A 57,671-nucleotide genomic window follows, 5' to 3' on the forward strand; every position below is an offset into this window, starting at 1 on the left:
GGTTGTAATCACAACCGCTATGCTACTGAACTTGTTCATAGAATGAGTGGCAAAGCTCAAGAGACAATTAAAAAAGCGACGGATGAACTCCACGAGCTGGTTTTAGAGTGTCAAAACAAAACAGAGTTACATACTCGATTAGTGATACAGCAGCAGCAGGTTATTCAAGATGCGGTTGAATCTCTGCGAGTCGAGGTGAATGCGTAATTCACTACTCCCCCTATCTCTTCTGTTTGCCTGTGCTCCAGCATGGGCGGATTCTGCACAACTTCAAATAGAATCTTATCTGTCTCAAAGAATCGAAGCTGCCGTTACTGGGCAGTTTCCTGCTTTGCAAAACCTGCAAATTAATTTTCGTATCGCCAGTGCTGTGAATAATCTTCCGGCGTGTGAACAACCTTTGTTTTCAGATAAAGCAATGGGAAACTATCTGGGCTCTGAAACTTGGTGGGTTGAGTGTGGTAATAACTGGCGAATCAAAGCGGTAACGAATGTCAGCGTAGATACCAAGGTCGTAAGTACTAAAGGTCCATTACGCAAAGGGCATAGAATCGAAGCCAGCGATGTAAAACTGGGTGTGGAGACGCTAAGTCTCAAAGGCACCGTCTATCAGCACATTGACGATGTGGTAGGAACGAAACTCAGACGTTCAGCAAAGGCGAATCAGGTGCTCACTCGTCGCTATGTAGAGTTGGAATACGCGGCGACTAAAGGTCATCATGTCATTATTTCATTCCATTCAGATAGCTTTTCACTAGAAACTCAAGGCGTAGCTTTGGAAGACGGTATGGTTGGCGACCGAATTCGCGTTATGAACTCAGAATCTGGTAGAGAGCTGAGCGTTACCGTCACCGGCGAAAACCGAGTAGAACAAAATTAGCCAGTATTTTAATTTAGACGTAAAAAAGGCTTCTCATTTGAGAAGCCTTTTGTGTATTGGACGCTTGCACTTAGTCGATTTGACCTAACGGATTGATTTGATATTCGTTAGGAATTTCATTAAACGACAGAATAATCAAACCTTTGGCAAATGCGCGAGCCAGTTTGCTGACAATTGGACGAGCCATTGGTGTCACTAACAATACCGGAGTCATACCTTGTGCTTGCATCGTTTGCACAATGGAAGGCATGCGGTTCTGGAATTTTTGTAGCAGCTCAGGTGCAAGCGGAACGCCATCGAGCGGGGTGTTAGGGTCATTTTGCTGAGCTAATGTAATCCCAGCTTTAATGTCTTGTTCAACCTGACCACCTAGAGTAAACACGTTGAGTGATTTCGAGTTTGGTGATACTAGGTTCAAGATGGTACGTTTCAGCGCTACGCGAATGTTCGATGAAAGCAGAATAGGGTCTTTAATCTTATCGCCACTCTCAATCAAGGTGTTTGCTATCGTACGAATGTTGATGATTGGCACTTGCTCAGCCAGAAGCTGACGAATCACCATCATCTGCAAGTTCGGTGTTAAGGTATTTGATAAGCTTTCTGCTAATTCTGGATGTTCATAAGACAGGCGCTTATTCAGCGCTTTCACATCATCATAGTTAAAGATGCCATCAAGATGTTCAGTACACACTTTACTCACGTGAGTCGCAATCACATCGTGAATGTCGATCACCTGAAAGCCTAAGTTAATCGCTTTGGTTTTGTCTTCTTTTGATACCCAGAGCGCAGGAAGGCGATACGCAGGGTCAACACCAAGCGTGCCATCAATATTGGCAGACGTAACACCCGGGCCTACAGCCATCAGCATATCCGGATATACTTCACCGCGTTCAATTTCATCGCCATCGACAAAAATAACGTATTCAGCTGGTTTTAGCGCTAAGTCATCGCGAATCACGACTTCTGGGATCACAAAGCCAATTTGTTCACTCAGTGTTTTACGACAGCCACGAATACTCTTTAACAACGAATTTTGTTCTTTGTTAGTGACGAGAGGAACCAATTTAAAACCGAGACGTAAAGCAATGGCATCTACGGCAGGAATGATAGACCAATCTAGCGGGTGATCTTTCAGGGAGGTTTTTTCTAGCGGTGCTTCAACCTCTGCTTTGGAGAGATCTACGCCGTCATCTTTTTTGCTTTGCCGCCAAGCGACGAAACCAACGGTAACGCTGAAGCTATAGAAAGCGAGGTGAGGCATATTCGGTACACTACCGATAATAAACATCACACCAGCCGTCATATACAGCACTGAAGGAGAAGCAAGAATCTGTTTGTTGATCACCTCAGCCATATCGTTCTCGTTATCACTGATACGAGTTACGATGATTGCCGCTGATACAGCAAGTAATAACGATGGGATCTGAGCGACAAGGCCGTCACCGATAGTAAGCAGTGCGTAGGTTTGGAATGCTTCGCTAACGGTTAGACCGTGCTCGAACATACCGATCAGTACACCACCAATCAAGTTGATGAACAGGATCATCAAACCTGCAACGGCGTCACCACGAACGAACTTACTCGCGCCATCCATTGCGCCGTAGAACTCTGCTTCATCACCCACTTCCTTACGGCGAGCGCGAGCTTGTTCTTGGTCGATGTTGCCTGAGTTTAAGTCGGCATCGATCGCCATCTGTTTACCCGGCAAAGCATCTAGGGTAAATCGAGCCGATACTTCTGAAATACGTTCGCCACCTTTGGTGATAACCACAAAGTTAATGATCATCAAGATAACGAAGACAACGATACCAACGACGTAGCTACCGCCGATAACCACTTCACCAAACGATTGGATAACCTTACCGGCAGCATCACCACCGTTGTGACCTTCAAGCAGTACGATACGGGTAGAGGCAACGTTCAGTGTTAGACGAAGTAAGGTTGCAATTAACAGCAACGAAGGGAATACGGAGAAGTCGAGAATTCGCTTAACGGTACTACTTACCAGCAAGACCACAATGGCCAGCATGATGTTAAAAGTGAAGAAACCATCGAGCAACAATGCCGGCAACGGTAAGATAACCATCGCCAGTATCATCAACAGCACGAGTGGAATCGCGAGTTTAGAATTGAATATCTGTAAGCCTTTTAACATGTCTTAGGTTCACTAGTTAGTGTTCACTTTCATTACTAAGCAGCATGAAAGATAAGAAATAAGGTCAGATATTTTATTTTTATTGGTCAACGCAAACTATCAGACATTTCCGATAATGCCTGTAGGGGGCGGCGAGAATTTGTCCGCAGAGGATAGCGTGAGAGGTGTATAGTGGAAGGCAGGGTATCAATTAGGCGGTTAGTTAAAACTAACAACCTAATTGACAGCTACTATTAGGAATCAAAAATAAGTCTTATTTTTCCGAGCCGCTTTCCAGTAAAGAGTTGAAACCTGGGAACTCTTGGATTAATTCAAAGTGAATAATGTCAGCTAGGCCCGTATAGTCGCATCTTTTTACTGTGGCATTTATCTTTTCAATCGCGCTGTTTAGGTAGTTAGCCTGCTCAGCGTTGAGAGGAAGCAAAGAAAGTCGACGCAAACAGCCTTTTAACAACAGTGATGCCAAGTTGTATTCGTGTCGATAATACGCAACCGCAGATTGCTTCAAGTTTGATTCTATATCAAAGGATTCCACTTTATTTCTCCCCGTCTTCATAACGAGCACCAATAATTTTAGCGCCAATGCGACTCATGTTGATGTAGTCAACATGAGGTGATGCAGCGATAAGGTTTTCAATGCCAGAACAAAATAGGCGATAGGTCGGCGAGGACTTAATGATCTCACCATGCCCATTTTCTATAGTGACACTCATGTCTATTTCGTAATTATCGACAGTCGATGCGTGCTGGATTTCACCGGGAAAACCAAAGTCACAACCGACGAAGCGAATGGTTTTCGCGCCAAATAAAATCGCTAGGTTTGTCATAGGATGAATGACGGAACCCATAACACTTAAACGATACTTTGAAGGTAATCTCTCATTAATGTCGTCAAAGGTTTCATCAACCATGTGGCAGTAGTATTTTTTACCTTTCCATTGCTCAAAGATGTCTTTCTGAATTCGGCTTGACCCGATTAAAGTCGCTGTTTTAGGGAACTTGTTAAACGGAATACTTTCCGCTTTTACACCCATATCCATGATAAACAGAATATCTGGTTTTAAACCGTGTTTGAGCAGGGCATTTAAGGCTGTGGAAGGTGCCATGAACAGTGGACGGTTAGGTTTGAGTGCCAGTGCTTTAACCTTTTCGATTTCCGCATCCAGTGAAGGGCCTGCGCCGAGACAGAGAACTTCTTTAAAATGGTTGCTCTCAATTAGGTGATCGATGACGGGCATATTTTTTAGGAGTGGGTAGTTGCTTTTATCTATCTTATTAAGCTTTTCCCAACCTTCCTTGCTGGTATGTGAACGGTTAACAACTTCGGTTAATAGTCGATTTTCAATTCTATGAACTAACCAGCTTAAGTCTAACTTAGCGTATTTTAACAAGTGCAAGTCTGCATTGATGATGAAGCTGTCACTTACAAATAAACACTCAAGTGCTTTGAGCTTATTCGGCATGTCTTTATGCACATAATGCAGAGCTATCCTCTCATCATCAAACCACGGTTTTGACATTAGAGTTAACACCAACTTGATCACATCAAGGTTATAGATGTAGATATGGATCTTTTTAAGGTTCTTATCATTCAGCAGAACTTCGGGCACAGAACCAATACCAAATCCCCACATATGGTAAATGTTTCCTGAAGTGGTACTGCGATAGGCGAGCGCTTCTTCGACAGGGTCATAAGCGCTGCTTAATTGAATACCATTGACTGCCAATGTAGCACACTGACGTTCGATCACTTCAAATTCGAGGTGGCTGATATCATGTTGCTCTATAGCTTCGGCTAATTCAGGAAATCGGTGCTTCAATATTACGATGTTGCTGTTATAAAACTCTGTACTCATAAAACCTTCGTATTGATGTTTAATGGCTTATATCAATCATCAACCACACTAAATCTGACTGACGCCGTGCTTATTAGTAGCAAGGGAAATATCGATAAACGACCTAACATTTTATTTCTATGAGCAGGGAAAACCATCAGACAATTCTGATTGTATGTTCGTATATAGAAGATGTTTTTTGAAAACAAATATCGCCGTCACTTTATATTTGTATGGCTGTTATCAGAAGAAGATATCTATAAGTAGGAATGATGGATGACAACGGGTTTGACTAGGATTAATTGGGTGTAAGTCTTGGATGACTTTAACTAATCCGCAAGATTTTTAAACGCTCTTAGAGTAAAAAAATGCTCTCCATTTATTTTGGTATGTTGATTGAGAGCGAGTAAATGAAAACGGCAAAGGGTTTCACATTAATTGAGTTGGTTATCGTCATTGTTATCTTAGGCATACTAAGTGTGACGGCTGCGCCGCGTTTTCTGAACTTACAAGACGATGCAAAAGCCAGTGTAATGAAAGGTATTAAAGCGTCATTGCAGCTGGTTGTTGACGGCGTGTACTTTAAATCTGTTCTCCAAGGGACCGATGGACAGAGAAAAACGGAAACAGATGTCAACGGAATCTCCATACGCACATACTACGGTTACCCTCATGAAATATGGGACGATAAGTTGGAACATCTAATGGACAATAGTTTTTCTTATCTAGGCAATGCATATAACAACAACAGCCTTTTTGATACTACTTGTTCAGAAGCAGTATGCGTTATTGACCAAATACAACTAAGTCGTTTGCTTTCTATTAGTACAACTGCTTATGCCCTTGCTTTTTTACCCAATGGACACTCTCTTCGCACGAATTGCGCAGTTGTTTACTATTTTGTCGTTAATGATGTTGAAAAATATTCTGACGTACATATTGAAACGTTAAATAGTGGTTGTTAATAGCAACTTAGGATTAATGGCTAATTGATTAAGAATGCTATGTAGTTGTTCTATTAATTCACTGTAAGAATTGGATGATTCCAACAGCGTAATAGCGCTTGATGATGATGTTTACGAGATAATTATATTATCTCGGTAGGCTATTTTATCGTGCGACCGACAACTAAATGTCGTTGAGATACATGCTTTAGATGATACGGAAATGTTGCAGCAAATATCTTCAATGTGAAATGTGATCAGTTAATGCTGCTTATACAGTATTACAGTCAAAATTGAGATCAAATTTAAATGTTAAATAATAAAACCGTATTAATCACTGGTGGAACTGGCTCATTTGGTAAGCAGTTTATAAAAACCATTTTGACCCAGTACCCACAAGTAAAAAAAATAATCGTATTTTCTCGTGATGAACTAAAACAATTCGAACTAAAACAAAAATATCCGCAATATGACTATCCTCAATTGCGCTTCTTCATTGGTGATGTTCGTGATGGGAATCGTTTAATTCAAGCTTGTGAAGGGGTCGATGTCATCATTCACGCTGCTGCTATAAAGCAAGTGGATACTGCCGAATACAACCCAACCGAGTGTATTCGTACCAATATTGATGGTGCTGAAAATGTTATCCAAGCTGCGTTGCAGTGTGGCGTTAAAGACGTCGTTGCACTGTCAACAGACAAAGCTTGTGCGCCCATCAATTTATACGGTGCAACAAAGCTCGCATCTGATAAGTTGTTCACTGCCGCGAACAATATCAAAGGCTCGAAACAAATACGTTTCAGTGTTGTCCGTTACGGTAACGTTATGGGCTCACGTGGTTCAGTTATTCCTTTCTTTATGAAAAAGCGCGAAGAAGGCGTTATCCCAATTACTCATGAAGAGATGACTCGCTTCAACATATCCCTTCAAGATGGTGTAAATATGGTGATGTACGCGCTTGAGCATCACCTTGGTGGGGAGATTTTTATTCCTAAGATCCCGTCTTACAAAATTTTAGATGTAGCCAAAGCCGTTGCTCCTGAATGTGAAATCCGTATGGTTGGTATTCGCCCAGGAGAAAAAGTGCATGAGGAGATGATCACTGATACTGACTCTCTAAATACTATCGATCTCGGAAAATACTACGCAATTTTACCATCGGTGTCGTTCACGTATTCAGAAGAGCAATATCTAGCTCACCACAAAGCTAAAAAAGTGCCGTTTGGATTTAAATATAATTCCGGGACTAATACGGAGTGGGAAACCGTAGAAAGTCTGCGCGAGCTGGTGGTAAAGCACGTCGACCCGAATTTTTCAGTGTGAGATGAACGTGATTCCTTACGGTAAGCAAGAGATTACTCAACAAGATATCGATGGGGTTGTTGAGGTTTTGACATCGGATTTTCTAACTCAAGGTCCCAAGGTTCCTGAGTTTGAAAGCGCGCTGACGCAACACACTGGTGTTAAGTATGCCTTCGCGGTCAATAGCGCAACCTCTGCACTGCATATTGCATGCTTAGCTTTAGGTCTTAGTGAAGGCGACTGGCTTTGGACTTCTCCGATAACTTTTGTCGCTTCAGCTAACTGTGGCCTGTATTGCGGTGCAAAGGTAGATTTTGTCGATATTGATCGTTCGACTTATAACATGTGTCCGAAAGCTTTAGAGCAAAAGCTAATCGTTGCCAAACAAAAAGGTATGTTACCTAAAATCGTTGTACCAGTGCATTTATGTGGCCAGCCTTGTGATATGCAAGCGATTCACAAACTAGCCCAAGAATATGGATTTAAAGTGATTGAAGACGCTTCCCACGCAATCGGTGGTCGCTATCATGACAAGCCTATTGGGAATTGTGAGTACTCAGATATCGCTGTGTTCAGTTTTCACCCGGTGAAAATCATTACCACTGCCGAAGGTGGTGCGGCTGTAACCAACGATAAAAAACTTGCTGATAAAATGGCGCTTTTGCGAAGTCATGGTATTACTCGTGATACAGATCTTATGCAGGGCGAAAGCCATGGTGATTGGTATTATCAGCAAATTGACTTGGGTTATAACTACCGAATGACTGAGTTGCAGGCGGCATTAGGTGTTACTCAAATGCAACGTTTAGAGTCGTTCGTTGAAGCTCGCCATAGTTTGGCTCGCCGATATAACCAGCTATTGGTCGATCTTCCGCTCGTTCTTCCACATCAATTGGATAACACCTATTCAGGATTGCACCTATATGTGGTGCGTTTAAAGCTTGCAGACATCTCTTTGACCCATAAGCAAGTATTCGATGCGCTTAGGGCCAGCGGTATTGGAGTGAATCTGCACTATATACCTGTTCACACACAGCCTTATTACCAAAATATGGGTTTTAGAAACGGCGATTTTCCCGAATCTGAGCAATATTATCGAGAAGCGATTTCTCTGCCTCTGTTTCACGGTATGACAAACGAACAGCAGGGGCGGGTGGTTGAAGTCTTATCTCAAGTACTATTATCCCAAGTTCAGAAAGATAACTTATGAAATTGGCGATTATTCCTGCTCGTGGTGGCAGTAAACGTATACCACGCAAAAATGTTAGGCTTTTTCACGGCAAACCTATGATCGCTTACTCAATAGAAGCCGCCTTAAATTCTGGTTGCTTTGATAGAGTGATTGTTTCCACTGATGACAAAGAGATTGCCGAGATTGCTCGACAATACGGTGCACAAACGCCTTTTATACGTCCTGCCGAGATTTCGGATGACCATGCAACAACAATGGACGTTATTCATCATGCGCTCACTTGGTGTGAAAGCAACGGAGACGATATTGACCATGTATGTTGTATATACGCAACGGCTCCATTTGTTACAGCAAGCGACTTAAAACAGGGCTATGAGAAATTAGTAAACAGTGGGAATGTTGAATTCGTATTTAGTGCAGCAACGTATTCTTTTCCGATTCAAAGAGCGATAAAGCTGTCTGAAAATGGCTCTGTAAGTATGTTTTCTCCTGAAAACGAAATGGTCCGTTCACAAGATTTGCAAGAAGCGTATCATGATGCAGGACAGTTTTACTGGGGAAAGAAAGAGGCATTCATGACCAAAAAAGCCATTTTCTCTGAACACTCACGAGTGGTTCTTCTGCCCAGACACAGAGTCCAAGATATTGATACGTTAGAAGATTGGGTGTTTGCGGAAGCTTTGTTCTCATTATCTAAGGAATCATATGCGAGTAGTGATTAGGGCTGATGCGTCTGTTTGGATTGGAAGTGGACACATCATGCGTTGCTTGGTTTTGGCCGATGCGCTAAAAAGCCTTGGGCATGAAGTAATTTTTGCTTGCCTACCTCTCGAAGGAAATCTGTTTTCGATCATAGAACAACGTGGATTTCCCATTTTACAGCTTTCACTACCTGAAAATCCGATCGCAATCCAGCATGACGCGGACTACTCCGCTTGGTTACAACGGCCACAAGAACAAGATGCCGCGGACTTTATATCGAATATTAATCATGCCGATCTTGTTGTGACGGATCACTACGCTATAGACCATATATGGCAAGATAAAGTGCGTGAGGCTTTGCAATGTAAACTGGTTGCTTTGGATGACTTACGCAGGATTCATAGTGCTGATTTAGTTATTGATCAAACGCTTGGACGTAAAAGCAACGACTACCCAACCTGTGAACGAGTTCTTGCTGGTACTTCGTACGCACTGCTATCCCCACAATTTGTTAAATACAGAAATCGGGCCTTTTGTCGAAAGATGAGTGGCAATATCCCGCGCATTCTGATCTCTATGGGTGGGGTGGACTTGCCGAATGCGACCTCTCAAGTGATAAATGCAGTTGTTGGTACATACAGGGCTAATTTCACTGTTTTACTTAGCCCAAGATCGCCACATTACCAACAAGTGAAAACCATGTGTGAGCAAATCCCCAACGTCACCCATCTGGATTTCTCCAATAACATGGCTGAACTGATGTTAGACCATGACTGCGCCATTGGAGCTCCAGGAACAACGAGTTGGGAAAGAGCTTGCCTCGGATTGCCAAATATCGTTATTCCATTGGCGGAAAATCAAAGGGAGACATCCATACAGTTAGAAGCGGCTGGAGCTGCTCTAGTTGTTCAACTGAATGAAATAGATAGCGGATTAGTGGATAAGCTAACCCTGATTACAACCTCTTGGCCTCAGTACGTAGATGCAAATTTAAGAATCTGCGACGGTTTAGGGGCAAATAGGGTGGTTTCAGAGATGGTCAATCTTTGTCATCCTCTTCAAAAGATTGAAAATCAATATAAGCTTGTTCCCGCCAGCATAGACGATATTTCTATTGTCTATGAGTGGCAACGTCATCCAAATACTCGCCGTTTTGCGCTGAATCCGAATGTGCCTAGTTGGGAAGAACATTTGGCATGGATGAATGCAAAGCTAAAGTCACACAACGATTTCTTTTACATGATTTGCGAGATATCTACTGGCTCAAAAGTAGGCGTGGTTCGACTTGATAAAAGTGGTCAAGACTATGTGATATCTATTTTCATTGACCCTTTTCGATATGGGAAAGGTATTGCAACCGAAGCTTTGAGGCTTGTCGATACTCGTCATTCTGACCTAGTGATAAAAGCCACTGTTCTGAAAGACAACCAAGCATCGCAGAAGTTATTTTTAAACGCCAAGTATAGAAGATTGACGAGTGAGACTTTTATACGTGAACCTCGGAATTAAGCATTATATGACTTCTTACATTGAGATAGACGGACGAAAAATAGGTCCTGATTTTCCCCCTTATATTATTGCTGAACTATCTGCGAATCATAATGGTGACATTCAACGAGCCTTCCAAATAATGGAAGAAGCCAAGATGGCTGGCGCAGATGCTATCAAGCTACAAACCTATACTCACGAGACGATCACGATAAAATCGGACAAGGAAGATTTTCAAATACAGGGTGGGTTATGGGATGGTCAAACACTCTACGAACTGTATAAAGGTGCACATATGCCATGGGAATGGCATAAACCCTTATTTGAAAAAGCCGCGGAATTAGGTATTACCATTTTTAGCTCTCCTTTTGATTTCACAGCAGTAGATTTGTTAGAAGAGCTTGATGCTCCTGCTTATAAAATCGCTTCTTTTGAGTTGGTGGATTTACCGCTTATTAGGCGTGTCGCTCAAACTGGTAAGCCGATGATAATGTCAACGGGAATGGCTGATGAAGAAGAAATCAGACAAGCTATTGACGTTGCAACGCAAAACGGTTGCTCTGAACTAGTTGTGCTGCATTGTGTGAGTGGTTACCCAGCACCAGCAGAGCAATATAATTTGCGCACTATTGCAGATATGCAATCACGTTTTGGCGTACTCGCGGGACTCTCAGATCATACGATTGATAACGCTACTGCGGTGACGTCGGTTGCTCTGGGAGCATGTGTGATTGAGAAACACGTCACTCTGGATAGAAATGGTGGTGGTCCCGATGATAGTTTTTCATTAGAACCTCGAGAGCTGCGAAATTTATGTCGGGACGCAAAAACTGCTTGGCAGTCATTAGGGCAAATCAATTATCAAAGAACAGAGTCTGAACGAGGGAACGTAAAGTTCAGACGTTCACTTTATATAGTTCAAGACATAAAAGCAGGCGAAATATTCACTCATGACCACGTCCGTTCAATTCGACCGGGCAACGGAATTGCTCCTAAATATCTTGATGACATTCTCGGTAAAGAAGCGAAGTGTGATTGCAGTTATGGAGATCCTGTCAGGTTCGATATGTTTAAGTAATGCCATTCTAATATCAATAATAGAAGCCAGCCTTATAGTTGGCTTTTATTATTTTGGCTGGTGTTTGTAAGATTAATTATTTTTCCTGTAGGAATATTCCGTTAATACTTTAATCTTCGTTTTTTTTGAAATAAATAAAATCACCCAGCCGTAACTAATAAGTGAAAGGGATACGAAAATATCCTTAGTTAAATTCCTGAGAGGTACACATTATGGCTATTTCACTACATACTAACTACGCTAACCTAGTTACTCAAAACACGCTAAACAGCACAAACAACGCGCTATCAACTTCAATGGAGCGTCTATCAACAGGTTACCGTGTAAACTCAGCAGCAGATGATGCAGCGGGTCTTCAAATCGCTAACCGTCTAGAGCTTCAATCTCGTGGTATGTCAGTAGCATCACGTAACTCTCAAGACGCAATCTCAATGATGCAAACAGCAGAATCTTCAATGGATGAGATGACCAACATCGCATACCGTATGAACGATCTAGCAACGCAATCAGCGAACGGTTCAAACACAGCAGAAGACCGTGCAGCTATCGATGCAGAGTTCAAAGCACTTGCTTCACAAATGGGTGAAATTTCTAAGAACACTAACTTTGGTGGTCAAAAGCTGCTTGATGCAACATCAGGTATCTTTGCTCAAGGTGCAGTAACATTCCAAACAGGTTCAACCACTGCAGAGACAACAAACGTTGCAGTAAGCACTGGTCTAGCATCATTGAACGCGGCGTTAAGTGGCTTCGCGTCAATGTCTCTAGCAACTGCAACAGGCAGCACATCAGCAATGACAGCACTAGAAGGCTTCATTAACAAAGTTGGTGCTTCACGTGCGGCGTTCGGTGCTCAAATCAACAACCTAGAGCACAACATCAATAACCTAGCAAACATGACAGAGAACCTAGAAGCGTCTAAAGGTCGTATCATGGATACAGACTTCGCATCTGAGTCAGGCAACATGTCGAAGAACCAAATGCTAATGCAATCTGGTGCACAAATGCTAAGTGCAACGAAGACAATTCCACAACTAGCGATGTCAATGCTAGGCTAATTTAAAATTAGTTCTGAATGTAAAAGCCAGCGCATGTCGCTGGCTTTTTTATGCCTCTAATTTTTACAAGACTGCTATTTTTTTTGCGTTCTATAATAGTCACTTATTTAATGGTTTTTATTCTATCTACTTATAGAAATATATTCTTTTGTAAGAATAATTATTTTTTGTGTAGGAATATTCTGTTAGTGGTTTTATTTTTATTTTTTCTGAAATAAATGAAATGAATGAGCCGTAATTAAATAGTGTAAAGGATACGAAAAGTATCTAACCGAATTTTCTAAGAGGAATATATTATGGCTATTTCACTACATACTAACTACGCTAACCTAGTTACTCAAAACACGCTAAACAGCACAAACAACGCGCTATCAACTTCAATGGAGCGTCTATCAACAGGTTACCGTGTAAACTCAGCAGCAGATGATGCAGCGGGTCTTCAAATCGCTAACCGTCTAGAGCTTCAATCTCGTGGTATGTCAGTAGCATCACGTAACTCTCAAGACGCAATCTCAATGATGCAAACAGCAGAATCTTCAATGGATGAGATGACCAACATCGCATACCGTATGAACGATCTAGCAACGCAATCAGCGAACGGTTCAAACACAGCAGAAGACCGTGCAGCTATCGATGCAGAGTTCAAAGCACTTGCTTCACAAATGGGTGAAATTTCTAAGAACACTAACTTTGGTGGTCAAAAGCTGCTTGATGCAACATCAGGTATCTTTGCTCAAGGTGCAGTAACATTCCAAACAGGTTCAACCACTGCAGAGACAACAAACGTTGCAGTAAGCACTGGTCTAGCATCATTGAACGCGGCGTTAAGTGGCTTCGCGTCAATGTCTCTAGCAACTGCAACAGGCAGCACATCAGCAATGACAGCACTAGAAGGCTTCATTAACAAAGTTGGTGCTTCACGTGCGGCGTTCGGTGCTCAAATCAACAACCTAGAGCACAACATCAACAACCTAGCAAACATGACAGAGAACCTAGAAGCGTCTAAAGGTCGTATCATGGATACAGACTTCGCATCTGAGTCAGGCAACATGTCTAAGAACCAAATGCTAATGCAATCTGGTGCTCAAATGCTAAGTGCAACCAAGACCATTCCACAACTAGCAATGTCAATGTTAGGCTAATTTAAAATTAGTTCTGAATGTAAAAGCCAGCGCATGTCGCTGGCTTTTTTATATTTCTAATGCTGGCTAAGAGTTATTACATTTTTTTGTGGGAATATTCCTTAACCATTGATTTGAATGATCTAAGCGAAATAAAGCTATTGAATAGGTCGTTATAAATAAGTGTAGAAAAGCTGATTTAACCATTTAAAAGGAAATTATCATGATTATTTCTGTCCCCACTAATAATCAAGCTTATCTCACGACTCAGAATATCGTAACTGCGGATGTGAATAAGCCTAGTACCGCTGTCAATAATATTGATGAACGTGTGAACGCGGTTGTCGATGACAACGAGCAAACAAGCATCAAAATTGCCGATCGTTTAGCAGAGCGTTCGAATTTACCTGCTTACCAACAGAAAGAAGCGCAAAACACTTTAGCTCATATGCAAAATACTAAGAGCGTTTTATCTGAAATGGAAAGCGTAGCTTCACAGCTAAATGAAGCGATTGACCAAGACGATGCGCAAGGTAACGAAAAAATAGCTCAGTTACGGGCTCAGCTAAAAGACTTAAATAAACAGCTGAAAGACGCTCATACACCTGAAGCTTCTGGTTCTTCAACATCAGCTACTGGCGAAGAAAAAGAAGTAAAGGTTAAGTTCAACAGTAGTGAAATATCATCCATTGCTGAAACGTTAAGCAAAATCGAGTTAACGGAAGATTCTAAACCTATCGCGAAGCAGCATTTATCTGGCGATGCCGGACTGATGAGTCAATTGGCGAAAACTCGCGCCGAACTTGATACACAATTGCAAGATGCATATGCCTCGCACTCAACAGCTGATAGCCAAAGTGTGCAACAAGCAAGTACTGCATCCAAAAGTACCATGTTGGAGCCTAATGGAGCTCAACAGCTAACGGGAACGCAGACAACACCAGAGGTAGCGGTTTCAATCCTAAGCTAATTCCTACATAGGAATCAGCAGGGGTAGATGTTACCACTTTGGCTAACGCCCTATCATATAAATAGAAAGATCTGTCATAACGGTTGAGCCGTTTTTGGAGAGAATTATGCAAATCGATGCCTCAGCATATGCTGACCAACTCGCTTATTACGAGGTTTATGCGGCTCAAAACCGTTACTCAACACAGTTGAGTACTCTGCAAAGTCAAAACAGCATGCTCGGTAAAATCGATAATGCTTTGGATGCGTTAGATAACATCCTGTACAAGTTTACCAAGCCGAAAGGTACGCTCGCGCAAAGTGCAGTGACTCAGTCGAGTGAAGAATTTTTCTCGGTAAACGCTGCAGGTTACGCAAAAAATATCAACATGGATATTTTTGTAGAACAGACGGCTGCATCGCACCAAATAGCGGTTAACGCGACGGGTACAGAAACCTCAGACATCTTTGCGGTCGCGGATGGTAAAACAACGCTCACCGTGAATTTTGATGGTGTGGACAAAGAAATCACACTGGGCGCAGAGGCTGACGATGATGGAGACGGCAATGTCTCTTATCAGGAAATGGTTAACTACTTCAATAAAACCATGGATGGCGGTGTTAGTGCTTCGTTAGTTCGTTCGAGCGGAGACATGAAACTGTTGTTTAGTTCGGAGGAAACGGGTGTTGCAAATCAGTTTACGGTAACGGCATCACATGCAGATACCGGAGAACTAGACGCTTTTACAACCGCTAACCAAAAAGTGATTAAAGAAGGGCGTGATGCCATCATCTGGATGGGTGATTACGGCTCTGGTATTGAACTGACTAACAGTAGTAACACATTTGAAAACGTTGTGAATGGTGTCGATATCACTATCGCGAAAGCGAATGCCGCTGGCGATGATACGACAAACTTCTCTATTGGTCCTGATAGTGCCGCCACAATCGAAACGTTGAACGAGTTTGTTGCTGCGTATAACGAAGCTCTGAAAGTGCTGAATGAAGCAACACGCTCAGGTAGTGAGACAGAAGAGCGTGGTGTATTGGCTTCAGATGGTTCAATTCGTGGCATTACTAGCGAACTGAAGAACCTAATTCGTACCTCGTACAATGGCGTCAGCTTGTTCGAAGTGGGTCTATCGCTCAACAAAGAGGGCGAGTTGGAACTCGATGCGGAGAAGTTTGATGAGGCCTCTGAACTTTATGATTTAGACGCAATATTTGTTGGTGAAGGCGGTCTGTTCAAGACCATGGAATCAACCGTTGAAAAATATGCGGATTACAACACAGGCTCTCTAAAGACGAAGAGGGATCGCAACTCCCTACAACAAGAGCGCGTCAATGATAAGTTAGATGAACTCGATACTAAGTATGAAATGTATTACAGACGTTATCTTACTCAATTTACTAGTTTGAATAACATGATGTATTCGATGAACTCCATTTCAACACTATTTGCTTAAAGGTAGACAATGTTACTAGGTAATCAACAACAAGCGGCATATAGCAATGTGCAGATTCAAGCTAATGCTTCAGTGTCAAACACCTTTGAACTGATTTGTATGCTGCATGACCGCTTAGCTATCGAGCTAGACACGATTGTGTTTGCTATCGAAGAGAAGGATTTCCTAAAGAAATCAAAATCAGCACAAAAGGCCATCGACATTCTGATGGCATTAGATGCGTCCTTAGATTTGGATAATCCTAATGAACTGATTGAAAACATTCATAATCTTTATGAACACAGCATTGCAACTGTGTTTAAAGGTTCTAAAGATTTAGATACTCAAGTGATCAAAGACCTGAAACAACCACTCGCGGATTTACGCGAAGGTTGGGAAGGGGCGATGAAGCTTTTGAGCTAATTTGATTATGAATCAGCAAGAATTAACCAAATTGTTGGCTTTTTATCAACGTGCACTTAATGAGCGTAGCGTTGAAAATATCGAGCGCAGCGTAAATCTGTTGCAAAAGCATCTACCTGCTGTGGACCAAACAGCAGAGGAGAACCTGGACGTACTTGCAAAGCTCAAACAGGTTCATCTAGAGGCAACTTTGTTTATTCAAAATGAAAGGGATCTCGTCAAAGCAGAAATGGATAGCTTAGGTAACAATAGGGCAAGAGACTTTGCCTATCAAAAAACGCAATTAAGTCGATAATTATGATTAATGGTTTAAGCCATAGTTCTACAGATACAACTACACTCGCAGAAGGCTCCGTGCTGAATGCCAAGCAGGGATTCGGTGGTAGCCTTCCTTCTGGCACTGAGACTCAGAGCTTCGCTGCTTTACTTTTGGGGACCGACTCTGAAACCTTAGAGTTCGAGTTGGGCGTAGGTTCAACGGAAACCGAAACCGAATCCGGTGACATTCTTGATCTAGTTTCAACGCTAACAGACGACGCTACTGCGGAGATGAATGACGAAGCTGTTGCATTGACGGCCGTCGCTGTCGCAACAACACACTTAGCAAACGCGACAAAGGAACCTTCAGTATCTGCGTCTTCTTCAGCGAAAGACTCTCTCGTATCAGCAGTTTCAAACGTGATGAGCACCAGTGCCTCTCTGACAACCGCTCAAGTTGCGACTAATCAATTGGCAACGAGTTCGCTGGTTGCACAAAACATCGTAGATAGCAGATTGATTGACGTTGCTGCGGTAAAAGAGCAAACGGTATCCGCTGATGCATTGTTAAATAATCACTCTCAATCTGCTCGCAGTGAGGTTAATGCTAACCTGCAGTTTAGAGCGGTTATGGATAAATCTCTTTCAGCGCAGGAGTTAGGTGAGCGTTTAAGCGCAACGATTGCTGACAAAGTTAGTGTGCAAGTTAACGCCAAAACGCCAACGGCGACCATTCGTTTAGACCCACCAGACCTTGGGAAAATCGAGCTGGTTGTGAAACTCGATAATGACAAGCTTCATATTCAAATCAATGCTTCATCCAATACAACTCGAGAGTCAATTCAGATGACATCGGATCGCTTAAGAGCTGAGCTGGTTGAACAAAACTTTTTAAATGTCGACGTATCTGTTTCTGGTGATCAGCAACAAACCACAGAGCAGGACTATTTCGTATCAGGTGATGAATTTATGGTTGTAGAGAATTCTGCAGGCCTTGATTTAGATACGGTACAAGATGTCGACAACAATGAATTAGCAAGAGCGTAATATTATGAAAATTGTAATCGCGGTATTAGCATCCGTATTATTAACCGTTGGCGCAATTATCGGTTTAAGTTTCGCAGGTATTAATGTTGGTGGCATGTTTTCTGGCGACTCTTCAGAACAACAAAAAGTGGAAATTATCAAAGATGCACCTCAGAACTTTGATTTGAATACACCGACAGTTGAGGTGCCATTACATGGGATGTTAATTCCGATCACTTTCTCTAAGCGTCAAAGTTTGTTGTTGTTAGATCTTTACTTATATACACCGGAAAGTAATGAAGCAGAGTTAAAAACTCATATCCCCAAGATTAAAAACCAAATCTTGAAAGTATTTAGCTTGAAACCTGCAGAATATTTTCGAGATGAAATGTTCATTTTGAATCTTCAAGATGATTTGGATTATATGTTTAAAAAGGAAAAACAGTGGCGAGTTAAGGAAGTGTTAGTCACCAAAGCGGTATATCAATAAATGTTGCTAGGTAAACAAGCGTACCAAAAGACGGAATTACAGCCCACAGCTCATAGGCATGCTATAGAGTCTGCGGCCATTCATTCTAATCTGCCTTTGATCAATCGTTCACTGAAGCGATACAGAGGAGCAGTAGACGAAGATACATTAGAAGATCTGCGTCAGACGGCTTTGATAACGTTTGTTACTGAGCTACGTAAATTTGACCATATTGTGAATGAAGACTTCATTAAGTCGGTCACTGTAAGAATGCGCGGAGCCATCATAGATGAGCTTCGCTCTCGCGATTATTTAAGTCGTGACAACCGAACACTGGCAAACAATATCAAGAAAGCTGAATCGGCTCTAATGGGGCAACTTGGCCGCACTCCGAGACAGTCTGAAATTTGTAAAGTGCTTAATATTACAGCGCAGGAATATCTAGATGCGATGTCTGACCTTGTATTAAGTGATGATATTGAACTGTATGACAGTGTTGATAATTCGGAAGAAGATAATAAAGAAGAGCTGGCATTATTTATTCAACAAGAGTTGGAAAAATTACCTGAGGAAGTTCAGCGTGTTATGTATTTAATGTATGTAATGGGATTAAGTACTCAGGAAACCGCACTCGCTCTAGAAATAAGTGAAGTTAAAGTTCACAGATTAAAACATAAAGGTGTCGAGGTAATTAAATCTCGAGCGGAGAGAATTTAGAATGAAGCAAATATTGGCATTCGTAGGGATATTAGCAGTTATTGGTGTGTCATTTGTTCTTCATGGGGGAAGATTAGGCACGCTTGTTAAAATATCTGAAATTGTTATTATTTTTGGTGCATCTATAGGTGGTCTGATTATTTCGTGCACGGTACCTACATTGAAATTAATGATGTCTCAGATTAAACAAACTATTGGTAAAAGTATCTACACCAAAGCTTATTATCAAGAGCTGTTGTCTTTGATGTTTGAATTGATCAATGTAGTGAAAATGCAAAACTTAAAGGCACTGGATACTCATGTAGAAAACCCAGAAGCAAGCAGCATCTTCACCAAGTATCCGACCATAATGAAGGACTCCATTACACTAAACTTTATTATCGATTCTTTCCGCCAAGTTATCAGTTCTAAGATCTCAGCACATGAGTTGGAAGCTGCACTGGAAGAAGAGATCGAAGTGTTGATGGAAGAGTATGAAAAGCCAGGTAATAAATTGCATGCGACGGCGGAAGCGATGCCGGGTATCGGTATTTTAGCGGCAGTAATGGGCATTATCTTAACCATGCAGAACCTAGATGCAGATGTGACTATCATCGGTCAGAGTATTGCTGGCGCACTGGTTGGTACCTTTACCGGTATTTTTGGTTGTTACTGTATGTTTGGCCCTCTTTCCAGCGCGATGCACGAAATTGCAGAAGAACAGGTAGCACCGCTTCACTGTATTCGCTCTATCATCACGGGCTATCTGCAAAACCTGTCTCCACATATGTGTGTCAATGCGGGTCGTAAGCACATTGAGAGCCATATTAAGCCTAGCTTTACTGAACTAGAACAAGCGCTTGAAGGACTTAGGTAATTTACTATGAGCACTGCTGGCGTAACCATTATTAAAAAAAAGAAGAGTAAAGGTTCTGATTTAACACATGGCGGTTGGAAAGTGGCGATGGCTGACTTGATGATCTCGATGATGTGTCTGTTCCTCATTCTTTGGCTTTTGTCTGTTATGGACTCTGAAGATAGTCAGGACCTAGTTGAGTATTTTCAGACTGGTCAATTGCAAACCGATGGATTAGGTAACTCAGTCAGCCCAATCACTTTGCAAGAAATAGCTACATCAAATCATGAATCTGACATGCATCGTATCGAAGATACTTCTCTGATCGAAGGTGAAGTAGACAGTCAGCAAGAGTTGGAAGTTTTTGCACGTTTGATAGAAGAGCATATTGAAGAAATTCAAGGTATGGGGAGCGTTCAAGTTACGGTGACTCCTCAGGGTTTGAAAATCATGATCAGTGACTCCGAGCAAGGGCAGATGTTTTACCGTGGTGGCGCTAATATGACGCCGTTCTACCAGGATTTGTTACTGCACTTAGCGCCAGTATTTAAACGTGTTACCAACGCGATGGTTATTACTGGTCACACGGATGCGAGTCGCTACGTGGGGTCGAAAACAACCAACTGGGAACTGTCTGCAAACCGTGCAAATCAGGCTCGTTATTTCTTGACTCAAGGCGGAGTATCTAATGATCAGATCTTTCAGGTATCCGGAATGGCAGACACTGCGCCACTCAACCCCGAAGATCCTAAGAGTTCTGATAACCGACGTATAGAAGTGTTTGTTCTTACTACTAGCGCACAGAAACAACTGAGTGAAGTGTATAAGAACCTACCTAAGATTGAATCTGCGGGTAAAGAGGCAGATAAAAAAGTAATGGATACCATTGAACGTCAGGAAAGAGAGGCCGCAAAAGCCGCTCGAGACAATCAGCTACCCACATCCTATTAGGCTCTAACACTTGTTTAGAAGCATACATAAGGTCAACAATGCGACTCTTCGTCAAATAAGACGTTGGGTTGCATGGCTGACCTTAGTTAATTATTTTCTGGCGGTTATCTACGCCACTGCTGCGCATGTGAATTCCTCTTGGATGTTCATGATTGGCGCAACCTTATTGGGCTACAACTACCTGTTTGTCCGTATGGTTGTCTCCATTCCCAAACGCACATTTGTGATGAAAAGCCATCGTCATCTCACCATCCCATGTGTACTCAGTGTGTGTATGGCTTGCCTTGTTATTGTTGTTAGCGTTTGGCGTTAGCTTGTCGTTATTACACAGTGAAACGCAACCACCACTAATCCTCACTTCCAATACATACAGTAAATCTAGGTAGAATTGATGAACGCAGGTGAGTTATGCCGCAATCGTTAGCCTTTCTCAGTATCAACGAATGATTGCTCAGTCATATTCCAAGCTGATATGGAGTTGCACCCTAGGTTTCACTGAGAGTAGCCTTGAAACAAACGACAACCAGATGTTCCTTGATAGGTATTTAGTTTTAATGAGGGGTATAAAAAGCTCTGCAATCGCAGAGCTTTTGTGTATGTGGGGGAAGAGGAAGGAGAGCGGTTAGCGCTCATTTCCTTCTTTAATCACTTCTTTTTGAGCGATAGAAAGCAAGTTATCAATACTTGCGGTGTTTTGAAGGTTGGCAATGACACGTGTTGCTTTGAGTTTCAGTTTCTTATCTGAGTAGGTTTCTTCATTAAGGTTGTAGAAAACCTTGTTCAATATCTTAGTTGCGTTTTCAGTTGAACATTTAGGCAGCAGCATGATCAACTCATCTTCGTGTTTTGGATTCTTGATCAGATAGTCACTTGCTCGGATAAAGGAACTAACGGTATCCACCATGAATTTTTGTGCGACCAAATGAGCGTTATGCTCTTTTGCTTCATCCAAATCATACTTAATTAGGATCAGAGAGTTCACTTCGTTGCCGTTGACGACATCTTCCAAATGGCGAGTCTTAGTTATCTCAAAGCGGTAGGTTTTTGTACCTTCATCGTAGAAGGCTTCTTTCCGCTCAACCATGTTCATGGCCATTTTATCGAAATCACGCTTGTTGATGATCATGAAGATCATGCAGAAGACGATCAGCGAATACACAACCGTTAAGTAGGCTTTGCTTAACCAGAGCTCAAGATACGAAACTTTTAACCTAAGAATGTTCTTTTGGTCGATGTTGTAGTTTTCGTGATAGTTGAAAAGAGGATTCTTAGTGGTTGAGAACACATAGATGTTCTTCCCATTCTCATATTTCTTTTCAATCAGTACTTTAGTGTTAAAGGCTTCGTTAACTGGGATATCTAAAACCAAACTACCTGTTTTTTCACCGTTGTGCGTAATTGCGGTGGAAAGCGTCAGTGTGATTCCGCCAGCTTGAGTGTTCTCGAAAATGTCGTAAGTGTAGGCACCAGTACTCGATTTACTATTGTCGTAAAGGAACGAACAGTACTCGGAAGTGCTGCATTTGATCTCTTCTTTGTAAGTCGAGCGTCCGGTTGGTTTCACACTGTAGAAGATAGATTTAGAGTGGAATGAAAGGTAGCTAAGAGCGTTAACATAACGGCTATTCACAAACTCTGGGGCGCTGTTGTAGAGCTGTGTCAGAGTATCGAGTGTTCTCACATCGGTAAGATCAATGGTGTTGTCGTTAAATAGATATTTTACATCTCGATTTTGTTTTTCGACGATGGAAGCATCCTGCTCTTTGCTCAATTCTGATTGAATATTGCTTGCCGTAATATGCAGTTTGTCTCGCGCAGCATCAAACACAGAAATGAAGTTATTGAAGTCGTGTATTTTTTGTTTAACAAGGCCATTAGTGATCACTGCGAGATGCAGTGCATTCAATAATATGCCCAGACATAAACTAACTAATACTGTTAGCAGGATTTTTTTCATCACTCAAACTCAAAATGGGGGTTAAAACTAAACTCACTATTTTAGGTTCGTGTGGATTTTGCTGTATGTAGGATTAGTCTGTTTGTGGTAACGGAAAGGCCGTTTACACAGTGATGGTCAACATCCTTTCTCGTTGGGGTTGCAGCCTTGTTCGTTAAGCAGGTTTGGTGTGTATGAATATTTTTAATAAACAAGTTGAATATTAGTTGATTGTTTCATTGAGCGGTTAGCGAGATAGTTTAGCCATCCAGACATCTTTTGCGTCTAACCTCAGCTTAATAGAAGGAACGATCACATGGCGACAATTACACATATTTTGGGCTATCCACGTATTGGCGAAAAACGCGAACTTAAATTTGCACTAGAGAAATACTGGCGTGGTGATATCACTCAGCAAGAGCTAAAAGCGGTGGGTAGCGAAATCCGCCACAACAACTGGGCTTTACAGAAAGAAGCGGGCTTAAGCTTTGCGACAGCGGGCGATTTTGCATGGTATGACCATGTTCTTACAACTACTTTGCTGCTTGGACATGTTCCTGCTCGCCATCATCTATCTCATAACAAAGATAGTTTTCCAGATCTCGATACGCTTTTCCGCGTTGGGCGTGGTCAGTCGCAAAACTCGTGCGGTTGTAGCGGCAGTGCGGCGTCCGACATGACCAAATGGTTCAATACTAACTATCACTACATCGTTCCTGAATTCAGTTCTGATGATAAGTTCGAAGTGAGCTGGCCGCAGCTATTTGAAGAAGTCAACGAAGCGGTGAAAACAGGTGCAAACGTAAAACCTGTGCTTTTGGGGCCTGTGAGTTATCTCTACTTGGGTAAAGAAGTGGAAGATAATTTTGACCGTTTAACTTTGCTTCCACGTTTGCTGACGGCTTATCAAAACATTTTGTCTAAGTTGGCTAAACAAGGGGTAGAGTGGGTTCAAATCGACGAGCCAGTACTGTCACTTGAGTTAGAAAGCCAATGGCAAGATGCATTTAAGCTGGCGTATCAGGTACTGCAAGGCGATGTAAAAGTGCTGCTAACGACCTACTTTGATTCGGTGATTGATACATTGGACAAAATCGTTGCACTGCCTGTAAACGGTCTTCACATCGACATTTCGGCCGCGCCACAGCAGTTAGAAAGTGTACTAGAGAAATTGCCACAACAGTGGGTGTTGTCAGTGGGTGCTATCAACGGCAGGAACGTTTGGCGTGCAGATTTAGGCAACCTGCGTAACAGATTGCAGCCAGTAAAAGATAAGCTGGGTGATCGCCTTTGGATTGCGAGTTCATGCTCACTGCTGCACAGCCCGGTGAATTTGGAACTCGAACAAAATCTCTCAGCAGAAGTGCGCAGCTGGTTTGCGTTTGCCAAGCAAAAAGTCACTGAAGTCGCGCTACTTGGACGAGCATTAGATGGCGACCAAGAAGCGATTCTGGCTTGTGATACTTACAGCTTGCCTATCGTAGATAGAAAAACCGCAACGCATGTGAACAAGCCGCAAGTGCAATCGCGAGTGAACACTATCACTGCATCATTAGCGCAGCGTAGTGAGCCGTACGAAAAGCGTGCGGTGATACAAGCGAAGCAACTGGGTTTACCATTGTTCCCAACCACGACCATAGGCTCATTCCCGCAAACCAACGAAATTCGTACTCAACGCAGCGCATTCCGAACAGGGGTATTACCAGAAGCCGAGTATATTTCAGCATTGAAAGGGCACATTGCAGATGCAGTGAAGCGTCAGGAGTCTTTGGGGCTGGATGTCTTGGTACATGGCGAAGCGGAACGTAACGACATGGTTGAATACTTTGCTGAAAACCTATCAGGCTTCCAAACCACTCAGTTTGGTTGGGTGCAAAGTTACGGCTCTCGCTGTGTTAAGCCAGCGATTGTGGTTGCAGACATTGAACGTGAAAAACCAATCACTGTTGAATGGTCAGGCTATGCTCAATCACTAACCAATAAGAAGATGAAGGGGATGCTGACGGGCCCTGTCACAATCTTGTGCTGGACTTTCCCGCGTGAAGATATCAGCCGTAAAGAAATCGCTCAGCAACTGGCACTGGCATTACGTGACGAAGTGTCTGATTTACAAGATGCAGGGATTAACATCATTCAGATTGATGAACCGGCGATTCGCGAAGGCTTACCTCTGAAAAAGCGTGACCACAAGGCATACTTAGATTGGGCAGTGGAAGCGTTCAAGATATCTGCGGCAAGCGCCACACCGCAAACCCAAATTCATACACATATGTGTTACAGCGAATTCAATGAGATCATTGACTCAGTGGCAGCGCTGGATGCAGATGTGATTACGATTGAAACCTCCCGCTCGAACATGGAACTTCTGAAAGCCTTTGAAGACTTCAATTATCCGAACGAAATTGGTCCGGGTGTTTACGATATTCACTCGCCAAACATTCCAACACAGGAATGGATTGAAGGCCTACTGCGTAAAGCGTCTGCCAAGATCCCAGCAGAACGATTATGGGTAAACCCTGATTGCGGTCTGAAAACTCGTAACTGGAAAGAAGTGGAAGCATCACTGATCAACATGGTGTTAGCGGCAAAAACCTTGCGCGAAGAAGCACAAAGTGACGCAGCTTAATTACAAGTTGGAATAACAAACAAGGGGCTCATGTGAGCCCCTTGTTTGCAGAACAAAGCATTTGTAGAGAACAAAACTATTGTGAAGCGCAAGTTTGCTGCGTGATGGTTTCATCCACCATCAGTTGTCCGCGAGTGTTACGCATTTTGATTCGGTAACTTAAACCCACTTCTAGATTTGCTTTGATATTTTTGTCTGAGCAAAAGGTTTTGATGCTACTTTGCATAACCTGAGTTACAGGTTTGGCATTTTTATCATCAGCGTTATAAACCATCATCATTTCAATACTGGTGCCTTTAGCTGTCGCACGCATGATATTGAGTGGGCCGTACTCTAAAGGCAGTTCAGCGCTCAGCAGGCTGGCTCTATTATCCGCGAGTAGTTCAAGGTTTCTCTGGTTGTCTGAACTAGAGCTACAACCTGAAAGCAGAACTAAGCCGAAAGCGATAATTCCAGCGGTACTTTTTTTCATACTAAAATACTTTTTTGAACGGTTTGATGATGACATTAGCATAAACACCTGCTGCCACATAGGGATCTGCGTCTGCCCATGCTTTCGCTTCTTCTAATGAGTTGAAATCAGCAATAACCGTTGAACCAGTGAAACCTGCTTCACCTGGGTTTTCAGAATCGATGGCAGGCAGAGGACCCGCTGTCAGCAAACGGCCTTCATCTTGAAGAACTTGTAAGCGTTCTAAGTGCGCAGGACGAACACTCATGCGTTTTTCCAGAGAGTTCTCAACGTCTTGAGAAAAAATGACATACCACATAATCCATATCCTTATTAATGACTGAAACTGCAAGTTACCGGCAACTAATGTACTGAAACTTGGCAATATTTAAACCTTGATGGTGATATTTCTGTGATCAGTTCCCTGCGTTAATCGGGCGAGGGCGCCCATCGGAATCAATCGCGACATAATTAAATGTGGCTTCACACACTTGGAAACGGTCACCGATGCCGTCAACTTTAACGGGCTTCACCCAAACTTCTAAGTTAATCGACATAGAAGTGCGGCCAATCCTAGTACATTCACCGTAACAGCAGACCACATCACCCACTTTCACTGGCTTTTTAAACGCGATACTGGAAACAGAGACGGTAACGATACGACCAGAAGAGATCTCTTTCGCTAAAATACCGCCAGCCAAGTCCAACTGAGACATAATCCAACCACCAAAGATATCACCATTTGCATTGGTGTCTGCTGGCATAGCGACGGTTCTAAGTAATAGTTGGCCTTTAGGGGAACTGACTTCCTGACTCATTTCAAATTCCGTAGTAAACAAAACAGCGACTGTGTTACCAAGTCGCTGTCAGAAAAGAGGGCATTATAGCAGTAAATTCTGCGGCTTATTAACCCCTAAGAGTCATGTATAACCATCTATTGGTTAGAATTTTTCTGCTCTTTAGGAAGATGTTTGTAAATATAAACGCCAGTCAGCAGAGTATAGACAAATGTTGCGATAAGAAGACCGAACACTTTGAAATTAACCCAGACATCCAAAGGCAATTGATAAGCAATGTAGATATTAACGACTGCACAGATAGTGAAGAAGGCAACCCATGCCCAGTTTACTTTCGCCCATACACTGTCAGGCAAAGTGATTTCCTTTCCTAACATACCTTTGATTGCTGATTTACCCATCAAATGACTGATAGTCAGGCCGAGAGCAAACACTGTGTAAACAATGGTCACTTTCCATTTAATGAAGTTGTCATCGTGAAGGAAAATCGTCATACCACCAAAGATGGCGACAACAGCAAAGGTAATAAGCTGCATTTTTTCCACTTTCTTGTACACGAAGTACGAAATAGCGACTTGAATGGCAGTTGCAGCGATCAACGCAGCAGTCGCGACATAAATATCGTATAGCTTAAAAAGCGCGAAGAAGATAATTAAAGGAATAAACTCAATCAGTTGTTTCATTATGTAGGTACATCCAAACTTTTCGTTGCCGACAGTCTACTCAATTTGCTCTGTCATCTGAATAGCCATTAGCGATTTAGTTACAAATTTGGCTATCTTGTTGTGGAAAGCAAAAAACCGCTCATTAGAGCGGTTTTTACTAGAGATTCAGCTGTTAAGCTTGCTGATCTTGATAAACTTTTTCAGCATCAGAATCTTCAATCATAGAATCAACGATCACTGCACAAGCTGCATCACCAGTGATGTTTAGTGCAGTACGGATCATATCGAAGACACGGTCTAGAGCGAATAGTAGTGGTAGACCTTCAATTGGAATGCCAGCAGCAAGAAGAACCGCTACAACCAAGAATGAAGGACCAGGTACACCAGCTTGACCTACAGCACCTAGTGTTGCAGTCACGATGATTGCAATGTAAGCACCCATTGATAGGTCAATGTGGAACAGTTGAGCAAAGAAAACTGCAACTAAACCGTAGTAGATTGCGTTACCTGACATGTTAATCGTTGCGCCTAGAGGCAGAACGAATGATGCTGTCGAGTTACGTACACCTAGGTCTTTCTCAACGGTGTCCATAGTAACAGGAAGTGTTGCCATAGAAGATGCTGTTGAAAGAGCAACCGCTTGTGGCTTCTTCATTGCGCTGATGAACTTCTTAGCTGAAGTTTTGCTGAAGAAATGAATCATTGCTGGGTAAACGATGAAACCAAAAATCAGGATAGCGGCTGTGTAAACAACAAACAGTTTGAATACCACCATTAGCGCGCCAAAACCGAATGTACCCACAGCTTCAGCCATCAGACCGAATACGCCGATTGGAGCGATAACCATCACTTTGTTGATCATCCACACCATTGAATCAACGATAGTGTTTACACCGTTGATTACTGGATCGCGTTTCTCTGGGCTTTGTTTAGAAATGGCAATACCTAAGAACAAGCAGAAAACGAGGATTTGCAGAATGTTTGCGTCGTTCAAAGATTGGAATACGTTAGTCGGAATCATACCGATAACCGTTGCCCAAAACGTAGGTAGTTCACCTTTTGATGCGTATTCTGCTGAGAACATGCCTTCAACACCAGAAACATCAATACCCATACCTGGTTGGAATACTTCACCCATAACCAGTGCAAGAACAACCGCTAGAGCAGAAGTCACAGCAAAGTAACCTAGAGTAACGAAACCAACTTTACCTGCTGAGTGGCTATTACCTAGGCCAGCTGCACCTGAAATCAGAGCTACAGCTACTAAAGGAATAACTAACATCTTGATTAAGTTAATAAAGATGGCACCCAATGGAGAAAACATTGTCGCATCGTGACCCATGACAGCACCGATGAGGGTACCGAGTACCATGGCAATCACAACTTGAACACCAATGTTCTGTAGTAAATTCTTTTGTTTTAACACTTCCTTAACCCCTGTGCTAATAATGTGTAAATTTCTAGACATAACCACTAACCAATCCTCGATTAATGGAAAATTATGTTGCTCGGTTTTTTACACTTATATTTCACAATTGGCAATATGCATCTACGTCGGATTTGACGTAATCACCCATTTTTGCTGATGAAGTGGTCATTTATTCGTCATGGAAAACGTTTGCTTTAGGTTTTGGAACAGAAATGGGTAATGGCGGAGTGAGGGATATTTTGAACGAAATAGTCGGTGAAATGTTAAAAAAATGATCAATTCCTAAACTGGCTAGCCTTGAATAGCTATAAAATTGCCAGTTTAACATTGATCATTAGAAGTAGGTGGTAGGGTCACCAAACCCTACCTATTGCAACTATTTGATGGTCGCTTGTTTCATTGGTGTTATAAAACCAGCTAATGATTTCAGCAGAGCTTCAGGGTCATTTTGGTTTGTTTCGATGATTTTCACTACAGCAGAACCGGAGATCGCGCCAGCCGCGCCAGCCGCAATCGCTTGTTTTACCTGTTCCGGTTGGGAAATACCAAAACCAAGAAGTGCTGGTGGTGCATCAAACTGATTTAAACGCTCTAACAGTTCGTGCACTGGCATATTGGCTTTTGTTTCCGCACCAGTCACACCCGCACGCGAAAGCAGATAAGTGTAGCCTTTGCTCAATGAAGCCACAGATTTCAACGTTTCATCACTGGCTGTTGGTGGTGCAATGAAAATTGGCTTGATGCCGAATTTTTCCGCAGCCGCAACGAATTCAGCGCTTTCTGTGGTTGGTACATCGGCGACTAGCACTGAATCAACACCCGCTTCCTGACAACGTTGATAGAAGTTTTCAATACCGCGAGAGAACACCAAGTTCGCGTACATTAACAAACCGATTGGCGTGTCTGGATTCTTAACACGGATTTGCTTGATAAGGTCAAAACAGATATCCGGAGTAGTACCCGCCTGAAGGGCGCGATTGTTTGCTCCTTGAATCGTTGGACCATCTGCCAACGGATCTGAGAAGGGAAATCCGAGCTCAAGAGCATCTGCGCCTGCATCAATTAATGTCTGCATAATTTGCAGAGAAAGCTCAGGAGAAGGGTCCCCAATCGTTACAAATGGAACAAATGCGCCTTGGTTTTGCTCAGCTAAGCGCTGAAAAAGAGATTGATAACGATCCATTACAGCACTCCTTTATCTTGTAAAATTTTGTCCACGGTGAAGATATCTTTGTCTCCACGGCCAGACAGGTTAACCACTAATAACTGCTCTTTCTCTGGCTCAGCAAACGCCATTTTCAATGCGTGCGCTAAGGCGTGTGAAGATTCCAGCGCAGGAATGATGCCTTCTTTACGAGCAAGCAGTTGGAAAGCGTCCAATGCTTCATCGTCAGTGATGCTGTCGTATTCTGCACGGCCAATCGAGTTCAGATACGCATGTTGTGGACCCACAGAAGGGAAGTCCAGACCAGCAGAAATTGAGTAAGACTCTTCAACTTGACCGTATTCATCTTGCATCAATGGTGCTTTCATACCTAAGTAGATGCCTGTCTTACCATGTTTTAGAGGTGCGCCGTGTTGGTCGGTATCAATACCTTTACCCGCAGGCTCTACTCCGATGAGACGAACCGATTCTTCTTCGATGAAATCAGCGAACATGCCGATAGCATTAGAACCGCCGCCGACACAAGCAATAACTGCATCTGGTAAACGACCTTCACGGGCTAAAATCTGATTTTTAGTCTCTTCACCAATGATGTGCTGGAATTCACGAACAATGGTAGGGAATGGGTGAGGACCCGCAGCAGTGCCTAATAAGTAGTGGGTGTTTTCATAACTTGCAGACCAGTCACGCATTGCTTCATTACAAGCATCTTTTAAGGTCGCTGAACCAGAGTGTACAGGGATTACTTCTGCACCCATTAAGCGCATGCGGAAAACGTTCGGGCTTTGGCGCTCAACATCTTTTGCACCCATGTATACGCGACATTTCAAATCTAACAGTGCGCAAGCCAGAGCCGTTGCTACACCATGTTGACCAGCGCCGGTTTCAGCGATGATTTCGGTTTTGCCCATACGTTTTGCTAATAGTGCCTGACCAAGAACTTGGTTGGTTTTATGCGCGCCGCCGTGAAGCAAATCTTCACGTTTCAGATACAATTTAGTTTTAGTGCCTTTGGTGATGTTGCGCGTTAGCGTCAATGCCGTAGGGCGTCCAGCGTACTCCTGTAGCAGAGTCATAAATTCCGAACGGAACTCTGGGTCTTCTTGAGCATCAATAAAAGCTTGTTCTAGCTGGTCTAGAGCGGGTACTAAAATCTGAGGTACGTACTGACCACCGTACTCTCCAAAATAGGCGTTAAGTTTTGCCATGTTCATTATCCCTTAATTGCGATCCCCGTTTGTATATTCGGGGATACGATAATAGTCGTCGATGTGTTCGTATTTTCTAAAATTTAGTAATTTCTAATCGCACTGAAGGCTTGCTTCAACTTTGCTGCGTCTTTTTTACCGGGTTCGGATTCAACACCTGAGTTGAGATCTAATCCCATACATCCTAGTGTTGCCGCATGTTGTGCATTCTCTGGAGAAAGTCCGCCCGCCAGCATGACATTGGTCACCGAAGCTTTTGCCAGCAATGACCAATCAAATGAAGTTCCGGTGCCACCGCTTTGTGTGCCAACTTTGGCATCCAGTAAATGGCGGTCTACATGGTTTTCAATAAATGTAGGCAATTGGTCTGTTACCCCGTAGGCTTTCCAGATTTCTACCTGTTCAGGCAGAGCACTTCTCAGTTCATCAATAAATGCTTGCGATTCATCACCGTGTAATTGCACTGCAAATAACCCGAGCTGAACGGCGGTGTCCGCCACTTCTTTTACGGAGTGATTCTGAAATACACCCACATATTGCAAAGGTGCACCAGCCATAGTTAAACGTGCTGCTTCTGTATCAACATAACGTTTTGATTTAGGAACAAAAATCAGACCACCAAATACCGCGCCTGCTTGGTAAGCTTTCACTGCATCATCAGGGTGAGTCAGTCCGCATACTTTGTTTTCGCCCAGTACCACTTTACGTACCGCCAGTTCAAGGTTTTCCTGCGCCATTAACGCGCTGCCAATCAAAAATCCGCTAGCGTATGGCACCAAGTCACGCACCTGCTGGTGAGTGTAAATACCAGACTCAGAGATAACCGTTGTACCTTTTGGTAGCAGCGGTGCGAGTTCTTTCGTGCGGTTAAGGTCGGTTGATAGGTCGCGTAAGTTGCGGTTGTTAATTCCGATCACTTTTGCTTCAAGCGCAACGGCTCTGTGAATTTCTTCTTCGTTGCTGGTCTCAGTCAGAATGCCCATACCGAGTTCATGAGCCACAGCAGCCAGTTCTTTATATTGCTCATCATTGAGAACAGAAAGCATCAGCAGAATTGCGTCTGCGCCGTAATGACGAGCCAGATAAACCTGATAAGGGCTGATCATAAAGTCTTTGCACAGTACCGGTTGTGTTACCTGAGAACGAATGCGTGGCAGAAACTCAAAGTTACCCTGAAAGTATTTTTCGTCTGTCAGAACAGAAATTGCGTTCGCGTACTGGTTGTACACCGATGCGATATAATCCAAATCAAAATGCTGACGAATCAAACCTTTTGATGGCGATGCTTTTTTGCATTCCAGAATGAAAGCTGTTTTGCCGTTGTCCGAATTTTGATGACCTAAAGCTTGGTAGAAATCGCGATCAGATGTGGTCAGAAGATTTTTAAAGCTCTCAAGAGGCTGCTCTTTCTGGCGATCTTCAACCCATACCGCTTTGTCTTTGACGATTTTGGCTAACACTTCCGCCATTTTCGTATTTTCAACGGAAATATGTTCAGAGAGTTGTTGTGGTTGTCCGCTCTCAGCTTTCTCGTTAGCAAGAAGTTCGTTACTGACGTTGGTTTCGTTAGACATGTCGACGTTAACCTCGATTCGCTAATTGTTGAACTAATTCGTAAGCTTTACCTGAGTTCATAACGTCAATGGCTTGCGCCGCGTTCGCTTTGAGGTCTTCTTTTCCAAATAGTCGTAAAAGAAGAGCAACGTTGACAGCAACAGCAGCGAGTTGTGCAGGCGTTCCTTTGCCATTGAGGATATCAGTGATGATGGCGCGGTTTTCTTCAGGCTCCCCACCTTTGATTGCGTCTAGCGGGTAAGTCTCTAATCCAAAATCTTGCGGTGTCAGAGTGTATTCAACAATCTTACCGTCTTTGATCTCTGCAACATGGGTTTCACCATGTACCGCCACTTCATCTAATCCTGAGCCATGAACTACAGCGGCTCTTTTGAGACCCATTTGTAACATGGTTTCCGCAATAGGACGAACCAAATCTAAGCTATAAACACCCATTAATTCGATATTGGGTCTCGCAGGGTTAATCAGTGGACCTAAAATGTTGAATATGGTGCGAGTTTTCATGGTTTGACGCACAGGCATCGCATGGCGAACACCACCGTGATACTGAGGTGCAAACAAGAAAGCGACACCCAAATCGTCCAGTGCTTGACGAGTGTCTTCAGCACTCATTGCTAGGTTGATACCGAATGAATCGAGAAGATCAGAAGAACCTGATTTGCTAGAAACGCCACGGTTACCGTGTTTTGCGACTTTTACGCCACACGCGGCTGCAACAAATGCTGAAGTGGTTGAGATATTGATGGTATTGGAACCATCGCCACCAGTACCAACAATGTCAGCGAAGTCATAATCCGGGCGCGGGAAAGGATTGGCGTTCGCCAGCAAAGCTTTGGCTGCACCCGCAATTTCATCCGGCGTTTCGCCTTTAATTTTCAAAGCTGTCAGTACCGCAGACATCAGAATCGGGTCCATTTCGCCACGGATGATATGGTCGAACAACTCTTGGCTTTCGCTTTGGCTTAGTGACTGTTGCTCGTAAAGTTTGTTGATGATGTTTTGCATGTTTCTATTCCTTATCCTTTTCGCCACTGTCTTGTTGGGCTCTAATCTTTTTCGTTGAATGCGCTTGAGATAATTAACTGAGCGCCCAATCAATCGCGTTTTCTAACAGTGTTGCTCCCTGCGTTGTCATGATGGATTCTGGGTGAAATTGGAATCCACACACCTTGTCTTGTTCATGCACAACCGACATCACTAATCCATCAACTTCAGCGGTTACGGTTAACTCTTCGCTCACATGCGTTGCGACCAGTGAGTGATAACGAGCAATTGCCAGTGGCGACGGTAGTCCTTGGTAAAGCGCGTGGTTTTGATGTTCCATCATGGATACTTTGCCGTGAACGATTTCACCAGCGCCGGCAACCGTACCGCCATAAGCTTCAACAATCGCCTGATGACCAAGGCAGATACCAATCATTGGCACTTTACCTTTCAGACGTTTTAGAATTTCTGGCATGACGCCGGCTTCAGAAGGCGCGCCCGGACCTGGCGATAAAACGATAACTGGCTGCTCTAGGGCTTCCACTGCATTTTGAATGGTGTCTGCCGCAATATGGTTACGGTAAATCGTGACCTGATGACCCAATGAACGGAACTGATCAACCAAGTTGTAGGTGAATGAATCAAAGTTGTCGATGAATACGATATTCGCCATGAGTTATTCCTCCTACTTACGCTTTATTTAAAGAAGATTGCGCTTGGTGAGCGTGTTGAATCGCTGAAATGACGGCTTGAGCTTTACCGCGTGTTTCATCTGCTTCTGCTTGTGGATCGGAGTCGAAGACCACGCCAGCACCGGCTTGAACTTGAGCGATACCGTTTTCCACATAAGCAGAGCGAATCACGATACAAGTATCCAAATCGCCTTCACCGGTCAGGTAACCCACCGCGCCACCGTAACTACCACGACGTTCTTTCTCTACGTTACGAATCAGCTGCATAGCGCGGATTTTTGGCGCACCGGTCAGCGTGCCCATGTTCATACATGCTTGGTAAGCGTGCAGAGCATCTAAGTCCTGACGAAGCTGACCAACCACGCGAGAAACTAAGTGCATCACATGGCTGTAACGGTCTACTTTAAGTAAGTCGGCCACATGGCGAGTACCCGCTTGCGAGATACGAGCCACATCGTTACGTGCCAAATCCACCAACATCATGTGTTCCGCGTTTTCCTTTTTATCCAGACGCAGTTCCAGTTCGATACGGCTGTCCAAATCAAAATCAATACTGCCATCAGCGCGTTTGCCACGACGACGAGTTCCCGCAATAGGGTAGATTTCAATTTGGTTGGTTTCTTTCTCGTACTTCAGAGCACTTTCAGGTGAAGCTCCGAACAGAGTGAAACGCTCGTCCTGCATGTAAAACATGTAAGGGCTAGGGTTGCTCTTTTTGAGCTGCTCATACGCTGCAAGTGGAGAAGGGCAAGGAAGTGTAAAGCGGCGAGACGGTACCACCTGGAAGATGTCGCCTTTCACGACGTAGTCTTTCAAGTCTCGAACTATGGAGCAAAACTCTTCATCGCTGATGTTAGTGTTAACCGATACGTCTGCGACTTTTTCAGCTTGTGGCTGCAATTGAGGAATCGCAGCTTGCTCAGTAATAACAGCAAGACGACTGATGAGAGCTGTATGTGTTTCTGTGGTGCGTGAGAATGCGGTTGCTTGAAGTTGACAAGTCTCAGTCTGGTGGTCGACTACCATTAATGTCTCTGCCACATAAAAAACGTAATCAGGGCATTGGTTACTTTGTATTGCATCACCAAGTGGTTCAAAGTTGGCAACTAGGTCATAAGCAAATAAACCACCAATGAAAATGGCGTGTTTGTCTTGTTTGCTGAGATCAAAGCTGTGCTGAACAAGGCGTAATGCGTCGAATGAAGACGCTTCTTTTAAACGCGAATCTTCATCTAGCGTATCGCACGGCGCTTCAAAGTTCAGAGTAAGAAGCGAGCCTTCCAGTGTAGCTGGAATGGCATCAACAATGTTCTGCTTTAAAATTTCAACCAACTGCATACCATTGTCGGTTAAAGCTTGGAAAGTCACTTTATGACCTAAACAAGTGATTCGCACGGCGGCGTCAATAAGCAGCAAGCTTTTGAGGTTCTGTTTTGAATCAATTTCAGCAGACTCAAGCAACAAACAGTCTGTTTTGCCTTCGCACAGTGCGTGAAATAGTGCTGTAGGATCTTGCGTATAAGGGATAGAGGTCTTGATGACTTCTAACTGTGCAAGGTTTTTAATTTCAATGGCCTTGTTCACAAGACCTCCTTATTAAATCGTCTGAATTTGTTCTCTAACCAGTTGAAAGTAGGGGATGTGATATGTCAACTGATAAAATAAAAGCCCGCTAATTGCGGGCTTTATGAATGCGTTTCTCTGAATTAGAAGTGCACGTTTGCCCGCCATGAATCTGACCACATACGCCACCAATTAATATTAAGCTCAGCAGAAGCTGTGCTTAAATTAGAATATGGGTTTGTGTTGATTTCTTGTAACATAGCAAGCCTTAATTTGTGCTCTCGTATTTGTGTACTAGTAAACTAGTGCGAGAGGTGAAAGTCAAGCCTTAAAAACAGGCAAAATTAAAAAATATGAAAATAGACTTACATAGTCACACGACAGCGTCTGATGGTCGCATGTCTCACCAAGAGCTGATCGAACGCGCTATCGGATTTAATGTTGATGTTCTTGCGATTACAGATCACGACACCATTGAGGCGTTAGCGCCGGCACGCGCTTATATTGAAGAGAAACAGCATCCGATTACGCTCATCAATGGTATTGAAATCTCGACGGTTTGGCAGAATAAAGACATTCATATTGTTGGTTTAAATATCGACCCATTGAATCCGCATCTGCAAGGTCTAATCGAGCAACAGAAAGAACACCGAGTCGGACGTGCGGAGCTGATTGCTCATCGATTAGAGAAATCAACCCGAGAAGGCGTGCTTGAGGAAGTCAAAGCGATTGCAGGCGATGCACCGATCACGCGTGCCCATTTTGCTAAATGGCTGGTGGATGCGGGTTATGCGAAAAATCTTCAGCAGGTCTTTAAGAAATTTTTAACGCGCGATAACCCGGGTTATGTGCCGCCAAATTGGTGCTCAATGGCTGATGCGGTTAACGCGATTCATGCCGCCGGAGGGCTGGCGGTGCTTGCTCATCCGGCTCGATATAACTTGACGGCTAAGTGGCTTAAGCGCTTAATTGCTGCGTTTGTAGAAGCCGGTGGTGACGCAATGGAAGTTGCTCAACCTCAACAAGCGCCACAAGAAAGGCGCACTTTGGCTGATTATGCTATACAATACAACCTATTAGCTTCTCAAGGCAGTGACTTTCATTACCCGTCTCCGTGGATGGAGTTAGGGCGAAATTTATGGCTGCCTTCTGGCGTGGAACCAGTCTGGAAAGACTGGGAAATACTCTCTAAAGACACAGCTGAGAGACTAGGGCAAGAGACCCTAGGTAATGAGGAATAATAATGAGCCAGTTTTTTTATGTTCATCCAGAAAACCCACAAGCGCGTTTAATCAATCAAGCGGTTGCTATTATTCGTAATGGTGGTGTGATTGTTTACCCAACTGATTCCGGTTATGCATTAGGCTGTCAGTTAGAAAATAAACAGGCATTAGAGCGTATTTGTCAGATTCGTCGTTTAGACGACAAACACAACTTCACATTGTTGTGCCGCGACTTGTCTGAGATTTCACTTTATGCCCGCGTGGATAACACGGCTTTCCGTTTATTGAAGAACAACACGCCGGGGCCCTACACCTTTATTTTTAAAGGTACGAAAGAGGTGCCGCGTCGTTTAATGAATCCTAAGCGTAAAACCATTGGTATCCGTATTCCGGACAACAAAATCGCGTTGGATCTGCTTGAAGCATTGGGCGAGCCTTTGATGTCGACTTCACTTATTTTACCGGGCAATGAGACGACGGAATCGGATCCTGAAGAAATTCGTGATCGTCTTGAACACGCGGTAGATGTGATTCTCAATGGCGGATTTTTGGGTGAACAGCCGACAACAGTGATTGATTTCAGCGATGATGAGCCACAAGTTGTTCGTGTTGGTTCGGGTGACCCAATACCGTTCGAATAAGCGGTGAAAAGAGACAAGTTTCTTTTTTGTTCACGCTCGCGTCCACTCAGGTTTGCCTTGTGAAATCTCTACTTAGTTTGGGGATAAACTGGGTGCTTTTGTCGGTGTAATCTGTAATAATACGCGACCGCGATTTTTGCCAGAAAAACTGGTACTGAAGTCAGATCGCATACTAATATTTCGACGTCTGAGAAGACGACACAAAGGTAGATAAATGAGCGAAAAGTTACAAAAGGTTTTAGCACGCGCCGGTCATGGTTCTCGTCGTGAGTTAGAAGCTCTGATTAGAGCTGGTCGTGTTAGTGTTAATGGCAAGGTAGCTGCGTTGGGTGAGCGCTTAGAAGATGAAAGCGCTGTTGTACGTATTGACGGGCATACCGTATCTGCAAAAGCACAAGAAGAAGTTGTATGTCGCGTACTTGCGTATTACAAACCAGAAGGTGAGTTATGTACTCGTCATGACCCTGATGGTCGCCGTACGGTTTTTGATCGTCTACCGAAAATTCGCGGTTCGCGCTGGATTTCAGTAGGTCGTCTGGATGCAAACACTTCAGGTCTGCTTCTGTTCACTACTGATGGTGAGTTGGCCAACCGTTTGATGCACCCAAGCCGTCAAGTGGAACGTGAATACTTAGTGCGTGTTTTCGGTGAAGTAACTGAAGATAAAGTACGTAACCTTGTTCGTGGTGTTCAACTTGATGACGGTTTAGCACGTTTCGAAGACGTGGTTTACGCTGGTGGTGAAGGTATGAACCACACCTTCTACGTTGTTATCAACGAAGGTCGTAATCGCGAAGTTCGTCGTCTTTGGGAATCTCAAGAGACCACAGTTAGCCGTCTTAAACGTGTACGTTATGGTGATATCTTCCTAGATAAGAAATTGCCTCGTGGCGGTTGGATGGAACTAGACCTTAAGCAAGTAAACTACTTGCGTGAACTGGTTGATCTACGTCCAGAAGACGAAACGATGCTTGATGTGTCTAAAGACAACACTTCTCGCAAGCGTGAGCGTTCTCGTAGTCAAAAAATTCGTCGTGCAGTACGCCGCCATGAAGAGCGCGTAACAGCACCGGCACCAAAGGGTCGCCGTAAGCCAACAGCTGCGACAAACAAGCCATCATCTGGTGAGCACGGTTCTCGCGCAAAAGCGGGTACAGCTGCTGGTAAAGGCCAAGCAGGTGGCAAAGGCAGAACAGGCGGAAGACCAGCGCAAAAGAATACGCCTCGTACGCGTAAGTAAACTGAATTTATCAGACTCTCTAATTTGAAAAATCCCGAGCTTAGCTTGGGATTTTTTGTATCTGAAGCCGGTATCTTTTCGCTGGCTGGAGAAGAGAATAAAAAGCCCTTTAGTAAACTAAAGGGCTTTGTTTTTTATAGCGTTTGGTTAAGCTGATAGTAGCGACCTTGCTGCGCTAGTAACGCTTCATGGTTACCATGTTCGACAACTTCACCTTGTTCAATTAGGCATATCGCATCCATTTGATCCAAATTAATCAGACGGTGCGTAATGAATATGACCGTTTTACCCGAGAAATGAGACTTAAACAGATCCATGATTTGCTGTTCTGTTTGTTTATCCAAACCTTCGGTAGGTTCATCCAACAATAGGATAGGGGCGTTATGCAAAATGGCGCGTGAGATACCAATACGGCGTTTCTCACCGCCTGAAAGCTGACGTCCACCATCACCTAGCCAAGCATCTAACCCCGGAGCTTCAAGCAGCTTTTGTAATCCCACTCGCTCTAGAATTGCGCACAATTCTTCATCCGTAGCTTGCGGTTTTGCCATTAGCAGGTTGTCGCGTAAGGTGCCATTCAAGATGTCGACACGTTGACTCACCACACTGATGGATGCACGCAGGTCACTTTCACTCCAGTTTTTCAGAGGCGTACCGGCGATTCTAATCTCACCTTGGTTAGCATCCCAGTAACGGCAGAGCAATTGGATCAGTGTTGATTTACCAGAACCGGTTTGACCAACAATAGCAAGTTTGTGGCCGGCTGGAACCGAAACTTGGACATTGTTCAGCACTTGCTGTTCGCTGTCTGGGTATTGGAACGACACTCCGTTGAACTCAACTGAAAACTCACCTGAATGCGGTGCATTTTGTTTAGGGAATACAACGTCTGGCTCACTAAGAATAACTTCATTCAAACGACGGGCAGAAGTCAGTGTTTGGCCTAAATGTTGGAATGCTCCTGCAATCGGCATAAGTAGCTCAAAGCTTGCCATGGTTGCGAAGATCATCAGAGCGATCATAGGGTCAGGCGCCTGACCGTTGACACCATCAGCCGCTAACCACAGCATCAGAACAAGTGTCCAGCCATTTGCCAATAACAGAAGGGCTTGGGCTAAACCAGTAAAGCTCGCATTGATCTTCTGATTGGTCAGCAGTTTTTCTTGCGCGGTATAAATGGCTTCACGGTAGCGAGATTCCGCACCAAAGATAGTAAGTTCGCTATAGCCTTGCAGCCAGTCCATGGTTGCAATACGCATGTCTGCTTTATTTTGGGTAAGTTCAGCACCGTTACGTTTGCCAAGCTTGTAGAACATAACTGGCCAAAGCAGTAAGAGTACAAATAAAACGGAACCCAGTACTAACCCTAAGCTTGAGTCAAACCAGCAAAGTAGGGCAGTGATTGCAGCAATACCGAATACACCAACAGTCACTGGGCTGATAAGGCGTAAGTAAACATGGTCCATTGCATCGATATCGGCAACAAGACGGTTTAAAAGGTCTGCATCACGCAGGTTTGAGATTCGGCCCGGAATCATAGGTGCGAGTTTTTCAAAAAAGAAAATTCGCAAGTCAGTCAGCAGTTTGAACGTGGCGTTATGGCTTACGACTCGCTCGCCCCAGCGTCCCGCCGTGCGTCCCATGGCGAAACCGCGAACGAATGCGCCCGGCAACATATAGTTGAACGTTTCACGGGCAATCGTTAAGCCAGCTACCGCAGCGGCAGAGAGGAACCAGCCTGAAAGCGTAAGCAAACCAATGGATGCTAATAGGGTTAGAAACGCCAGCAACATCCCGAGAGACAAACCAAACCAGTGCTTTTTATAAAGTTTTAAGTATGGTAGTAAATCACGCATCGAGATTCCCCTTATCAGCTTCTTGAACGGCTTGATTGGACGCTAACATTGAGGCAAAAAGACCTTGTTGTTGGCTGAGCGTATTGAAATCTCCGGATTGCTCAAGCAGACCATCGCGCATGACGAGGATTTGATTAACGGATTTCAACGGGAGTAGTTGGTGAGTGACAAGCAGTGCTGTTTTGTCTGCAATTTGAGTATTAAGACCTTGCATGACTAATTGTTCGCTGCGTGCATCTAAACTCGCGGTTGGTTCATCCAGTAACCAGAAACGGCCTTTTTGTAGCATCGCACGGGCTAAGGCTAAGCGTTGTGCCTGACCCACAGACAAGCCACCAGAGCGGTCACTGATCATATAATCCAGACCATGCTTATTAACAAACTCTGAGGCATAAGCATTATCGAGCACTTCTTGAACGGCTTGGTCAGTAATATCGCTCTTACCCAGGGTTACGTTGTCACGAATCGTACCATGTACCAGTAACGGGTTTTGACCAACCCAGCTAATCGCTTTGCGCCAACTTGTATGATCGAGTTGGCTGAGCTCGATGCCATTAATCGTCAAACTGCCTTGATATGGCATAAATCCTAAAATGGCATTTATCAGGCTGGTTTTACCTGCGCCGCTTGGGCCAACTAACGCTGTGGTTTCATGGCTGTTCAATGTGAAAGAAACAGGACCAACTAAGCGTTTACCTTCAGGGCTAAGCACTTCCAAATCACGAGCAACGATCTCAACAGAATCATTGGTCGATTGATGATTCGCTGGAAGAGGCGTTGAACCCGAAGCCACTTTGCTCACATCGGTTTGTAAGAACTCAACAATACTTTCAGCCGCACCCACCGCTTGCTGTTTCGCATGATAATAAGTGCCCAGCTCACGCAGCGGCTGATAAAACTCAGGAGCGAGAATAAGAATAAACAAACCGGAGAACAAGGTGACGCCTGCGCCGTAGTAACCAAATTCTAATTCGCCGATAAAGCTGAAACCGAAGTAAACCGCAGTAATCGCAATTGAAATCGATGTAAAGAACTCAAGTACAGCGGAAGACAAGAATGCTATGCGTAAAACATCCATAGTTCGTTTACGGAATACTTCAGATGCTCCGCGCATATGCTCTGTTTCTGCTGCGGTATGGTCAAACAGACGAATTGTCGTCATTGACTGTAAGCGGTCATAGAAGTGACCAGAAAGGCGTTGCAGTGCTTTGAAGTTTTTTCTGCCTGCGTCAGCGGCTTTAATACCAACCAGCGCCATAAATAGTGGAACAAGGGGAGCAGTGATCAGGAAAATCAAACCCGCAGCCCAGTTGACTGGAAAGACGACAATGAGAATGACAAACGGGATCAATACGGAAAGCGACATCTGCGGTAAGTAACGAGCAAAGAAGTCGTGCATGTTTTCAACTTGCTCAAGTGTCAGCGTCGCCCATGCGCCAGCAGGCTTGCCTTTGATATAAGCAGGGCCTAACTCACGCAGTTTATCGAAGATTAACTGGCGGATATAAATTCGGATTTCTTTACCGGCTTTAAAGCCTGCGATCTCTCGTCCCCAAGTACATCCAGCGCGTGCAGCAACAGTTACCACTAAACCCAAAAAGTAAGGGATTAGCGAGTATTTATCTGCATGCTCGATAATCAGTTGATGCAAAATTGTCGCGAGCAGAGCCGCTTGGGCAAGTAGAAATAGGCTCGAAAGTACCCCAAGCCCAACAGCAATCATAAGCCAGCGTTTGGCTAATTTACTTTGCTGCTTGAGCCATGCGTTCAAGCTACGTTGTTTTTTCTTATCCATTATGTAAAGGCTTAATAATGTTTCTTCTTATATGTTGAGGGCAGGTAGTATACAAAAGAAAACCCAGAGGATATACCGCTGGGTTTTATGAGTTAGATATTAATATTGTAAATTCTAATGCTTATTTATCATTAAGACTATCTAGGTAACGCTCTGCGTCTAACGCAGCCATACAACCAGTACCGGCAGAAGTAATCGCCTGACGGTAGTTGTGGTCCATAACGTCACCTGCTGCAAAGATACCTTCGATGCTGGTTTGAGTGGCGTTACCTTCCAGACCTGATTTCACGATAATATAGCCGTCTTTCATTTCAAGCTTGCCTTCAAAAATCGCTGTATTCGGCTGGTGACCAATCGCGATGAATGCACCCATGACTTCAAGGTCTTCAGTTTTGTCTGACTGCGTATCTTTCAGGCGAACACCTGTTACACCCATCTCATCACCCAATACTTCATCAAGAGTACGATCGGTGTGCAGAACGATATTGCCGTTCTCTACTTTGTCCATCAGACGGTTTATCAAGATCTTTTCTGCACGGAAGCTATCGCGACGGTGAATCAGATGAACTTCAGATGCGATGTTTGATAGATACAGAGCTTCTTCAACCGCAGTGTTACCACCGCCAACAACCGCAACTTTCTGGTTACGATAGAAGAAACCGTCACACGTCGCGCAAGCCGATACGCCACGACCTTTAAAGGCTTCTTCAGAATCCAGACCGAGATATTTCGCTGATGCACCAGTTGAAATAATTAACGCATCACAGGTGTATTCGCCTGAATCACCTTTTAGACGGAAAGGACGCTGGCTGAAATCCACTTCGTTGATGTGGTCGAACACGATCTCTGTTTCAAATCGCTCTGCGTGTTCTTTCATTCTTTCCATTAGTGCTGGGCCTGTTAGACCTTCAGCGTCACCCGGCCAGTTTTCGACTTCAGTTGTCGTAGTCAACTGACCGCCTTGTTGCATGCCAGTCACTAACACAGGGTTTAAATTCGCGCGCGCTGCATATACCGCTGCGGTATAGCCAGCAGGGCCCGAACCTAAGATAAGAAGTTTGCAATGTTTAACGTCGCTCATTATTGCTCCAATCGTTTAATGATCGAAAAGTTAACTCGATTGTAGGGATAAATTACTAGGAATAAAAGGAGAAACAGCCGAATAAATGGTTATAGTTTAGAATTATAAATAGGGTTGAATTCCTTGTTTTTAAAAGGGATTTGAGCCATTAACTGGAGAATGGACTAAAAATGGCGGGAATAACAGACTTACAACAACTACTTAGTTCAATGCAGCCACATTTAGTTGAAGAGGAATTTGTGTTTTGCACACTAACTGGCAAGGTAGATGAGTACCTGCACTGGCGACCCGTTGCGACTTTCTGTGAACAAGAAGGCTTAAGTTTGGTGATACGTAAACAGACGGCTTTGGAGAATCACATCAAGTTTGAAAACACATACCGACAAATCACTTTAACGGTGCATTCCAGTCTCGATGCTGTTGGGTTGACGGCTGCTGTGTCTACCAAATTAGCTTCTCATGGTATTAGCGCGAATGTGATTGCCGCTTTTTATCACGATCATATTTTTGTTCAATCCTGTCATGCCGAGACGGCATTAACGCTTCTATCAAATTGGTAGCTTGAAGTGAAATGACCGGAATTTTTTCGGTCTTCTTCGCTTATCTCGCCTGACATTAAATGACTTCATATTGACTTGAATCTAGGGCTTTTACACTAGGCTTTCCTCTCTTCGTTTGACTTGTGGCATAGCGAAAAATTCTTCACCCTTTAAATCAGCGATGTTAAGCGAATTCGCCTTAGGCAATGAAGAATAATAGTTTTAAATGAGTATGTTAGGTGAGTTTAAGGGAAAGCGTTCAAATTTAGCCTACCTAAAGGTTGCGGGTTGAAGTAATAGACCGCTATTTTGATAATTATTAGTGTATTGTTCTTTTTTGTTTGAATGTGTGGGTTTTATTGCCGTAAAAACTGGAATTCACCAAATTAATGCGTACTATAAATGTAAAATAATTGTTAAATATAATAATAACAAAAGTGTCTTCATTAAGGAGTCGATGATGTTGCACTCACACTTAAATACCCTACATATAACTCAATTGAGTCAAAACGCTTTATCTCAGCTTGCGCCATCCTTTGTTAACTTGCCACGTACTGATCATGCTGACGGGCAGTATCGACTACGTCGCTACTCTGTGGTTCGGTTTATCGAAGGTAAAGTGGTTCCGACGGACAAACACGACTTTATGCAATCCGACGACATTAACCATTTCCAAGGCAATGTCGTTCGTCATTTCGAACCGATCTTATCCTCGACTTTGAAAAGTGAAGGTATGAGAGAAATGTGCGAGCTGTTTGTCACCAGCAATGAACTTCCAGACGGTCAAGAAATCGAAATCCACCAGATGCGGATAGCGGCTATTTACGATGAAACCCAAGTTGCACCTGAAGGTGTTCATCAAGACGGCTTTGACCATATCGCCATTATTGGTATCGACCGACACAACATTGTGGGTGGGGAAATCATGCTTTACCAAGACTGTCATGACGCGCCGTTTTTCCGCAAAGTGTTAGATAACGGTGAAGTTGCGATGCTGGCAGATAACATACTTTGGCATAACGCTCGTCCGATTCGTTCAGTCGAACATGGTGAAGAAGGGCATATGGACGTATTCGTATTAACCGCGAAAGGAGCAAAGAATGCCCTCCAATCTTAATGCATTCAGTTTAGAAGCCGTGAGAGGGCAGTTTTCTGCTCTCTCTCAAATGCATAACGACAAACCTGTCATTTTCTTTGATGGGCCGGGTGGTTCTCAGGTACCGCAATCTGTGATTGAACAGATGTCGCACTACCTTGGTCACTACAACTCTAATTTGGGTGGACACTATTTTTCCAGCCGAATTACCACCGATTTGATGCAACAGGCTCGCGAACATGCACAGGCTCTTCTAAATGCAGAGTCTTCAGGCAATATTGTTTTTGGCGCAAACATGACGTCACTGACTTTTCAGCTTAGCCGAGCCATCAGTCGAGAGTGGAATGAAGGTGATGAAATCATAGTGACGTCACTTGACCATTACTCGAATGTTTCAAGTTGGCAACAAGCCGCACAGGACAAAGGGGTTGTTGTTCATCAGGCACAAGTGGATATTACAGACTGCACTTTGGATACCGAACACTTACTGTCTTTAATCAACTCTAAAACTAAGCTGGTAGCGGTGACTTATGCTTCGAATACCACAGGCTCAATTGTTGATGTGAAACGCATTGTCGATGAGGCGCATCGCTTTGGCGCTATCGTCTATGTTGATGCGGTTCACTATGCGCCGCATCACCTGATTGATGTTCAGCAGTTGGGTTGTGATTTTCTTGCGTGTTCTGCCTATAAGTTCTTCGGCCCACATGTGGGCATTGCTTATGTGGCACCTCACTGGTTGCATGCGTTGAAGCCTTATAAGGTTGAACCGGCAACCAATATTGGTCCGGGTCGCTATGAAACGGGCACGCAAAGCTTTGAAGGTTTAGCGGGTGTGATTGCGGCGATTGAATATCTCGCCCAATGGGGGAACCCCGATGACAGTTTGCGCCAACGACTGATCACGAGCTTTGAGCAGTATAATCACCATGAACAACAATTAAGTGCTTACTTTCTGGAAAAATTAAGCCAGCTCAAAGGCGTGACACTTTATGGTTTACCGTGTTCTGATAGTGAAAAACGTACCCCAACATTTGCGATTCGAATGAACCACTTCCCGCCGGAATTTGTCGCAAAAACCTTAGGTGAGCACAACATCTGTGTTTGGAACGGGCATTTCTATGCTTTGGGATTGGTTCGTCAGCTTGGGTTGGAACAAAATGGTGGTGTGATTCGTATAGGCTTTATGCACTACAACACCAAAAGCGAAATAGACGAGCTGTTTAAAGTGCTCTCTAGCTTGTAGGTTCTGAAATAACAAAGTCTTAAGAAGAAGGGCTCGGTACTTACACCGAGCCCTTCTTCTTTATAAATAGAGCTTATTCTGCACTCACTTCAACTTCATAAGAGGTGAATTTACGAATGTTGATAACACCCGTATCCAAAATGAGGTATTGGCCTTTTATGCCTTGCAGTACGCCGCTAACAACCGGCTCTTTATCAAAGTTATGCGAGGTGATCTTGCTTGGAAACACTTCTACAGGGTATTGAATTTCGGTGATTTGAGCGTTGACCTCTTCAACGGCATCGTCACCGAATCGCTGTTTAATCTCTGCGATCTTTTCTTCAACCAGTGGACGCAGCTTAGCAAACTGTTCCTCTAAAGGGAGCGGGGCACCATTGCCTTTTAACAGCGTACGCCAGTTTGTTTTGTCGGCGATGTGCTTAGCCAGTTCTACTTCAACCAAGCCAGAGATATGGCGTGTTTTAACCTTATAGATAGGCAGACCTTGAGTCGCCCCTTGATCTATCCAGCGGGTTGGAATTTGTGTATGACGCGTGATGCCCACTTTTAAACTTGATGTATTTGATAAGTAAACATAATGGTCAACCATGCAGTGGTCTTGTGCCCAATCAGGTTCACGGCAGGTGCCTTGATCAAAATGGCAAGTTTCCGGCTTCATAATACACATGTCGCAGCTCGCCAGTTTAGTCATGCACACATAGCAATGACCTTGCGAATAACTTTTCTTGGTTTTCTTGCCGCATGAACAACAGAAAATATTGCCTGTGTGCTTTAACGTGATGGGTTTATTGATGAACGGATTCAGGTCGACAAAACCTTCGCCGACAGGCAATTGATAGTGGACATTTTCGCCCAGTTGAGCGCGCATTTTGTTTAATACGCCCGATGCGATGACTGACATGACATTACTCGTGTTTTATTAGTTTGCGCCAACTGTAACAAAAAAAAGTAGCAACAATAAATAATGGCGGCAAAAAACCAAGAATTGTCAGCTAAAAGCTATTGAGAGTCGTTGTGTGGCGATTGTTCTGCCAGTTATTCAACCGGTTGAGCTTGTGGTGTTGAGTCTGTGGTCTGTTCTGAATTTGTCGTTGCTTCTTCTAATTCAGTGGTAGTTTCTGACTCAATAATAATCGGCTCTTTAGGACCTAAAAACTTAGGCTGTGTGTTGAAAATGTAGAGATCGAAAAATGCTTTGGTGCGCGCAAAAACTTCCCGAGTGCGAGTCTTAATTCCAGAATGATTAACCGGATCTGACACCGCTAGGCAGGTGGCATTGATGTCGTGATACTTAGCAATAAACAGCGCACGCTCACAATGGAAGCGTTGCGTGATGATCAAGAAGTTATCGGTATCAAAAATGCGTTTTGCGCGAACAATGGAATCTAGGGTTCTGAATCCAGCGTAATCCAAGAAAATACTGCCATCAGGTATACCCGCTTTGAGCAAATCCCGTTTCATTGTCCAAGGTTCATTGTAGGAACGGTGCGCATTGTCGCCACTGAGTAAGAAGCGATTTACTTTACCCAAGTCATAAAGTGAGATAGCTGCATTGATGCGGTGTGAATAGTATTCGTTAAGCGTTTTGCCCAGATACTTACTGGTGCCCAAAACCACAGCTACCTGAAATTCAGGAACCTGTGTGATATCGCTGATGATATGGTCTTCACTTCTCAAGCTTACCCAGCGATCGATTCCATAAATGGAGAGTGCGCTTAAGATAATCAAGACAGAGAGAAGTCGTAGACCACGCTTAAGTAACGACATGCCTTTAAACTTACCGTTTTTACATTTACGCATGCGCATACTGAGCGAATTCGATTTTAGATGTGACGATGTTTTTGAGCCCATAATCCAATTACAACGAAACTGCCTGTGACTAAACAAAACATCATGCCCTGTTCTAAATTTGCGAGTGTCCGAGTTAAGTAAGGGCTTGCTTTGATGATGATTAATCCGTAACCAAACGCATTGACTAAGATAAAGGCGACAGTTCTAAAAATAAAGTGCTGATTACGCATGACACGGCGTAATAAAGCATTAATCTCACCACCGAGCATCACCAGTAAGCAGGCGATTAACGCAACGGAAATGTCACTCAGATACGGGGCAATATAATGTCCGGCAGGTGCGAAGAAACTTAACATAGGTATTTACCAAACAGAAGATTATTTATTGGGTGAATGGTTGTGTTATACAAAAAGCCCCCGCATTTGGGTTTGTGGGGGCTTAGGTCTGTCGAATTAGAACGCAGTGCGCTTGTAGCGGCGGTATGTAGGTTGCCAGAAATGGTTTTCGATAGCCAGTTCTAGAGCTTCATCCGTAATTTCTAGTGCTACACCTTGCTCAATGGCTTTTTTCGCCACTGCAAAGGCAATTTTCTTCGATACAGAATGGATAGCTTCCAAAGGTGGTAACAATGGGCCGTGACCATTAATCGCTAATGGTGAACACGTTGCTAACGCACGGCTAGATTCCATCAGCATGGCATCTGTTACACGTTTTGCACCCACTGCAAGAACACCAAGGCCAATACCCGGGAAGATGTAGCTGTTGTTACACTGTGCAATTGGGTAAGTTTTACCTTCATGAACCACAGGATCAAATGGGCTGCCTGTTGCTACTAGGGCTTCACCATTTGTCCAACGAATAATGTCGTTTGGTGTCGCTTCTACGCGGCTTGTTGGATTCGAAAGCGGGAACACAATCGGACGAGGGCAGTGAAGGTGCATTTCTTTAATCACTTCTTCACTGAACAAGCCTGGTGCGCCAGAAACACCAACAAGAACAGTTGGTTTAGCATTGCGAACCACTTCAAGTAATGAATAGCCGTTGTTTTCTGAAACCCAGTCTTTAGTGTTTGATTTTTTCTGAACAAGTCGTTGTTGGAAGTCCAGCAGATTAGGCATACCTTCTTCCAGTAGGCCCCAACGGTCAACCATGTAAACTTGTGAACGAGCTTGCTGATCGGAAATACCTTCAGAAACCATTTGAGCAATGATGGCTTCCGCGATACCACAACCGGCAGAACCTGCGCCAAGGAAAGTGATACGTTGTTCACATAGTTGTGTCCCTGCCGCTTTACAAGCCGCTAGCAGAGAACCAACAGTAATGGCCGCAGTACCTTGAATATCATCATTGAAGCAACAGATACGATTTTTATAACGCTCAAGCAGAGGCATCGCGTTTTTCTGTGCAAAATCTTCAAACTGAATAAGCGCATCTGGCCAACGGTGTTGAACCGCTTGAATGAATTCGTCGACAAACTGATCGTATTCCGCACCCGTAATACGAGGATGACGCCAGCCCATGTACATAGGGTCTGCTAAACGCTGTGGATTGTTTGTACCCACATCAAGCACGATCGGCAAAGTGTAAGCCGGACTGATACCGCCACAAGCTGTGTACAGAGATAGTTTACCGATTGGAATACCCATACCGCCGATGCCTTGGTCGCCCAAACCGAGGATACGTTCACCATCGGTAACAACGATGACTTTCACGTTGTGGTTTGCAGCGTTGTTAAGCAGGTCATCAATACGATCACGGTTAGAGTAAGAAATGAATAGGCCACGACCACGACGATAGATATTAGAGAAATTTTCACATGCAGCGCCAACGGTCGGCGTGTAGATGATTGGCATCATCTCTGAAATGTGATTTTGCACTAAGCGGTAAAAGAGCGTCTCGTTTGTGTCTTGAATGTTGCGCAGATAGATGTGCTTATCCATATCGTTGTCAAAGCTACAATATTGCTGGTAGGCACGAACCACTTGTTCCTGTATTGTTTCGGTTGTTTCAGGCAGTAGCCCTTCTAGATTGAACTGTGCACGTTCTTCCGCTGAGAAACCGCTACCTTTATTTAGTAGAGGTGTGCTCAATAGAGCAGGCCCAGCATATGAAATATACAGAGGGCGTTTGTCGTTATTCATTTTTGGCCTATGGATTTATGTGAAAAGGTTGACACAAAAATGATAACGGCTTGGTGACTGTCTTGTAAATAGACAACCGCTAGACTTCAGAACATTATGCTGCTTTATTCGAGGACGGGATGACGCGAATCGTTATTGGTGCGTCGATGTTAAGCTGCGATTAGAATCTATATTCATCTAAATACATTCATCCATTATTTCTTTTTTCTTGTTATTTATTATGCCATTACTTCCCATTCAGCCTTTAAAATCCGCCTTTTTAAGCACGCTTAGGCAATCACCTGTCATTGTTGAAGCGGAAACGGGTTCAGGCAAGTCGACTTGTTTGCCTCTTTGGGCTGCAGAACAAGGCAGAGTACTTGTTATCGAGCCACGCAGAATTGCTTGTACCTCTCTGGCGGAATATTTGGCGTTACAGCGTCAAGAGCGCGTAGGGGAAAGCATTGGTTATTCCATAAAACTGGAAAATCGCTTTAGCGAAGAATCTCAGGTGGTTTTTGTTACCCCCGGAGTGGCGTTGCGTTGGTTTGCAGAAGATAAGCTGGCGAGCTTTGATATTGTCATGGTGGATGAATTTCACGAAAGACGCTGGGACACAGATTTACTTGTAGCCTTACTTAAACAGCAACAAAAGATCCGCTTGATTGTTACCTCGGCAACTTTAGAGGGGGAACGTTTAGCGGACTATTTAGGAGCAGTGCGGCTAAAAGCAGAAGGGCGTGTTTATGATGTTGTGGTCGAGCACAGAGCCACTGATTCACGACAGTTACCTGACGCTCGTTACCTTGCCGAACGTGTAAAGCAAGAAGTGACAGAGGTACTGACAAGAACCAGCGCAGATATTTTGGTTTTTCTTCCCGGGCGTAAAGAGATTCAGCAGTGCCAGCAAATGCTCAGTAGTATTGAAAATATTATTGTCGCTCCGCTGCATGCTTCTGTTTCTGAAGGAGAACGCAACCTCGCTCTTACCCCGCAAAACCAGCAGAAAGTGGTGCTGGCGACCAACGTCGCTGAAACGTCGCTGACTATCCCCAATATTGGAGCCGTAATTGATAGCGGATTAGAACGCAGAAATGTGCAGCGTAACGGGCGAACCACACTTACGCTAAAACAGATTTCACAAGCGAGCGCCAAACAGAGAAGTGGTCGTGCAGGACGAGTAATGAATGGTATCGCGATTCGTCTTTATGGCCAGCATGCAGCGTTAGAGGCAGTAACACCTCCCTCTATGCAGCGAGAAGAGCTGGTGGAACCTATGCTGGCCGCAGCGAGCTGTGGTCATCGTCTATCGGACTTACATTTTTTAGAGTCGTTACCTGAGAAAACGCGAGTACAAGCAACGGATATTCTCACAGGCATGAAAGCGATCGATGAGCATGGCAACATTACGGAGCATGGTGTTCAGATAGCCCCGCTTCCCGTGGATGCCCTTTATGCAGATCTGGTTGCGCGTATTGAATCCAAGCCTTTAAAAGAGGCTATGATCGATCTCGCTGCCGCGCTTTCTGTTCCTGCCTCTGTTTACAAACTCTCATCGAATGAAGAGGCTTTAGAAAAGCTCAATCAAGAAGAGCCTCAATGCTGTGACTGTCAGTTATTGATTCAACTGGTTCGAGGAAAAGAGTATTCGGCGGTTAACCTTGATCTTGAAGCATTAAAAGAGGCTCAAGGATTGTCCGAGCAAATGAGAGAGATCTACGGACTACCGCAACTAGAAGTGGCTTCTCGATATCAACATCATGCGTTGACTCATGCGATTGCAGCGCTTCACCCTGAGTTGGTGTTTGTGCGCAGAGAGCGACGCAAAGAAGCACTGGCTAATGGACAGATGGAAGTGCTGATTGGGCGAAACAGTCGATTTTCCGCTAAAGCAGAAGCAGCATTGGTGCTTGACCAGCACAGCTTGCCAGGACGGGGAGTGAAGCAGACACTGACACTAGCGACAGTGATGATGCCTGTCTCTTTTGATTTGATTGAGGAACGACAACTCGGGCATTGGACGCAGGTGGAAGCTAGCCTTGATAATGGTGTGCTGATGTCTGAGCAACATCTTATTTATGCCGGTCGCGTCATCAAGTCTAAAAGCGTAGAAGCCAGTGGCGAGTTTGCCATTCAATCAATCGCAAACGCCGTTATGGCTGAAGAGTGTTTTGCTGGATTTGCTAAACAGCGTACAGCCGAGATTGAATTATGGAAAATCTACGTTGAATTGGGTTTGGATGAAAAGACAAAAAAACATAATGACCTGACTTTCGAAACATGGTTTGAACAACAATTGACGGCTCTAGGTATTCGCTCACTTGAAGAGTTGGAGATGTTCAGCGGCGACGATTTCCCGTTTGAAGGTATACCATATTGGGAAAAAGAAGAGTTCACCGAGTTATATCCGCTCGAAATAACCCTCAGTGATATCCAACTTAAGGTTGAGTATTTTGTGCAACGAAAACTGGTGTGCGTCATCTATCAAGGTGGCTTACGCAAAGGTGACCCAAAACGCTGGGAGTTACCTCGTTGGTCTGGTTATCGGGTTCAATACCGCAAAGCCAGCAGAGTGGTCGATATCCGATAAATATGTTTCAAACTCAAAATATTAATCATTAGCACATAGGTTGTTGAACTCTATAGCTACTTTTTGTTACCAGTTTGGTTTTTATATATCAGCGCCTCTGAAAATTAGGGTATAAAAGAACGTTTTTTTATATCGTATTGCTATAAAGTTAGGGATGTCTAATATTGATAACACTGTGTTGCCAATTATGTCGGGGGACAGAATGGATAAACCACAACGAATTTGCGCAGTGTTTGATTACACCACTTTTTTAGGAACCTCAAGTTCTAAGAAATGGACCTTTTCTGAAGCGCTAAAGTCGTTTGCTCCGGTTTTTGGTACTGTCTGGAATGAATCTGTAAAAGAAAGAATGAGCCCCGAAGACCGGCTTTGGGAAATAGCTCTAAAGCGTTTATCAAGTAACCACAGTGATGAGTCCAATCTCATTGAACTGGTGAAGTTAGCGAAACGCGAAGGAATTGAAGAAATTAAACTTGTTATGCCATATGCATTAGATGAACAACAGATTGAGTCTATCCAATCTCACTGTGAAGCTCATATTAAAGCGGGCAAGCAAGACGAGTTTATTATCACTCTGTGATAAATTATTCAGAAATAAAAAGGGCGCTTAACTAATTAGTTTCTTTTGGAAACTGGTAGTTAAGCGCCCTTTTTGCTGATCAGAGGACTAATCAATCAGACCATATTGCTCGTCAAGAATCTTGATGATCTCTTGCTTTGGATTGTCACTTAGCTCGATTTTGTGGCCGACAACTTTCTCAGCTATACCCAAGTAAGTGCGTGAAATATCCATTAGCGCTTCTAGTGGTAAAGCATTGTCACGTGCCAGTGCTTCACGCTCAGGCATACGATCTTTGTTGAGAAGGATATCTGGGTCAGGGAAGTAGTTTAGCAGGAACTGGCGGAAGCCTTCTTTCGAGTTTTCAACAATGTTGCCTTGCAAGTACTGCGCTTCATCCCAGATGCGTGATGAGTCTGGCGTACCCACTTCATCCATGTAGATCAGTTTTTCTGCGCCGTTAGCATCGGTGACATAACCAAATTCAAATTTGGTATCAACGAAAATCTGGCCGATTTCTTTTAGTGCCTGACTAATCACACCGAAGCCTTCTTTAAGAAGTTTTTCGTATAGTGCAATGTCTTCCGCTTTACTGAAATTGAACGCCGCGAAGTTGTCTTCGATATTTTTACGAGTGATGTTCACGTCGTCTGCTTCAGGAACTCCCGGAATGCCTTTAAGGATGCCTTTGGTTGAAGGTGTCATCAGCAGTTCAGGAAGTGCTTTGTCTTTTTCTAAACCTTCAGGAAGCTCAATACCGCAGAACTCGCGTTCGCCTTTTGCGTACGCACGCCACATGGAACCTGTGATGTATTGACGACAAATTGCTTCAATCTTAATTGGCTTAGCTTTTTGAACAATCCAAACAAATGGGTGTGGGATATCCAGAATATGGCTATCTGCTAGACCGTTGTCTTTGAAAAGTTTGAACCAGTGGTTAGAGATCGCATTCAGTGCCGCGCCTTTACCCGGAACGCCTGCAATACCGCCTTCAGCATGCCAGATACAATCGAACGCCGAGATGCGGTCGCTGATCACCATGATGGCAAGTGGTGCATCTTCAGCGACATCATAGCCTTTCTCTTTGATAAGGCGACGGCTGTCTTCTTCAGTTAGCCAGTACACAGAGCGAACTTTACCGCTATGAACAGGCTGATGGGTACGAATTGGGAGATCGTCATTGACGGCAAGAACTTGGTCAGCAAGGCTCATGGAGACATTCCTATCTTATTTCAAACGTCATATACCCATCCTACTTATAGACTGGCGCAATGGCAGAGCTAAGAGATTCGGGTATAGAAAGAAGATATCTAAGCACGGTGAGATATCAATTACTGCGCGCATCATACCAGAACTATTTTATGTCGCCATATAAAAAGCAAACGTTTGCTTAAATATCTTTTTGTTCGTAGATATGGTGTAAAAATAGAGTCATAGAAACATGCACAAAATGAAATGCTAGAGAGTGGGGATGTAAAACATTCAGTGAAAAAGCAGAAAAAGCCCTCTCATCGAGAGGGCAAAAGGCAGTGATAGAGATTAGTGAAATTGTGGTGCTGCAGGTTCTAGGAAAAACACTTCACAACGGTATTCTGTTGCCATTTGTTTGAGTAGTTTTTGGCTAACGATATCAATGTTACCAGAGGCAACCACAGCACTCGCGTTACCCGATTGGATAGCTTTCATCACAATGGTGATTTCTGATTGCGATTGCGATGGCTTCATATGAATAATTCTACTGCAATGTATTTGGTGAGCTGCTAGCTCGTGATACTGAGGACGTGGGCACTCACCCGTAAACAGGATCCATTGTTTGTGCTCGGATAGACTTGAAAGGCGAACAAACATATCTGCAGCTTGCGTAGCTGAAAATGAATGATGTTTACTCGTTGGATTTCCAAAGCGAGTTACGTTTGATTCAACACCGAATGATTTGTTAACTAGCAATTCACTATTTAGCATAACACTGTCCTTTTATACATGCTGTATGCGTATACAGTAGTATTAAACCAAATACTGATCAAGAAGAAATTTGTGTTTTTGTGGGAAATTTGAGCAAAAAGTTATGATTGATTTTGTAACTTATTGATAAGTAAAAGTGGTTTAAGTGAGTAGAGTTTGGCGACTGGTCAATCGTACATTCAAATTCTGCGGAAGTTAGTGACAGCTGTTAGTCTTACGAATTCTGTACAGGATTAATCGCTGGATCGCTATTTTTATCAAGAAGTTGGAGTTGCGACTATTCATCGGTTTTATATGCTGTACAGTTATATTTCCCTGAGTCATCAAGATTTAAAGAATTTTCCTACGAGAGCCTCTATAGGCTGGCCTGCCTTGTTTCATTAAACTTGCTGTTGTAATCATTGAGTCGAAGCAGCGAATGAAAGTTGTCCAGCGTTTTTATCATCTCATCTTATTTTTATGTTTGTTGGCCAAGCTAACAGGCAATGCTGTTGCGGCTGACAAATCCACTTATAGTATCGCTATCAGTACTGAAGATATTATTGCTGAAACTCTTTTAGAAAGAGTTGCTCAGGAACTGTCTGTAAATTTCGAGCTGGTCCGTTTTGCTGAATATGCACCAAGATTAGATGCCGTTATTTCTGGTGAGGTTGATTTTGCTTCCAGCGTTACCTATACCGATGAGCGAGCAAAGAACCTGATATTTTCAGCACCAACCAACCTCGAATACACTTATCTTTTTAGTTCAACAAAAACCAATATTAAGGATATTTCAACGCTCGCTGTTCCCAGTGGAACAGTGTTTGCCGAGTTAATGCGAACGCAAAACCCAAATCTTCAGGTTGTTGAGTTCAACACGATCGCTGAAGCCAAAGATTTACTCTTCAGTGGTAAGGTGGAAGGTGTTGTCGATTCAGCGGCTCAATTGAGATTTATGGCATTAGCGGGTATGAATGCCCAATTGCTCAACTATCAATTTCCGTTAAAGCCAGTTTCTCTAGTGACAGCGAAACCTGAGAACATCGAACTGCTAAAAAAAATGGAGCAGTATTTACACCAGCCAGAACGGCAACGCTTAATCAGGACTACTGCTGAGAACTATCAGTTTGAGGTTCAACGCCAAGCGTTACGGAAACGAGTGCTATTTAGTGGTGTTGATTTAAGCCGCCCATTTAAAGTTATTGTCGAGGATTACCGCCGTTATGGCGTACAAAATGACAACGGGAAGGTCATTGGGATTGCTGCTGATGTAATCTTTGAAGCATGTCAGCTTATGCGTCTTGAGTGTGATGTTCAAACCGCTACAGAAGGCGATTGGCAATCCATGTATGAAAGCTTGCGAAGTGGAGAGATAGATATTCTATCGCCGATAACAATAGTTCCGGGACGGGAAGAACTGGTTCATATCAGTGACCGTTTTTATAAAACAGAAAGCATTGTTGTTAAGCGTAATGGCTATAAAGACGGTGTCTATCGTACCGTTTCTGAACTCATCTCTGAAAGAATAGGGGTGATTAAAGGCGGAATGACGGCAAAGGTTCTTCACCGAAGGCTTCCGCACAAGTCATTCCGCACTTATACAACCGCGAAGGAGCAACTGAAAGCGCTGTTGGCCAATGAAGTGGATTATATTGCCATGCCTCGTTTGACTTACAACGAATTGGTTCGCGACACTCGAACAATTCTCCCTATTGTAGAAGATCATACGATAGGCACTGTCTTCAGTTATGGAATTGGCATTGCTTTCAGAAAGAATGATGAAGGTAAAAAACTTTCTGAACTGTTCAATGAAGCTATTCGACTCATTGATATGAATAACGTCATAAAAAAATACGATTACCAACCAGATTGGCAACAGACCCTGTTCAGTCAAAAAAAGTTCACTAAGCAGAGTCAGCAACTCTTTCTAGTAATAACGCTGACATTAGTTGTCCTTTCATACATATGGCATAAACAGTCGATCACAGACAGTTTAACCAAGCTGAAGAATCGTTTGGCTTTATATAAAAAATAC

Annotated in this window: 54 protein-coding genes and 1 pseudogene (2 of these 55 cut by a window edge); 30 read left to right on the forward strand and 25 right to left on the reverse strand. The window is 43.6% G+C overall.

All coding sequences use genetic code 11. The features are described from left to right. Positions 1 to 207 carry the 3' end of an ATPase gene (locus tag L3V23_RS12085; RefSeq protein ID WP_102962634.1) on the forward strand. It extends 213 nt beyond the left edge of the window, so the window shows 207 of its 420 coding nt (coding positions 214–420); its start codon lies beyond the left edge, outside the window; the stop codon is at positions 205 to 207. Beyond that, positions 200 to 880 (forward strand): flagellar basal body P-ring formation chaperone FlgA, encoded by a 681-nt coding sequence (gene flgA / locus L3V23_RS12090; protein ID WP_102965597.1) that lies wholly within the window; start codon positions 200 to 202, stop codon positions 878 to 880. Before L3V23_RS12085 ends, flgA begins: the two co-directional genes overlap by 8 nt. Positions 881 to 950: 70 nt before the next feature. Here flgA and L3V23_RS12095 read toward each other — a convergent pair whose 3' ends face one another. The 3 genes from L3V23_RS12095 to L3V23_RS12105 all read right to left on the reverse strand — a co-directional run bounded on the left by L3V23_RS12095 (position 951) and on the right by L3V23_RS12105 (position 4,891). Then, positions 951 to 3,035, reverse strand: a complete 2,085-nt coding sequence (locus tag L3V23_RS12095) for a flagellar biosynthesis protein FlhA (RefSeq protein ID WP_102965598.1) — start codon at positions 3,033 to 3,035, stop codon at positions 951 to 953. A gap of 253 nt (positions 3,036 to 3,288) precedes the next feature. Next, a complete protein-coding gene (locus L3V23_RS12100; RefSeq protein ID WP_102965599.1) occupies positions 3,289 to 3,570 on the reverse strand; it encodes a hypothetical protein in 282 nt (93 codons plus the stop codon). A 1-nt stretch (position 3,571) separates the two neighbouring features. Further along, a complete protein-coding gene (locus L3V23_RS12105; RefSeq protein WP_102965600.1) occupies positions 3,572 to 4,891 on the reverse strand; it encodes a 6-hydroxymethylpterin diphosphokinase MptE-like protein in 1,320 nt (439 codons plus the stop codon). Positions 4,892 to 5,280: 389 nt separating this feature from the next. On the opposite strand from L3V23_RS12105, the gene L3V23_RS21385 reads away from it, so the two are divergent. From L3V23_RS21385 to L3V23_RS12195, 18 genes are all read left to right on the forward strand, one after another. Continuing rightward, a complete protein-coding gene (locus L3V23_RS21385; protein ID WP_102965601.1) occupies positions 5,281 to 5,835 on the forward strand; it encodes a prepilin-type N-terminal cleavage/methylation domain-containing protein in 555 nt (184 codons plus the stop codon). Positions 5,836 to 6,123: 288 nt separating this feature from the next. Continuing rightward, entirely contained in the window at positions 6,124 to 7,137 is a 1,014-nt protein-coding gene (pseB, locus tag L3V23_RS12115) for a UDP-N-acetylglucosamine 4,6-dehydratase (inverting) (RefSeq protein ID WP_102965602.1), read from the forward strand. A gap of 1 nt (position 7,138) precedes the next feature. Then, positions 7,139 to 8,326: a UDP-4-amino-4,6-dideoxy-N-acetyl-beta-L-altrosamine transaminase gene (pseC, locus tag L3V23_RS12120; protein WP_102965603.1), complete on the forward strand. Its 1,188-nt coding sequence runs from the start codon at positions 7,139 to 7,141 to the stop codon at positions 8,324 to 8,326. After that, entirely contained in the window at positions 8,323 to 9,030 is a 708-nt protein-coding gene (gene pseF / locus L3V23_RS12125) for a pseudaminic acid cytidylyltransferase (RefSeq protein ID WP_102965604.1), read from the forward strand. Before pseC ends, pseF begins: the two co-directional genes overlap by 4 nt. Beyond that, positions 9,014 to 10,519, forward strand: coding sequence for a UDP-2,4-diacetamido-2,4,6-trideoxy-beta-L-altropyranose hydrolase (pseG, locus tag L3V23_RS12130; RefSeq protein ID WP_102965605.1), 1,506 nt, complete (start codon positions 9,014 to 9,016; stop codon positions 10,517 to 10,519). Before pseF ends, pseG begins: the two co-directional genes overlap by 17 nt. Positions 10,520 to 10,526: 7 nt before the next feature. Then, positions 10,527 to 11,576 carry a pseudaminic acid synthase gene (pseI, locus tag L3V23_RS12135; protein WP_102965606.1) on the forward strand — a complete coding sequence of 350 codons (1,050 nt, stop codon included), beginning with the start codon at positions 10,527 to 10,529 and terminating at the stop codon, positions 11,574 to 11,576. 212 nt (positions 11,577 to 11,788) lie between these two features. Further along, complete coding sequence (gene lafA / locus L3V23_RS12140; RefSeq protein ID WP_188234028.1) at positions 11,789 to 12,634, forward strand: lateral flagellin LafA; 846 nt, start codon at positions 11,789 to 11,791, stop codon at positions 12,632 to 12,634. Between the two features lie 296 nt (positions 12,635 to 12,930). Continuing rightward, complete coding sequence (lafA, locus tag L3V23_RS12145; RefSeq protein ID WP_188234028.1) at positions 12,931 to 13,776, forward strand: lateral flagellin LafA; 846 nt, start codon at positions 12,931 to 12,933, stop codon at positions 13,774 to 13,776. 202 nt (positions 13,777 to 13,978) lie between these two features. Beyond that, on the forward strand, positions 13,979 to 14,725 hold the full coding sequence (locus tag L3V23_RS12150) for a hypothetical protein (RefSeq protein WP_102967163.1): 747 nt from the start codon (positions 13,979 to 13,981) through the stop codon (positions 14,723 to 14,725). A 106-nt stretch (positions 14,726 to 14,831) separates the two neighbouring features. Then, a complete protein-coding gene (gene fliD / locus L3V23_RS12155) occupies positions 14,832 to 16,169 on the forward strand; it encodes a flagellar filament capping protein FliD (protein WP_237292383.1) in 1,338 nt (445 codons plus the stop codon). Positions 16,170 to 16,178: 9 nt separating this feature from the next. Beyond that, positions 16,179 to 16,571, forward strand: coding sequence for a flagellar protein FliS (locus L3V23_RS12160; RefSeq protein WP_102967161.1), 393 nt, complete (start codon positions 16,179 to 16,181; stop codon positions 16,569 to 16,571). A 7-nt stretch (positions 16,572 to 16,578) separates the two neighbouring features. Next, complete coding sequence (locus L3V23_RS12165; protein WP_102967160.1) at positions 16,579 to 16,866, forward strand: hypothetical protein; 288 nt, start codon at positions 16,579 to 16,581, stop codon at positions 16,864 to 16,866. Between the two features lie 2 nt (positions 16,867 to 16,868). Beyond that, positions 16,869 to 17,876, forward strand: coding sequence for a flagellar hook-length control protein FliK (locus L3V23_RS12170; protein ID WP_102967159.1), 1,008 nt, complete (start codon positions 16,869 to 16,871; stop codon positions 17,874 to 17,876). Positions 17,877 to 17,880: 4 nt separating this feature from the next. After that, on the forward strand, positions 17,881 to 18,345 hold the full coding sequence (locus L3V23_RS12175) for a flagellar basal body-associated FliL family protein (RefSeq protein ID WP_102967158.1): 465 nt from the start codon (positions 17,881 to 17,883) through the stop codon (positions 18,343 to 18,345). Beyond that, positions 18,346 to 19,041, forward strand: a complete 696-nt coding sequence (locus tag L3V23_RS12180) for a sigma-70 family RNA polymerase sigma factor (RefSeq protein WP_102967157.1) — start codon at positions 18,346 to 18,348, stop codon at positions 19,039 to 19,041. It abuts the gene before it with no gap. Between the two features lies 1 nt (position 19,042). Next, a complete protein-coding gene (motA, locus tag L3V23_RS12185) occupies positions 19,043 to 19,897 on the forward strand; it encodes a flagellar motor stator protein MotA (RefSeq protein ID WP_102967156.1) in 855 nt (284 codons plus the stop codon). Positions 19,898 to 19,903: 6 nt separating this feature from the next. After that, complete coding sequence (locus tag L3V23_RS12190; protein ID WP_102964355.1) at positions 19,904 to 20,827, forward strand: OmpA family protein; 924 nt, start codon at positions 19,904 to 19,906, stop codon at positions 20,825 to 20,827. Between the two features lie 10 nt (positions 20,828 to 20,837). Then, a complete protein-coding gene (locus L3V23_RS12195; RefSeq protein WP_146029434.1) occupies positions 20,838 to 21,140 on the forward strand; it encodes a hypothetical protein in 303 nt (100 codons plus the stop codon). A 309-nt stretch (positions 21,141 to 21,449) separates the two neighbouring features. Here L3V23_RS12195 and L3V23_RS12200 read toward each other — a convergent pair whose 3' ends face one another. After that, positions 21,450 to 22,787 carry a hypothetical protein gene (locus L3V23_RS12200; protein ID WP_146029433.1) on the reverse strand — a complete coding sequence of 446 codons (1,338 nt, stop codon included), beginning with the start codon at positions 22,785 to 22,787 and terminating at the stop codon, positions 21,450 to 21,452. Positions 22,788 to 23,079: 292 nt separating this feature from the next. On the opposite strand from L3V23_RS12200, the gene metE reads away from it, so the two are divergent. Then, complete coding sequence (gene metE / locus L3V23_RS12205) at positions 23,080 to 25,389, forward strand: 5-methyltetrahydropteroyltriglutamate--homocysteine S-methyltransferase (RefSeq protein WP_102967153.1); 2,310 nt, start codon at positions 23,080 to 23,082, stop codon at positions 25,387 to 25,389. Positions 25,390 to 25,465: 76 nt separating this feature from the next. On the opposite strand, the gene L3V23_RS12210 is transcribed toward metE, so the two are convergent. The 12 genes from L3V23_RS12210 to L3V23_RS21425 all read right to left on the reverse strand — a co-directional run bounded on the left by L3V23_RS12210 (position 25,466) and on the right by L3V23_RS21425 (position 36,205). Then, positions 25,466 to 25,861 carry a GspS/AspS pilotin family protein gene (locus tag L3V23_RS12210; protein ID WP_102967152.1) on the reverse strand — a complete coding sequence of 132 codons (396 nt, stop codon included), beginning with the start codon at positions 25,859 to 25,861 and terminating at the stop codon, positions 25,466 to 25,468. A 1-nt stretch (position 25,862) separates the two neighbouring features. After that, the gene (locus tag L3V23_RS12215; RefSeq protein ID WP_102940591.1) at positions 25,863 to 26,159 is read right to left on the reverse strand and encodes a YciI family protein; all 297 of its coding nucleotides are present in this window, start codon (positions 26,157 to 26,159) and stop codon (positions 25,863 to 25,865) included. A 97-nt stretch (positions 26,160 to 26,256) separates the two neighbouring features. After that, positions 26,257 to 26,658 carry an acyl-CoA thioester hydrolase YciA gene (yciA, locus tag L3V23_RS12220; protein ID WP_171137512.1) on the reverse strand — a complete coding sequence of 134 codons (402 nt, stop codon included), beginning with the start codon at positions 26,656 to 26,658 and terminating at the stop codon, positions 26,257 to 26,259. A gap of 116 nt (positions 26,659 to 26,774) precedes the next feature. Then, entirely contained in the window at positions 26,775 to 27,320 is a 546-nt protein-coding gene (locus tag L3V23_RS12225; RefSeq protein ID WP_042488305.1) for a septation protein A, read from the reverse strand. Positions 27,321 to 27,474: 154 nt separating this feature from the next. Continuing rightward, positions 27,475 to 28,770 carry a dicarboxylate/amino acid:cation symporter gene (locus L3V23_RS12230; RefSeq protein WP_042488308.1) on the reverse strand — a complete coding sequence of 432 codons (1,296 nt, stop codon included), beginning with the start codon at positions 28,768 to 28,770 and terminating at the stop codon, positions 27,475 to 27,477. A 337-nt stretch (positions 28,771 to 29,107) separates the two neighbouring features. Continuing rightward, on the reverse strand, positions 29,108 to 29,914 hold the full coding sequence (gene trpA / locus L3V23_RS12235) for a tryptophan synthase subunit alpha (protein ID WP_102940588.1): 807 nt from the start codon (positions 29,912 to 29,914) through the stop codon (positions 29,108 to 29,110). Next, the gene (gene trpB / locus L3V23_RS12240) at positions 29,914 to 31,104 is read right to left on the reverse strand and encodes a tryptophan synthase subunit beta (protein WP_042488314.1); all 1,191 of its coding nucleotides are present in this window, start codon (positions 31,102 to 31,104) and stop codon (positions 29,914 to 29,916) included. The genes trpA and trpB overlap by 1 nt, the downstream gene beginning before the upstream one ends. Before the next feature lie 83 nt (positions 31,105 to 31,187). Then, positions 31,188 to 32,573, reverse strand: coding sequence for a bifunctional indole-3-glycerol-phosphate synthase TrpC/phosphoribosylanthranilate isomerase TrpF (gene trpCF / locus L3V23_RS12245; protein ID WP_102967166.1), 1,386 nt, complete (start codon positions 32,571 to 32,573; stop codon positions 31,188 to 31,190). Between the two features lie 112 nt (positions 32,574 to 32,685). Continuing rightward, positions 32,686 to 33,684, reverse strand: coding sequence for an anthranilate phosphoribosyltransferase (gene trpD, locus L3V23_RS12250; RefSeq protein WP_042488317.1), 999 nt, complete (start codon positions 33,682 to 33,684; stop codon positions 32,686 to 32,688). A gap of 73 nt (positions 33,685 to 33,757) precedes the next feature. Then, on the reverse strand, positions 33,758 to 34,336 hold the full coding sequence (locus L3V23_RS12255; protein ID WP_102940586.1) for an aminodeoxychorismate/anthranilate synthase component II: 579 nt from the start codon (positions 34,334 to 34,336) through the stop codon (positions 33,758 to 33,760). Positions 34,337 to 34,352: 16 nt separating this feature from the next. Then, the gene (locus L3V23_RS12260; protein WP_102967151.1) at positions 34,353 to 35,939 is read right to left on the reverse strand and encodes an anthranilate synthase component 1; all 1,587 of its coding nucleotides are present in this window, start codon (positions 35,937 to 35,939) and stop codon (positions 34,353 to 34,355) included. A 122-nt stretch (positions 35,940 to 36,061) separates the two neighbouring features. Further along, a complete protein-coding gene (locus L3V23_RS21425; protein WP_102940584.1) occupies positions 36,062 to 36,205 on the reverse strand; it encodes a Trp operon leader peptide in 144 nt (47 codons plus the stop codon). A 66-nt stretch (positions 36,206 to 36,271) separates the two neighbouring features. Between L3V23_RS21425 and L3V23_RS12265 the strand changes: the two genes are divergently transcribed. From L3V23_RS12265 to rluB, 3 genes and pseudogenes are all read left to right on the forward strand, one after another. After that, positions 36,272 to 37,159: a PHP domain-containing protein gene (locus L3V23_RS12265; RefSeq protein WP_102940583.1), complete on the forward strand. Its 888-nt coding sequence runs from the start codon at positions 36,272 to 36,274 to the stop codon at positions 37,157 to 37,159. 2 nt (positions 37,160 to 37,161) lie between these two features. Further along, the gene (locus L3V23_RS12270; RefSeq protein WP_042488330.1) at positions 37,162 to 37,782 is read left to right on the forward strand and encodes an L-threonylcarbamoyladenylate synthase; all 621 of its coding nucleotides are present in this window, start codon (positions 37,162 to 37,164) and stop codon (positions 37,780 to 37,782) included. 214 nt (positions 37,783 to 37,996) lie between these two features. Beyond that, positions 37,997 to 38,857: pseudogene (gene rluB / locus L3V23_RS12275) on the forward strand (23S rRNA pseudouridine(2605) synthase RluB); the annotation flags it as partial. Positions 38,858 to 39,156: 299 nt separating this feature from the next. Here the strand turns inward: rluB and cydC are convergent. From cydC to trxB, 3 genes are all read right to left on the reverse strand, one after another. Continuing rightward, entirely contained in the window at positions 39,157 to 40,878 is a 1,722-nt protein-coding gene (cydC, locus tag L3V23_RS12280; RefSeq protein WP_102967150.1) for a cysteine/glutathione ABC transporter ATP-binding protein/permease CydC, read from the reverse strand. After that, positions 40,871 to 42,673, reverse strand: coding sequence for a cysteine/glutathione ABC transporter permease/ATP-binding protein CydD (gene cydD, locus L3V23_RS12285; protein ID WP_102967149.1), 1,803 nt, complete (start codon positions 42,671 to 42,673; stop codon positions 40,871 to 40,873). Before cydD ends, cydC begins: the two co-directional genes overlap by 8 nt. Positions 42,674 to 42,794: 121 nt before the next feature. Then, entirely contained in the window at positions 42,795 to 43,754 is a 960-nt protein-coding gene (gene trxB, locus L3V23_RS12290; RefSeq protein WP_042488339.1) for a thioredoxin-disulfide reductase, read from the reverse strand. Between the two features lie 170 nt (positions 43,755 to 43,924). On the opposite strand from trxB, the gene L3V23_RS12295 reads away from it, so the two are divergent. The 3 genes from L3V23_RS12295 to L3V23_RS12305 all read left to right on the forward strand — a co-directional run bounded on the left by L3V23_RS12295 (position 43,925) and on the right by L3V23_RS12305 (position 46,635). Further along, positions 43,925 to 44,314 (forward strand): ACT domain-containing protein, encoded by a 390-nt coding sequence (locus tag L3V23_RS12295; protein WP_102955215.1) that lies wholly within the window; start codon positions 43,925 to 43,927, stop codon positions 44,312 to 44,314. A gap of 439 nt (positions 44,315 to 44,753) precedes the next feature. Beyond that, positions 44,754 to 45,410, forward strand: a complete 657-nt coding sequence (locus L3V23_RS12300) for a 2OG-Fe dioxygenase family protein (protein ID WP_180980369.1) — start codon at positions 44,754 to 44,756, stop codon at positions 45,408 to 45,410. Then, the gene (locus tag L3V23_RS12305; protein WP_102967147.1) at positions 45,394 to 46,635 is read left to right on the forward strand and encodes a cysteine desulfurase-like protein; all 1,242 of its coding nucleotides are present in this window, start codon (positions 45,394 to 45,396) and stop codon (positions 46,633 to 46,635) included. The genes L3V23_RS12300 and L3V23_RS12305 overlap by 17 nt, the downstream gene beginning before the upstream one ends. Before the next feature lie 73 nt (positions 46,636 to 46,708). Here the strand turns inward: L3V23_RS12305 and L3V23_RS12310 are convergent, their stop codons facing one another. From L3V23_RS12310 to L3V23_RS12325, 4 genes are all read right to left on the reverse strand, one after another. Next, positions 46,709 to 47,536: a DUF2797 domain-containing protein gene (locus L3V23_RS12310; protein WP_102967146.1), complete on the reverse strand. Its 828-nt coding sequence runs from the start codon at positions 47,534 to 47,536 to the stop codon at positions 46,709 to 46,711. Positions 47,537 to 47,670: 134 nt separating this feature from the next. Further along, positions 47,671 to 48,402, reverse strand: a complete 732-nt coding sequence (locus L3V23_RS12315) for an ElyC/SanA/YdcF family protein (RefSeq protein ID WP_102967165.1) — start codon at positions 48,400 to 48,402, stop codon at positions 47,671 to 47,673. Between the two features lie 56 nt (positions 48,403 to 48,458). Then, a complete protein-coding gene (locus L3V23_RS12320; RefSeq protein WP_171137575.1) occupies positions 48,459 to 48,788 on the reverse strand; it encodes a DUF3392 domain-containing protein in 330 nt (109 codons plus the stop codon). Positions 48,789 to 48,878: 90 nt separating this feature from the next. Beyond that, positions 48,879 to 50,567, reverse strand: a complete 1,689-nt coding sequence (locus tag L3V23_RS12325) for an NAD-dependent malic enzyme (protein ID WP_042488360.1) — start codon at positions 50,565 to 50,567, stop codon at positions 48,879 to 48,881. A 220-nt stretch (positions 50,568 to 50,787) separates the two neighbouring features. On the opposite strand from L3V23_RS12325, the gene L3V23_RS12330 reads away from it, so the two are divergent. After that, positions 50,788 to 53,136 (forward strand): helicase-related protein, encoded by a 2,349-nt coding sequence (locus L3V23_RS12330; protein ID WP_102967145.1) that lies wholly within the window; start codon positions 50,788 to 50,790, stop codon positions 53,134 to 53,136. A gap of 202 nt (positions 53,137 to 53,338) precedes the next feature. Beyond that, a complete protein-coding gene (locus L3V23_RS12335; protein ID WP_237292385.1) occupies positions 53,339 to 53,716 on the forward strand; it encodes a transporter in 378 nt (125 codons plus the stop codon). Positions 53,717 to 53,803: 87 nt separating this feature from the next. Here the strand turns inward: L3V23_RS12335 and L3V23_RS12340 are convergent, their stop codons facing one another. Next, positions 53,804 to 54,907, reverse strand: a complete 1,104-nt coding sequence (locus L3V23_RS12340) for a phosphoribosylaminoimidazolesuccinocarboxamide synthase (protein ID WP_042488367.1) — start codon at positions 54,905 to 54,907, stop codon at positions 53,804 to 53,806. 327 nt (positions 54,908 to 55,234) lie between these two features. Then, entirely contained in the window at positions 55,235 to 55,657 is a 423-nt protein-coding gene (locus tag L3V23_RS12345) for a hypothetical protein (RefSeq protein ID WP_237292386.1), read from the reverse strand. 418 nt (positions 55,658 to 56,075) lie between these two features. Between L3V23_RS12345 and L3V23_RS12350 the strand changes: the two genes are divergently transcribed. After that, positions 56,076 to 57,671, forward strand: the 5' portion of a protein-coding gene (locus tag L3V23_RS12350; RefSeq protein ID WP_102967144.1) for a GGDEF domain-containing protein. 372 nt of this gene lie beyond the right edge of the window; only the first 1,596 of its 1,968 coding nucleotides appear in the window; its start codon is at positions 56,076 to 56,078; its stop codon lies beyond the right edge, outside the window.

Origin of the sequence: Vibrio sp. A1-b2, from assembly GCF_021726015.1 — a bacterium.
GTDB lineage: Bacteria > Pseudomonadota > Gammaproteobacteria > Enterobacterales > Vibrionaceae > Vibrio > Vibrio diazotrophicus.

Excerpts from the sequence above, each read along its gene's own strand:
- metE (WP_102967153.1), top strand. The coding sequence starts at position 23,080 with ATGGCGACAATTACACATATTTTGGGCTATCCACGTATTGGCGAAAAA.
- L3V23_RS12325 (WP_042488360.1), bottom strand. The coding sequence starts at position 50,567 with ATGAATAACGACAAACGCCCTCTGTATATTTCATATGCTGGGCCTGCT.
- L3V23_RS12345 (WP_237292386.1), bottom strand. The coding sequence starts at position 55,657 with ATGCTAAATAGTGAATTGCTAGTTAACAAATCATTCGGTGTTGAATCA.
- L3V23_RS12190 (WP_102964355.1), top strand. The coding sequence starts at position 19,904 with ATGAGCACTGCTGGCGTAACCATTATTAAAAAAAAGAAGAGTAAAGGT.
- trpA (WP_102940588.1), bottom strand. The coding sequence starts at position 29,914 with ATGGATCGTTATCAATCTCTTTTTCAGCGCTTAGCTGAGCAAAACCAA.
- motA (WP_102967156.1), top strand. The coding sequence starts at position 19,043 with ATGAAGCAAATATTGGCATTCGTAGGGATATTAGCAGTTATTGGTGTG.
- L3V23_RS12295 (WP_102955215.1), top strand. The coding sequence starts at position 43,925 with ATGGCGGGAATAACAGACTTACAACAACTACTTAGTTCAATGCAGCCA.
- yciA (WP_171137512.1), bottom strand. The coding sequence starts at position 26,658 with ATGAGTCAGGAAGTCAGTTCCCCTAAAGGCCAACTATTACTTAGAACC.
- pseI (WP_102965606.1), top strand. The coding sequence starts at position 10,527 with ATGACTTCTTACATTGAGATAGACGGACGAAAAATAGGTCCTGATTTT.
- L3V23_RS12225 (WP_042488305.1), bottom strand. The coding sequence starts at position 27,320 with ATGAAACAACTGATTGAGTTTATTCCTTTAATTATCTTCTTCGCGCTT.
- fliD (WP_237292383.1), top strand. The coding sequence starts at position 14,832 with ATGCAAATCGATGCCTCAGCATATGCTGACCAACTCGCTTATTACGAG.
- L3V23_RS12330 (WP_102967145.1), top strand. The coding sequence starts at position 50,788 with ATGCCATTACTTCCCATTCAGCCTTTAAAATCCGCCTTTTTAAGCACG.
- L3V23_RS12150 (WP_102967163.1), top strand. The coding sequence starts at position 13,979 with ATGATTATTTCTGTCCCCACTAATAATCAAGCTTATCTCACGACTCAG.
- L3V23_RS12300 (WP_180980369.1), top strand. The coding sequence starts at position 44,754 with ATGTTGCACTCACACTTAAATACCCTACATATAACTCAATTGAGTCAA.
- trpD (WP_042488317.1), bottom strand. The coding sequence starts at position 33,684 with ATGCAAAACATCATCAACAAACTTTACGAGCAACAGTCACTAAGCCAA.
- L3V23_RS12335 (WP_237292385.1), top strand. The coding sequence starts at position 53,339 with ATGGATAAACCACAACGAATTTGCGCAGTGTTTGATTACACCACTTTT.
- trpCF (WP_102967166.1), bottom strand. The coding sequence starts at position 32,573 with ATGGCGGAAGTGTTAGCCAAAATCGTCAAAGACAAAGCGGTATGGGTT.
- trxB (WP_042488339.1), bottom strand. The coding sequence starts at position 43,754 with ATGAGCGACGTTAAACATTGCAAACTTCTTATCTTAGGTTCGGGCCCT.
- L3V23_RS12180 (WP_102967157.1), top strand. The coding sequence starts at position 18,346 with ATGTTGCTAGGTAAACAAGCGTACCAAAAGACGGAATTACAGCCCACA.
- L3V23_RS12255 (WP_102940586.1), bottom strand. The coding sequence starts at position 34,336 with ATGGCGAATATCGTATTCATCGACAACTTTGATTCATTCACCTACAAC.
- L3V23_RS12315 (WP_102967165.1), bottom strand. The coding sequence starts at position 48,402 with ATGTCGTTACTTAAGCGTGGTCTACGACTTCTCTCTGTCTTGATTATC.
- L3V23_RS12170 (WP_102967159.1), top strand. The coding sequence starts at position 16,869 with ATGATTAATGGTTTAAGCCATAGTTCTACAGATACAACTACACTCGCA.
- L3V23_RS12165 (WP_102967160.1), top strand. The coding sequence starts at position 16,579 with ATGAATCAGCAAGAATTAACCAAATTGTTGGCTTTTTATCAACGTGCA.
- L3V23_RS12215 (WP_102940591.1), bottom strand. The coding sequence starts at position 26,159 with ATGTGGTATGTCATTTTTTCTCAAGACGTTGAGAACTCTCTGGAAAAA.
- L3V23_RS12175 (WP_102967158.1), top strand. The coding sequence starts at position 17,881 with ATGAAAATTGTAATCGCGGTATTAGCATCCGTATTATTAACCGTTGGC.
- L3V23_RS12095 (WP_102965598.1), bottom strand. The coding sequence starts at position 3,035 with ATGTTAAAAGGCTTACAGATATTCAATTCTAAACTCGCGATTCCACTC.
- cydD (WP_102967149.1), bottom strand. The coding sequence starts at position 42,673 with ATGGATAAGAAAAAACAACGTAGCTTGAACGCATGGCTCAAGCAGCAA.
- pseF (WP_102965604.1), top strand. The coding sequence starts at position 8,323 with ATGAAATTGGCGATTATTCCTGCTCGTGGTGGCAGTAAACGTATACCA.
- L3V23_RS12105 (WP_102965600.1), bottom strand. The coding sequence starts at position 4,891 with ATGAGTACAGAGTTTTATAACAGCAACATCGTAATATTGAAGCACCGA.
- L3V23_RS12270 (WP_042488330.1), top strand. The coding sequence starts at position 37,162 with ATGAGCCAGTTTTTTTATGTTCATCCAGAAAACCCACAAGCGCGTTTA.
- cydC (WP_102967150.1), bottom strand. The coding sequence starts at position 40,878 with ATGCGTGATTTACTACCATACTTAAAACTTTATAAAAAGCACTGGTTT.
- L3V23_RS21385 (WP_102965601.1), top strand. The coding sequence starts at position 5,281 with ATGAAAACGGCAAAGGGTTTCACATTAATTGAGTTGGTTATCGTCATT.
- lafA (WP_188234028.1), top strand. The coding sequence starts at position 11,789 with ATGGCTATTTCACTACATACTAACTACGCTAACCTAGTTACTCAAAAC.
- L3V23_RS12210 (WP_102967152.1), bottom strand. The coding sequence starts at position 25,861 with ATGAAAAAAAGTACCGCTGGAATTATCGCTTTCGGCTTAGTTCTGCTT.
- L3V23_RS12305 (WP_102967147.1), top strand. The coding sequence starts at position 45,394 with ATGCCCTCCAATCTTAATGCATTCAGTTTAGAAGCCGTGAGAGGGCAG.
- pseB (WP_102965602.1), top strand. The coding sequence starts at position 6,124 with ATGTTAAATAATAAAACCGTATTAATCACTGGTGGAACTGGCTCATTT.
- pseG (WP_102965605.1), top strand. The coding sequence starts at position 9,014 with ATGCGAGTAGTGATTAGGGCTGATGCGTCTGTTTGGATTGGAAGTGGA.
- trpB (WP_042488314.1), bottom strand. The coding sequence starts at position 31,104 with ATGGCAAAACTTAACGCCTATTTTGGAGAGTACGGTGGTCAGTACGTA.
- lafA (WP_188234028.1), top strand. The coding sequence starts at position 12,931 with ATGGCTATTTCACTACATACTAACTACGCTAACCTAGTTACTCAAAAC.
- flgA (WP_102965597.1), top strand. The coding sequence starts at position 200 with ATGCGTAATTCACTACTCCCCCTATCTCTTCTGTTTGCCTGTGCTCCA.
- L3V23_RS12340 (WP_042488367.1), bottom strand. The coding sequence starts at position 54,907 with ATGAGCCTTGCTGACCAAGTTCTTGCCGTCAATGACGATCTCCCAATT.
- L3V23_RS12230 (WP_042488308.1), bottom strand. The coding sequence starts at position 28,770 with ATGTCTAGAAATTTACACATTATTAGCACAGGGGTTAAGGAAGTGTTA.
- L3V23_RS12160 (WP_102967161.1), top strand. The coding sequence starts at position 16,179 with ATGTTACTAGGTAATCAACAACAAGCGGCATATAGCAATGTGCAGATT.
- pseC (WP_102965603.1), top strand. The coding sequence starts at position 7,139 with ATGAACGTGATTCCTTACGGTAAGCAAGAGATTACTCAACAAGATATC.
- L3V23_RS12265 (WP_102940583.1), top strand. The coding sequence starts at position 36,272 with ATGAAAATAGACTTACATAGTCACACGACAGCGTCTGATGGTCGCATG.
- L3V23_RS12310 (WP_102967146.1), bottom strand. The coding sequence starts at position 47,536 with ATGTCAGTCATCGCATCGGGCGTATTAAACAAAATGCGCGCTCAACTG.